60 protein-coding genes and 3 pseudogenes (2 of these 63 cut by a window edge) are annotated in these 57671 nt (G+C 32.8%); 17 read left to right on the forward strand and 46 right to left on the reverse strand.

Annotation, left to right across the window (positions count from 1 at the left end):
* The 3 genes from MUA60_RS13975 to MUA60_RS13985 all read left to right on the forward strand — a co-directional run.
* Positions 1 to 1181, forward strand: the 3' portion of a protein-coding gene (locus tag MUA60_RS13975) for a tyrosine-type recombinase/integrase (protein ID WP_262648769.1). The gene continues 43 nt to the left of window position 1, outside the view; the window shows 1181 of its 1224 coding nt (coding positions 44-1224); its start codon lies beyond the left edge, outside the window; it ends in the stop codon at positions 1179 to 1181.
* A complete protein-coding gene (locus MUA60_RS13980) occupies positions 1182 to 1751 on the forward strand; it encodes a hypothetical protein (protein ID WP_262648771.1) in 570 nt (189 codons plus the stop codon).
* Positions 1752 to 1911: 160 nt separating this feature from the next.
* Positions 1912 to 3045 (forward strand): hypothetical protein, encoded by a 1134-nt coding sequence (locus MUA60_RS13985; RefSeq protein ID WP_262648772.1) that lies wholly within the window; start codon positions 1912 to 1914, stop codon positions 3043 to 3045.
* A gap of 181 nt (positions 3046 to 3226) precedes the next feature.
* Here the strand turns inward: MUA60_RS13985 and MUA60_RS13990 are convergent, their stop codons facing one another.
* The 10 genes from MUA60_RS13990 to panD all read right to left on the reverse strand — a co-directional run bounded on the left by MUA60_RS13990 (position 3227) and on the right by panD (position 14400).
* The gene (locus tag MUA60_RS13990; protein WP_262648773.1) at positions 3227 to 4438 is read right to left on the reverse strand and encodes an IS110 family RNA-guided transposase; all 1212 of its coding nucleotides are present in this window, start codon (positions 4436 to 4438) and stop codon (positions 3227 to 3229) included.
* Positions 4439 to 4729: 291 nt separating this feature from the next.
* Positions 4730 to 5692: an LCP family protein gene (locus MUA60_RS13995; RefSeq protein ID WP_262648775.1), complete on the reverse strand. Its 963-nt coding sequence runs from the start codon at positions 5690 to 5692 to the stop codon at positions 4730 to 4732.
* Between the two features lie 247 nt (positions 5693 to 5939).
* Entirely contained in the window at positions 5940 to 6230 is a 291-nt protein-coding gene (locus tag MUA60_RS14000) for a hypothetical protein (RefSeq protein WP_025905016.1), read from the reverse strand.
* A 282-nt stretch (positions 6231 to 6512) separates the two neighbouring features.
* Positions 6513 to 7364, reverse strand: coding sequence for a MurR/RpiR family transcriptional regulator (locus MUA60_RS14005; RefSeq protein ID WP_262648778.1), 852 nt, complete (start codon positions 7362 to 7364; stop codon positions 6513 to 6515).
* A gap of 5 nt (positions 7365 to 7369) precedes the next feature.
* Positions 7370 to 8806: a PTS transporter subunit EIIC gene (locus tag MUA60_RS14010; protein ID WP_262648780.1), complete on the reverse strand. Its 1437-nt coding sequence runs from the start codon at positions 8804 to 8806 to the stop codon at positions 7370 to 7372.
* Between the two features lie 19 nt (positions 8807 to 8825).
* The gene (gene murQ, locus MUA60_RS14015) at positions 8826 to 9710 is read right to left on the reverse strand and encodes an N-acetylmuramic acid 6-phosphate etherase (protein ID WP_262648782.1); all 885 of its coding nucleotides are present in this window, start codon (positions 9708 to 9710) and stop codon (positions 8826 to 8828) included.
* Positions 9711 to 10760 (reverse strand): MupG family TIM beta-alpha barrel fold protein, encoded by a 1050-nt coding sequence (locus MUA60_RS14020; RefSeq protein WP_262648783.1) that lies wholly within the window; start codon positions 10758 to 10760, stop codon positions 9711 to 9713.
* 268 nt (positions 10761 to 11028) lie between these two features.
* Positions 11029 to 13458, reverse strand: a complete 2430-nt coding sequence (locus tag MUA60_RS14025) for an MMPL family transporter (protein WP_262648786.1) — start codon at positions 13456 to 13458, stop codon at positions 11029 to 11031.
* Positions 13459 to 13644: 186 nt separating this feature from the next.
* Positions 13645 to 14004: a DUF1304 domain-containing protein gene (locus MUA60_RS14030; RefSeq protein WP_025905022.1), complete on the reverse strand. Its 360-nt coding sequence runs from the start codon at positions 14002 to 14004 to the stop codon at positions 13645 to 13647.
* Positions 14005 to 14016: 12 nt separating this feature from the next.
* Entirely contained in the window at positions 14017 to 14400 is a 384-nt protein-coding gene (gene panD, locus MUA60_RS14035) for an aspartate 1-decarboxylase (protein ID WP_262648788.1), read from the reverse strand.
* 430 nt (positions 14401 to 14830) lie between these two features.
* Here panD and MUA60_RS14040 point away from each other — a divergent pair, with 430 nt between their 5' ends.
* Positions 14831 to 15187 (forward strand): transcriptional regulator, SarA/Rot family, encoded by a 357-nt coding sequence (locus tag MUA60_RS14040; protein ID WP_262648791.1) that lies wholly within the window; start codon positions 14831 to 14833, stop codon positions 15185 to 15187.
* Between the two features lie 272 nt (positions 15188 to 15459).
* On the opposite strand, the gene uidA is transcribed toward MUA60_RS14040, so the two are convergent.
* The 4 genes from uidA to MUA60_RS14060 all read right to left on the reverse strand — a co-directional run bounded on the left by uidA (position 15460) and on the right by MUA60_RS14060 (position 20219).
* Positions 15460 to 17256, reverse strand: a complete 1797-nt coding sequence (gene uidA / locus MUA60_RS14045) for a beta-glucuronidase (RefSeq protein WP_262648794.1) — start codon at positions 17254 to 17256, stop codon at positions 15460 to 15462.
* 24 nt (positions 17257 to 17280) lie between these two features.
* On the reverse strand, positions 17281 to 18603 hold the full coding sequence (locus tag MUA60_RS14050; protein WP_394812727.1) for a glycoside-pentoside-hexuronide (GPH):cation symporter: 1323 nt from the start codon (positions 18601 to 18603) through the stop codon (positions 17281 to 17283).
* Positions 18604 to 18998: 395 nt separating this feature from the next.
* Positions 18999 to 19637: a helix-turn-helix transcriptional regulator gene (locus tag MUA60_RS14055; RefSeq protein WP_262648796.1), complete on the reverse strand. Its 639-nt coding sequence runs from the start codon at positions 19635 to 19637 to the stop codon at positions 18999 to 19001.
* Between the two features lie 138 nt (positions 19638 to 19775).
* On the reverse strand, positions 19776 to 20219 hold the full coding sequence (locus tag MUA60_RS14060) for a hypothetical protein (protein WP_262648798.1): 444 nt from the start codon (positions 20217 to 20219) through the stop codon (positions 19776 to 19778).
* A gap of 76 nt (positions 20220 to 20295) precedes the next feature.
* Between MUA60_RS14060 and MUA60_RS14065 the strand changes: the two genes are divergently transcribed.
* From MUA60_RS14065 to MUA60_RS14075, 3 genes are read left to right on the forward strand one after another with little or no spacing between them, the layout of a single operon-like run.
* Complete coding sequence (locus tag MUA60_RS14065; RefSeq protein WP_262648800.1) at positions 20296 to 20847, forward strand: transposase; 552 nt, start codon at positions 20296 to 20298, stop codon at positions 20845 to 20847.
* On the forward strand, positions 20811 to 21395 hold the full coding sequence (locus MUA60_RS14070; protein ID WP_262648802.1) for an IS3 family transposase: 585 nt from the start codon (positions 20811 to 20813) through the stop codon (positions 21393 to 21395). Before MUA60_RS14065 ends, MUA60_RS14070 begins: the two co-directional genes overlap by 37 nt.
* A 57-nt stretch (positions 21396 to 21452) precedes the next feature.
* Complete coding sequence (locus MUA60_RS14075; protein WP_262648804.1) at positions 21453 to 21674, forward strand: IS3 family transposase; 222 nt, start codon at positions 21453 to 21455, stop codon at positions 21672 to 21674.
* Positions 21675 to 22017: 343 nt separating this feature from the next.
* On the opposite strand, the gene tnpA is transcribed toward MUA60_RS14075, so the two are convergent.
* From tnpA to MUA60_RS14125, 10 genes and pseudogenes are all read right to left on the reverse strand, one after another.
* Positions 22018 to 22497, reverse strand: a complete 480-nt coding sequence (tnpA, locus tag MUA60_RS14080; RefSeq protein ID WP_262648807.1) for an IS200/IS605 family transposase — start codon at positions 22495 to 22497, stop codon at positions 22018 to 22020.
* A gap of 186 nt (positions 22498 to 22683) precedes the next feature.
* On the reverse strand, positions 22684 to 23016 hold the full coding sequence (locus tag MUA60_RS14085) for a YuzB family protein (protein WP_262648809.1): 333 nt from the start codon (positions 23014 to 23016) through the stop codon (positions 22684 to 22686).
* A 78-nt stretch (positions 23017 to 23094) separates the two neighbouring features.
* Positions 23095 to 23934 carry a lipoate--protein ligase family protein gene (locus MUA60_RS14090; RefSeq protein WP_037589955.1) on the reverse strand — a complete coding sequence of 280 codons (840 nt, stop codon included), beginning with the start codon at positions 23932 to 23934 and terminating at the stop codon, positions 23095 to 23097.
* A gap of 2 nt (positions 23935 to 23936) precedes the next feature.
* Entirely contained in the window at positions 23937 to 24923 is a 987-nt protein-coding gene (gene pta, locus MUA60_RS14095) for a phosphate acetyltransferase (protein ID WP_025904903.1), read from the reverse strand.
* A 113-nt stretch (positions 24924 to 25036) separates the two neighbouring features.
* On the reverse strand, positions 25037 to 25717 hold the full coding sequence (locus MUA60_RS14100; RefSeq protein WP_262648810.1) for a hypothetical protein: 681 nt from the start codon (positions 25715 to 25717) through the stop codon (positions 25037 to 25039).
* Between the two features lie 71 nt (positions 25718 to 25788).
* A complete protein-coding gene (locus MUA60_RS14105) occupies positions 25789 to 27585 on the reverse strand; it encodes a purple acid phosphatase family protein (protein ID WP_262648811.1) in 1797 nt (598 codons plus the stop codon).
* Positions 27586 to 28044: 459 nt separating this feature from the next.
* A complete protein-coding gene (locus MUA60_RS14110; RefSeq protein ID WP_204196178.1) occupies positions 28045 to 28830 on the reverse strand; it encodes a MetQ/NlpA family ABC transporter substrate-binding protein in 786 nt (261 codons plus the stop codon).
* Positions 28831 to 28857: 27 nt separating this feature from the next.
* Entirely contained in the window at positions 28858 to 29526 is a 669-nt protein-coding gene (locus MUA60_RS14115; protein WP_262648812.1) for a metal ABC transporter permease EmtB, read from the reverse strand.
* A complete protein-coding gene (locus MUA60_RS14120) occupies positions 29523 to 29801 on the reverse strand; it encodes a P-loop NTPase family protein (RefSeq protein WP_262650639.1) in 279 nt (92 codons plus the stop codon). Before MUA60_RS14120 ends, MUA60_RS14115 begins: the two co-directional genes overlap by 4 nt.
* 18 nt (positions 29802 to 29819) lie before the next feature.
* Positions 29820 to 30245, reverse strand: a pseudogene (locus MUA60_RS14125) (ATP-binding cassette domain-containing protein); the annotation flags it as partial.
* A gap of 196 nt (positions 30246 to 30441) precedes the next feature.
* Here MUA60_RS14125 and hemQ point away from each other — a divergent pair.
* Positions 30442 to 31194: a hydrogen peroxide-dependent heme synthase gene (gene hemQ / locus MUA60_RS14130; RefSeq protein WP_262648813.1), complete on the forward strand. Its 753-nt coding sequence runs from the start codon at positions 30442 to 30444 to the stop codon at positions 31192 to 31194.
* A gap of 242 nt (positions 31195 to 31436) precedes the next feature.
* Here hemQ and gltS read toward each other — a convergent pair whose 3' ends face one another.
* The 9 genes and pseudogenes from gltS to MUA60_RS14180 form a co-directional block, all read right to left on the reverse strand.
* Positions 31437 to 32645 carry a sodium/glutamate symporter gene (gltS, locus tag MUA60_RS14135; protein ID WP_262648815.1) on the reverse strand — a complete coding sequence of 403 codons (1209 nt, stop codon included), beginning with the start codon at positions 32643 to 32645 and terminating at the stop codon, positions 31437 to 31439.
* 286 nt (positions 32646 to 32931) lie between these two features.
* A complete protein-coding gene (locus MUA60_RS14140) occupies positions 32932 to 33501 on the reverse strand; it encodes a glutamate ligase domain-containing protein (RefSeq protein WP_262648817.1) in 570 nt (189 codons plus the stop codon).
* Between the two features lie 42 nt (positions 33502 to 33543).
* Positions 33544 to 34010 (reverse strand): annotated as a pseudogene (locus tag MUA60_RS15580) (Mur ligase family protein); the annotation flags it as partial.
* Between the two features lie 205 nt (positions 34011 to 34215).
* Positions 34216 to 35393 (reverse strand): annotated as a pseudogene (locus MUA60_RS15635) (IS3 family transposase).
* A 38-nt stretch (positions 35394 to 35431) separates the two neighbouring features.
* Entirely contained in the window at positions 35432 to 35809 is a 378-nt protein-coding gene (locus MUA60_RS14160) for a hypothetical protein (protein WP_262648822.1), read from the reverse strand.
* Positions 35810 to 36116: 307 nt separating this feature from the next.
* The gene (locus MUA60_RS14165) at positions 36117 to 37595 is read right to left on the reverse strand and encodes an APC family permease (RefSeq protein WP_262648823.1); all 1479 of its coding nucleotides are present in this window, start codon (positions 37593 to 37595) and stop codon (positions 36117 to 36119) included.
* Positions 37596 to 37647: 52 nt separating this feature from the next.
* Complete coding sequence (locus tag MUA60_RS14170) at positions 37648 to 38010, reverse strand: DUF423 domain-containing protein (protein WP_025904893.1); 363 nt, start codon at positions 38008 to 38010, stop codon at positions 37648 to 37650.
* 20 nt (positions 38011 to 38030) lie between these two features.
* Positions 38031 to 38366, reverse strand: a complete 336-nt coding sequence (locus MUA60_RS14175) for a DUF5327 family protein (RefSeq protein WP_107565237.1) — start codon at positions 38364 to 38366, stop codon at positions 38031 to 38033.
* The gene (locus MUA60_RS14180) at positions 38366 to 39022 is read right to left on the reverse strand and encodes a uracil-DNA glycosylase (protein WP_204171096.1); all 657 of its coding nucleotides are present in this window, start codon (positions 39020 to 39022) and stop codon (positions 38366 to 38368) included. The genes MUA60_RS14175 and MUA60_RS14180 overlap by 1 nt, the downstream gene beginning before the upstream one ends.
* Before the next feature lie 114 nt (positions 39023 to 39136).
* Here MUA60_RS14180 and thiD point away from each other — a divergent pair, with 114 nt between their 5' ends.
* A complete protein-coding gene (gene thiD / locus MUA60_RS14185) occupies positions 39137 to 39967 on the forward strand; it encodes a bifunctional hydroxymethylpyrimidine kinase/phosphomethylpyrimidine kinase (protein WP_262648829.1) in 831 nt (276 codons plus the stop codon).
* Between the two features lie 678 nt (positions 39968 to 40645).
* On the opposite strand, the gene MUA60_RS14190 is transcribed toward thiD, so the two are convergent.
* The 4 genes from MUA60_RS14190 to MUA60_RS14205 all read right to left on the reverse strand — a co-directional run bounded on the left by MUA60_RS14190 (position 40646) and on the right by MUA60_RS14205 (position 44051).
* Positions 40646 to 40984 (reverse strand): hypothetical protein, encoded by a 339-nt coding sequence (locus tag MUA60_RS14190; protein WP_228065195.1) that lies wholly within the window; start codon positions 40982 to 40984, stop codon positions 40646 to 40648.
* A 104-nt stretch (positions 40985 to 41088) separates the two neighbouring features.
* Complete coding sequence (gene nagB, locus MUA60_RS14195) at positions 41089 to 41829, reverse strand: glucosamine-6-phosphate deaminase (RefSeq protein ID WP_262648830.1); 741 nt, start codon at positions 41827 to 41829, stop codon at positions 41089 to 41091.
* Between the two features lie 2 nt (positions 41830 to 41831).
* A complete protein-coding gene (locus tag MUA60_RS14200; protein WP_025904887.1) occupies positions 41832 to 42500 on the reverse strand; it encodes an N-acetylmannosamine-6-phosphate 2-epimerase in 669 nt (222 codons plus the stop codon).
* A gap of 15 nt (positions 42501 to 42515) precedes the next feature.
* Positions 42516 to 44051 (reverse strand): PTS transporter subunit EIIC, encoded by a 1536-nt coding sequence (locus MUA60_RS14205; protein WP_107572786.1) that lies wholly within the window; start codon positions 44049 to 44051, stop codon positions 42516 to 42518.
* A gap of 125 nt (positions 44052 to 44176) precedes the next feature.
* Between MUA60_RS14205 and MUA60_RS14210 the strand changes: the two genes are divergently transcribed.
* The 4 genes from MUA60_RS14210 to folE2 all read left to right on the forward strand — a co-directional run bounded on the left by MUA60_RS14210 (position 44177) and on the right by folE2 (position 46998).
* Entirely contained in the window at positions 44177 to 44983 is an 807-nt protein-coding gene (locus MUA60_RS14210) for a MurR/RpiR family transcriptional regulator (RefSeq protein ID WP_262648833.1), read from the forward strand.
* A 77-nt stretch (positions 44984 to 45060) separates the two neighbouring features.
* A complete protein-coding gene (locus tag MUA60_RS14215) occupies positions 45061 to 45420 on the forward strand; it encodes a YojF family protein (RefSeq protein WP_262648834.1) in 360 nt (119 codons plus the stop codon).
* A gap of 12 nt (positions 45421 to 45432) precedes the next feature.
* Positions 45433 to 46101: a bacillithiol biosynthesis deacetylase BshB2 gene (bshB2, locus tag MUA60_RS14220; RefSeq protein WP_025904883.1), complete on the forward strand. Its 669-nt coding sequence runs from the start codon at positions 45433 to 45435 to the stop codon at positions 46099 to 46101.
* Positions 46102 to 46119: 18 nt separating this feature from the next.
* Positions 46120 to 46998, forward strand: a complete 879-nt coding sequence (gene folE2 / locus MUA60_RS14225) for a GTP cyclohydrolase FolE2 (RefSeq protein WP_262648836.1) — start codon at positions 46120 to 46122, stop codon at positions 46996 to 46998.
* A gap of 68 nt (positions 46999 to 47066) precedes the next feature.
* Here the strand turns inward: folE2 and MUA60_RS14230 are convergent, their stop codons facing one another.
* The 5 genes from MUA60_RS14230 to tadA all read right to left on the reverse strand — a co-directional run bounded on the left by MUA60_RS14230 (position 47067) and on the right by tadA (position 49946).
* Entirely contained in the window at positions 47067 to 47210 is a 144-nt protein-coding gene (locus tag MUA60_RS14230; RefSeq protein ID WP_262648837.1) for a hypothetical protein, read from the reverse strand.
* Positions 47211 to 47240: 30 nt separating this feature from the next.
* The gene (locus MUA60_RS14235; protein ID WP_262648838.1) at positions 47241 to 47474 is read right to left on the reverse strand and encodes a hypothetical protein; all 234 of its coding nucleotides are present in this window, start codon (positions 47472 to 47474) and stop codon (positions 47241 to 47243) included.
* 392 nt (positions 47475 to 47866) lie between these two features.
* The gene (locus tag MUA60_RS14240; protein WP_262648839.1) at positions 47867 to 48445 is read right to left on the reverse strand and encodes an NADPH-dependent FMN reductase; all 579 of its coding nucleotides are present in this window, start codon (positions 48443 to 48445) and stop codon (positions 47867 to 47869) included.
* Between the two features lie 104 nt (positions 48446 to 48549).
* Positions 48550 to 49419 carry a Cof-type HAD-IIB family hydrolase gene (locus MUA60_RS14245; RefSeq protein ID WP_107576865.1) on the reverse strand — a complete coding sequence of 290 codons (870 nt, stop codon included), beginning with the start codon at positions 49417 to 49419 and terminating at the stop codon, positions 48550 to 48552.
* A 59-nt stretch (positions 49420 to 49478) separates the two neighbouring features.
* Positions 49479 to 49946 (reverse strand): tRNA adenosine(34) deaminase TadA, encoded by a 468-nt coding sequence (gene tadA, locus MUA60_RS14250; RefSeq protein ID WP_262650633.1) that lies wholly within the window; start codon positions 49944 to 49946, stop codon positions 49479 to 49481.
* 83 nt (positions 49947 to 50029) lie between these two features.
* On the opposite strand from tadA, the gene MUA60_RS14255 reads away from it, so the two are divergent.
* Together MUA60_RS14255 and MUA60_RS14260 are read left to right on the forward strand one after the other, a co-directional pair.
* The gene (locus tag MUA60_RS14255) at positions 50030 to 50644 is read left to right on the forward strand and encodes a deoxynucleoside kinase (protein WP_204255789.1); all 615 of its coding nucleotides are present in this window, start codon (positions 50030 to 50032) and stop codon (positions 50642 to 50644) included.
* Positions 50634 to 51302, forward strand: a complete 669-nt coding sequence (locus MUA60_RS14260) for a deoxynucleoside kinase (RefSeq protein WP_262648841.1) — start codon at positions 50634 to 50636, stop codon at positions 51300 to 51302. The genes MUA60_RS14255 and MUA60_RS14260 overlap by 11 nt, the downstream gene beginning before the upstream one ends.
* Before the next feature lie 49 nt (positions 51303 to 51351).
* Here the strand turns inward: MUA60_RS14260 and MUA60_RS14265 are convergent, their stop codons facing one another.
* The 4 genes from MUA60_RS14265 to MUA60_RS14280 form a co-directional block, all read right to left on the reverse strand.
* Positions 51352 to 52062, reverse strand: coding sequence for an HAD family hydrolase (locus MUA60_RS14265; RefSeq protein WP_262648842.1), 711 nt, complete (start codon positions 52060 to 52062; stop codon positions 51352 to 51354).
* A gap of 69 nt (positions 52063 to 52131) precedes the next feature.
* Positions 52132 to 53226: a branched-chain amino acid aminotransferase gene (locus tag MUA60_RS14270; RefSeq protein ID WP_262648844.1), complete on the reverse strand. Its 1095-nt coding sequence runs from the start codon at positions 53224 to 53226 to the stop codon at positions 52132 to 52134.
* A gap of 106 nt (positions 53227 to 53332) precedes the next feature.
* Complete coding sequence (locus MUA60_RS14275; RefSeq protein WP_262648845.1) at positions 53333 to 54295, reverse strand: L-threonine 3-dehydrogenase; 963 nt, start codon at positions 54293 to 54295, stop codon at positions 53333 to 53335.
* Between the two features lie 310 nt (positions 54296 to 54605).
* Positions 54606 to 55793: a glycine C-acetyltransferase gene (locus MUA60_RS14280; protein ID WP_262648846.1), complete on the reverse strand. Its 1188-nt coding sequence runs from the start codon at positions 55791 to 55793 to the stop codon at positions 54606 to 54608.
* A 153-nt stretch (positions 55794 to 55946) separates the two neighbouring features.
* On the opposite strand from MUA60_RS14280, the gene MUA60_RS14285 reads away from it, so the two are divergent.
* Positions 55947 to 57116, forward strand: a complete 1170-nt coding sequence (locus MUA60_RS14285) for a M20 family metallopeptidase (RefSeq protein WP_262648847.1) — start codon at positions 55947 to 55949, stop codon at positions 57114 to 57116.
* Positions 57117 to 57118: 2 nt separating this feature from the next.
* Positions 57119 to 57671, forward strand: the beginning of a protein-coding gene (locus tag MUA60_RS14290) for an amidohydrolase (protein ID WP_262648848.1). 647 nt of this gene lie beyond the right edge of the window; only the first 553 of its 1200 coding nucleotides appear in the window; its start codon is at positions 57119 to 57121; its stop codon lies beyond the right edge, outside the window.

The raw sequence follows: 57671 nt of genomic DNA on the forward strand, positions 1-57671 counted from the left end.
ATCGCTATTTAGAACGCTACACTGATCCGTTAACAAATAAATATAAAACTGTATCTGTTATACGCAATAAAAACAATGTACGCAGTCAAAAAGATGCACAATTAGAACTAAATAGAATCATTGAACAACGTATTAAAGACCTAACTCCTAACACGCTTAAAACACTCACATTTCATAAAGCGTGTGATGAATGGCTGCAACATTACATCAAACACTCTGGCTCTAAAGAAACGACAATAAAAGAGAAAGAGAGTAATATCCGTACAGTTAAGAAATCTATAAAATCAGATATACTTATAACGAAAATAACTCACAAATACTTACAAGATGTTATAGATAACTGGTTTAATAGTGGGACTATGGGACGTTCACACATACAAGCGCTAATGATTGCTATACGTTCAGTGTTCAAATATATAGATAAGTATTACGGTAATTTAGATATTTCATTATTAGATAGAGTGGATATACCTAAAAAGGCTATCACTAGAGATGAGTTACAAGCAAAAAGAGAGAATTACCTAGAGGATAGCGAACTAAAAGAGTTGTTAGAGTGTATGGATTACCTCATTAAGAATAAAAAGCATGCTGGTCGCAAGCGCAACTATATGATGGTTAAATCTATAATAGAATTTCAAGCTAAAAACGGTATGCGTATAGGGGAACTTCTAGCCATTCAACCAGATAACATAGATTTTGATAATAAGACATTGCTAATTGATGGAACTATTGTGTGGAAGAAAGATAATGAAACGGGTGCATTTGGTGTAAAAGACACCACTAAAACAACTGCTAGTTATCGTACTATTGGCTTAACTACTCAAAGTCTCGCCATTTTAAAATCAATCATGCTAGATAACAAGAAAGAGAATCAATGGAATGAGCAGTTTATTGATAGAGGGTTTATATTCACTAATACTGCTGGTAGTCCAATGGATCTAAATAAGGTTAATAATATCATTGCAGAAGCAGTAGAGATTAGTTCTATTAAGAAACGAGTTACCACACATACACTACGACACCATCATATATCAACGCTGGCTCAGTTAGGCATAAACTTAAAAGCTATTCAAGACAGAGTGGGACATAGTGATTATAAGACAACACTAGCCATATACACGCATGTTACGGATAAAATGGCTCAAGATATGATGAATAAATTAGAAGGGATAGGGAGTTAGATGGAAAATAAAAATGACTTTAAGAATTTGAATATTATAGTTGGTAAAGAAAGTTATAATGACAAAAAAGATATATTTTCGACTGATGAAATAGATTCAAATAGTAAATCTTACTGTTTTTATGAAAAATTTAATACTGTAGCATTTATGATTAAGAATCAAACACCTTATAAACATACGTTTGAAAATATTCTAAATCTAATTTACTTCAATAAAAATAGTTCCCTAAGAAAACGATATACAGAAATTTTACGTGACAAGCAAAAGTTTATTGACGAAATGTATGAGAATAATATAGTTTTTATTAATCAAGATGAAATTTCTAATGTTAATCAACACTTATTGTTAAATTGTAACTCTATTTTAATTTGTGGTGTTGAGGCAGAGGAAAATATTAGTAAAATAATCAATCAAAGAACTGGATATAAACCTAAAATATTTTACGCTATACACCCTTCTCCAAAAAATGTTTCTGAAATTAGATATATTGATGATTGGGTTGATATAAAAACTACAGGGAAGTATGAATCTTATCATCATAAAGTTAAAAAGAATTTTATGATTAAATGAGCCAAAATCTCGGCTCTTTTTTTATATTCAAATTATCTATTTTTTCACACTCTGCGAAAAAATTGCGAAATTTTTATAAAAATATACACAAAAATAACCCTCTAGCCTGATTGCTAAAGGGTTTTGTTATACGTTATATATTATTGCTCTTCATTGTTCAATGAAGACTTTCTTTAGTGAAGAACATCAAAATCATTATAAACAAAATTTAGCTTTTTGTTTAAGTATGTTTTCAGATACGAGGATTATACCTGCCATAAAAATATATGATATTGATTATGAAGACGACAACTTTAAAAATAACTGGCATGAATTAATAGATGCCATTTACAATTATTTTTATAACAAGAACGGAGAAATCTTCTTTGATGTAGATTATAGTGATATTCATCATGTTAAAAAGCAAATTAGAGAAACAAAGATGAAATTACCTGATATACATATTGGAATAAATGCGCCAAATCCATTTCTGAATATATATGAAGAATTAGAGATTGATTTCTCACAATATGAAGATATTGATGCTTTTGCATTGAGTTATAACTTTAACGACTTGTATAACTTAGATGAAATCAACAATTATGATATCGCAGACATTACAAACCAACATACGAAACAACTCATTCAAAATATGGCTTATTTAAAATCAAAAGATAAACATGTTATTCCTATTGAATGGAATATATTAAACGGTGATACATATACCAGTAAAAGCTTTTATTTTAATGCGTCCATTATGTTAAAGCATTTAATGAGTATTACGAATTACATATCTGGTATAGGATTTTTGTTAATGGAAGAAGCCTCTGCTAAATATTCAGCCATTGAACAGCCTTTATCCTTATATTTAAAATATCACTGTAAAAGTCCAACGAATTATTTATTATCTATACTGAGTCATTTTAACGGTCATGAATTTTATGAAGGTCCAAACTATATAAAATTTGAAATTCACAATAAAATATTCTATTTATTATTTAACTATGAACTTTATCATCCGCATGATATCAACTATCAAAATAATATCGGAATTATATTATCTTATCGTGACATCCCATTTGATAAATTCAGAGTTACGAAAATTACTTTCGACCAAGACAATGGAAATATCTTTAAAGCGATTAGAAAGTTAGATCATACTCATGGTAACTTGGACTTCTTGAATACTGTATTATTAGATAGGTATTGTTCGCCAGATATAGAAATGGCAGATTATAATACAAATAAAATTGATGAAACTTATTTCTTAAAGACGAACGCTGTACAATTATTAATCGTACAAAATAGAGGATAGAAACACATAGTCAAACAAATTTATTAACAATCAAAAAAATCTTGGGCATCGGTTGATGTCCAAGATTTTTTCCTACGATTTGTCAACTACTACGTAGTAAAAAATATTTAAAATTGGCATCACTAAATAAGCCTTTATTATTTAATAATTTTTTCAATATGTTATGATTTAGATGAATATATTATCCGTGTGGAGACAAGTGATAATCATATTCTTTATTATTTATTACGAGATAATGAATGGTTTTAAGTAGTTTGTTAATGCAAGCTACTGATGCAGTCTTGTGGCCTTTGCCATTAGGCTGCTTTTTTAATTTGTAATAATAGTCGATAATATGATTTTTAAATAACCTTTGACCCAACAGAAAATTTTTAATGATTAAGTAAAATAATGATCTAGCATGTTTGTTTCCACGTTTGTTTATTTTATCTTTAAAATGCGTTTTACCAGACTGATATCTTTTTATATCAATACCTACATATGCATTCAATTGCTTATGAGAATCAAAGAATTTGATATCACCTAATTCGCCAATAATCATTATGGCAGTTAAATCACCAATGCCAGGAATAGATTTAATTATTTTAAATTCTTCAAATTCTTCAGCTAACATTAATAATCTTTGTTTTATAGAAGCATGCCGTTTCATTAGGCTTAATAAATCTTCAATCACATAAACTAATTTATCTGTTAAAAATGAATCTTTAGAAACAGAAGGATAACTGACCATAGAGAACTCTACGAGTTTATTTGCATATTGTGCTTTCTTTTTCTCTGATAGATTTTTTTCTGTACAACTATTAATTATCTTTTTTAGTTCTTCTATATCATTAGAATCAACAAAGTCCGGATGTGGGAACTTACTAGCTACTTGTAAAGCCAATTTTGAATATCTGTCCTTAAATAGGTTTTGTAATTCTGGAAAAGTCATATCTAGTAACTGAATCAATTGGTTTTTTAAGTAATTTTGTTGATTGTTAATTTCTTCATAGTATCTTGTCAGCTCTCTAATTTTTACATACTTTTCTTCCAATAAATTTCTAGAAGGTTTTTTGTTTATATTTTTAGCTAAAACAGCAAGTTTATGTGCATCAGATTTATCTGTTTTCCAGTTTCTTAAAGAATTAGTTAGTAATTTTGCCTCTAGAGGGTTAATTACACAAAACGAAATCTTATTAACGGTACAAAATTTCTCCAATACTTTTGAATATATACCAGTAGCTTCAAACAAGAAATATACTCCTGAGAAATTCTTTATATATTTCTTTAGTGAATCAAAACCATTATTATCATGGGTAATTTCAAATTCTTTAACAAATTCATTGTTTGAATAATGTGCAATAAAACTCTTTCCTTTTCCAACATCTATTCCAAAATATTCGATAAAAACCACTCCTAATCTTCTAATTTAAGAAGTTTTAACTTCACTGAACCTTACTTAGTTCATTTTCCTGTACACGATCTCAGTGGACCCAACATACTAAAATCGAATTCATAAGGAGAGTGAAGTTCTCCAGTTTTTATTACGGATTCTTTGACCCTAAAATCTATTCGGAGTACTTCTCTCTTCTACTATTTCATATTCTTAAAATAACTACCAACGGTAAGATAAAGAATATAAAAAAGTAGCGAAGCTCATCTACCGTCGTAGATTACTTCGCTACTAATCTTAGTATGTTTATATTTAATCTAATTCTAAGTTAGTACGATAGTTATCTACGACTTCTTTCTTACTTGAATCGCTAGGTACGAAATAATACAATCCATCATCTAGAATTGTATCTTGACCTTCTAATTGATTTCTATCAACATTATCTAATGCGTCACTATATTTAGATCTTAAACTATTAATTTGTGAAATTTTTAAATCTGTTTGAACATTATCACCTAATGTATCAAAGATTTGGTTGATTTTCGGTAATGAACCGATACTTACTAATTCTTTTGCTAATGCTTGGATAACAAGTTGTTGTCTTTCTTGTCTACCAAAGTCTCCACCAGCGCCATCTTCTTTTCTACTTCTAATAAATGCTAAAGCTTCGTCTCCATCAAGCTTATACTTTTGACCTTTAACATATGAATTACCTTTAACAGTAAATGTTGCATTACTTTTAACAGTTACGCCACCTGTTTGGTCTACTAATTCTTTAACACCATCCATATTAATCGTCGCATAATGGTCAATTGGTACATTCATTAATTTCTCTAAAGAATTAATAGCCATCTTTGGTCCACCATATGCATATGCATGGTTAATTTTCTCGACAGAATCTCTACCTACGATTTGAGCTCTCGTATCTCTAGGTACACTTACCATAACAGTCTTTTTCTTATCAGGATTGATAGATAATAATAAGATTGAGTCTGATCTTTCTTCTCCACCTGCTGCTGCTCTTGTTGAATCTGAATCTATTCCGAATAATGCGATAGATATCGGATCACCATTTGTATCTACTGCTTTCTTTCGTAATTCTGATTTATCTCTGTCTAATGGATTATGTATTGAATTACCTAATGCGAAGAATTTATAGACAAAAAATGCGATCACTAATAAAAATACGAGTAATAAAATAATGACGATTGTCGTTACTATTTTGAATGCAGTTGATTTCTTTTTCTTTGCAGAACGCTCATATTGGTTTGCCACGTGTTCTCAGTCCATTCTATTTTTTTCTTTATTATACATTTATTTATCCCATATTTCCATATTGAACACAATTACGTGCACAACTTAAATTTTATTTTAATAATTTTATATTTTATACAAAGATTTTCGACTTATTTCTGGAAAATCTATACATTATATGATAGAGTATTCTTGTAAATCTACAACGTTACTTGTTTTTTAATTTTAATGACATATTAAACGGGAAAGAGGATGAGATTCGGCAATCTCATCCTCTCTTTTTTCGTCTATTTGTTTTAGATTTAATAACTTTTGTTTCTATATTAAACTCATCAGGATATCTAATTCTTACAACATCCCCATAAAATAACCTTTGTTCTCCGTATCTTGTACATAAAGATAACTCTGGGTATACTTCTTCTACTTTTGCAATATAATTATATGACTTATCCCTTTTCAATACATCAATATAATAGCCAGGTTTAATACCTTTATTTGTTCCTGCATTAATAATAAATGACGTATCATCTAATATTCTTATAATTTCCACTTGTTTCATGATTTCACGCTAACTTTCTTTAATTCTTATTATATGAAATGTGATGATAAGCACTTAGATGACTGTTATGTTCGTTTCATAGAGTTGAAGAATATTTATATAATTTGTCTTATGCCATTTCTTTTCTTTAATATATTTAAACTTTTTTTAAATTATTTATATCATTACATTACATTTTTTGGCAATAGGTTTATTAGTTAAATTGTACTATTTTTTTATTATTTTTTCAATATAATACTTAATAGAAAGAGCATGGACAAACGTCCATGCTCTTTCAACATACTATTCAAGATACAATTCCACTGCATCTCTTGTTTTGCTCATCGTTACAACGTGTTCTTCATAATTTCTTGATAAATAACTATAGAAGAGAATATCTATTGTCATAAGTTGAGAGATAAGAGAACTTGTCGCTGCTAATCTTAAACTTTTTTCTGAACTTGCATCATGAATTAAATATATATCAGAAACTTTTGCTAAAGTAGACTGTTCTGACTGAGTTAAACCAACTATTTTTACACCATATTTTCGAGCTACTTTGGCTAAAGATAACGTCTCATGATTCTCTCCTGAATTCGATATACCAATCAGCACACAACTATCGCTATGTGAAGCAATGGCTGTAACTAAAAAGTGTGTGTCTAAAGAATGAATCACTTGCTTACCTATTCTAGTAAACTTCTGATACAAATCTTGAGCAACCAAACTTGAAGCACCCACACCAAATACGATAATCGTATCTGTAGCATATAATTGATCAACAACCTGCTCAATATGTTTACTCGAAATATTCTTTTCTGTCATTTCAAGTGTATGAGAAGCTCTTGTAATAAGCTTCTTACTAATTGAGTCGACTGTTTCATCTTGTTTAATTTCTTGATAAATACTTTGCTCATGTTGCGGTAAATATCTAGAAATTGCTAACTTCAGGTCTGTGAACCCTTTAAATTCAAGTTTGTGTGTACATCTAATAACAGAAGCTGCACTTGTATTTGTTAATTTGCCAAGTTCTTTAGCGCTCAAGTTAATTGTGTTCTCAGGATGTTCAATAAAATATTCTGCAATACGTTTTTCATGTTTTGTTAAACGTGGCATTTGTTCTTTTATAAATATGAGTAAATGTTGATGTTTCATATGTTTTAATCCTCTTCTGATTCTTGTGGTGCCGTCATTTCTTTATTCGTTCCAAATAAATATGTGGCTATGAATCCGCCAAGATATGCTGCTAGCAATCCTGCGATATATCCTAAATACATATTATCAGAAATAAGTGGAATAAGTGAAACGCCACTTGGTCCAATTGCTGATGCACCGATATGACCAATGCCACCGATAACTGCACCACCAACACCACCACCGATACATGCTGTGATAAATGGTCTACCTAAAGGAAGTGTTACACCGTAAATCAATGGTTCTCCAATGCCTAAAATACCAACTGGCAATGCCCCTTTAAGTAAGTTGATAATCTTTTTATTTTTTCTACATTTAAACCATAATGCAAATGCTGCACCTACTTGACCTGCGCCAGCCATAGCTAGAATTGGTAAGAGGTAAGTTGCACCAGATTGATTAATCATTTCAATATGAATCGGTGTTAATACTTGGTGTAATCCAAACATAACAAGTGGTAAGAACGTTGCACCTAGTACAAATCCACTAAATGCACCACCGATATTTAGAACCCAATCTATTACACCTAATAAGCCATTTGAAATAAAGCCGGCAATTGGCATGATTAAGAAAATTGTTGCTAGTCCCATAATAAATAGTGTAATCGTAGGCGTAACAATGATATCTACCGCACTTGGAACGATTTTGTGTAACCTTTTTTCAATTAAAGATAAAATCCAAACCGCAATGATAACACCAATGACACCACCTTGACCGGCAGCTAATGGTTCTCCATTAAAAATATTTTTAAGCGGACTTTCTGGATCCATACCCGTTAGCATGGTTGTACCACCAATAACACCACCTAAACCTGGTGTTGCACCAAATTCTTTTGCCGCATTAATACCCACATAAATCACGAGGTATGCGAAAATACCATTTTTAATGATATTGAATATTAATATGAACTGTTCCCATGTCGCACTATCTATTGTACCTGCCGTTAACATATTAGATAGTACTGCAGATATACCACCAATTAAACCTGCACCAACAAAAGCTGGAATTAATGGTACAAATATATTAGCAATAGATCTTAATACTTTTTTAAATGGTGTTTGATTCTTCTTATTAATACTTTGTTTAAATAAATTCGCTTCTTTTTCAACTTGTTCTTTATTAGATGCTTTATGCTTTATATCTTCACCTAAAGGAACCCCTATAATTGAACTCATTTCATTAGCTACTTTATTAACAGTACCTGGTCCAATCACAACTTGAAGCATGTCATCTTCTACTACACCCATTACGCCCTTTATATTCTTTAAACCTTCGACATCGACTTTACTGTAATCGACGATATTCATTCTGACACGTGTCATACAATGTATCACTTTGTCTAAATTATCTCTTCCCCCGACTTCTTTGAGAATATTTTGTGCAATCTCTCTTTCTTTTGACACAGCCTACACACCCCTTAATTTACGTATTTCTCACAAACCCCTTAGCTTGTTTAAGTCTTTCTAATGCTTGCTCTTTAGAAATGCGATGCATCCCCATTACTATTGCTACTTTCACTTGCTCATCACTCTGTTTGAATAATTTCTCACTATCTTCATCCGTTGTTTGTAATACTTCTTGAATCATGTTTACAGCTCTTTGTTTTAATTTTTTATTAGTTGGTTTAACATCAATCATTAAATTCTCGTATACTTTTCCTATACCAACCATTGCCCCTGTTGATATCATATTAAGAATTAATTTTTGAGCAGTACCTGCCTTCAATCTCGTTGAACCTGTCAATACTTCAGGACCGACATCTACTTGGACCGGATAATCTGCATGTTTACCAATTTCAGATGCTTTATTACATGTCACACAGCCAGTAGGTACATTTATACTTTGTGCGTATCTTAAACCACCTATTACATATGGTGTTCTACCACTGGCAGCTATCCCGATAACCGTATCATGTTCATTAATATTTAAATCTCTTAAATCTTGTTCTCCTAAACTTTCATCATCTTCTGCACCCTCAACAGCTACAGTCATCGCACTTGGACCACCAGCAATAAGTCCAACGACAACATCAGGTGTAACACCAAATGTTGGTACACATTCAGCTGCGTCTAATACACCTAATCGACCACTTGTACCTGCGCCCATATAAATTAATCTTCCACCATTATTTAAACCTTTAATAACTTGTGTAATTAATTGAGCAATTGCATGATTTTCTTCTTTAATAAACTGAGCCACTTTTTGATCTTCGTTATTCATAACATCAACAAATTGCTCAGGTGTTAATGTATCTAACTTAGACGAGTGCTCATTTCTTGATTCTGTCGTTAAACGACTGATATCCATTTATTCTTCCCCCTTCACAAACTGAAAAGCTGTACCTGCATCAATTAAATCTATACACGGTATATCTTGTTGACGTATATGTCCAATAACATTAACAGCTTCATGACGTTTTAAATCTTTATTGACGATTTGTAATTCATTCATATAGCGACCATACTTGTTATTATCTAAAGTGATCGCACCCCTTTTTCTTGCAACCGTGTTTTCAGGCAATATTTCAGATTTAAATACTTGTCGTCCTTCTTCCGCTCTAATCACATCTCTTGCTTTGTCTTTTCTATTATGAAAAATTCTCCCAATATAACTTTCTAAATGCTTTGTTTCAGATTGCACTTGAAGTGACACGATTCCTTTATGAAAGAAGTTGTTGAATTGATTAATCGTTGTTGTATCGATACCTGTATCCCCTATACAAATATCATCTACTCCTAAAGCTACTAATTCATGAGCAGCAACTAATGGGTGGCAATATCTATGATCTTCTAATGTAGGTAAGCCTTCATATACCGGACCTCTATATACCGTACCTGGTACAAAAGCTATAATTGAAACATCCGGGAATGCTGTCTTTAATTTTGTATTTTGCTTTATAAAGTAAGCTTTATCCAGTCCAGTTTCAGGACGAGGATAATAATTATGCGCAACCATAATTCGAGACATATCAATATCTTGATCTTTAAGTTCTTCCAATAAACTTATCGCATCAGTGCTCGCATTACAGACAATTTTGACTTCACTTAATAAAGAAATAATATCCGGAATCGCTAGAGAAATATCTAACCTTATATAATCAATACCTAAACTTTTTAATACTTCAGGTTGCTTATAAGAAAGCCCAAGATTTTGAAAAGCATGCGGACTCGCATCAGCTATAATCTCAACCTTATCACCAATAAGTAGCTTTAATTCCTTCAACCTTTCAAAATACAATTCCGAATCCTCTTCAGGAATTTGAAGAGAAGTAAATACATACTTGAAACCATGATTGAGCATCGTCTCAATATATACTTCATCGAATGCCTCACCTAAATATACCGAAAATCCTAACATATCAACACACCCCTATTGGAATCGTTTACATTATCTCATTTTTGAAGCAATATTTCAATGGTTAAAAGTTTTTGCGGAACTTTGTGAAATCACGTTACAGAATGTGGGGAGAGGTAGGTAAATTTGAATGTAATGGGCAAATCTCTTGGCTTTATTCACACTTTAAGCCAAGACTCTATTAAATTTAATACATTCATTCTCTAATATTCCTCCCCACCCAAAAAAAAACGCCGGAACTTCTGCTGTTCCGGCGTTTTTCCTTATTCTATTATTTCTTATTTATCAAACGTTCTACTAATTGGTTTACTTGTTCGATATTTTTAGTTTGTTGATTCAATATTTCTATGATTTCTTGATTATCAGTGCTCGTTTTAATATCTTCTTGAGTATTATGGTCTTGCTTACGACTATGTTGACGCAATGCTTCATATAATACTTCATCTTTATTTGCATCATCTATCTTATCGTATAGGGCTTTTGTTTTTGAACTTACTTCTATTGTTGTTGCATTTGTATTGTCTGTATCTGCTTCTTCTATAACATGATTATTCTCACTTAATGCATGACCTTCGATATCGATTTTAGGTAAAATTGCATTTAACCAATTTGGAATATACCATGATGCTCTACCAAATAATTTCGTCAATGCTGGAATAATTGTCATTCTTACGATAAATGCATCGAATAATACACCGAATGCCAATGCTATACCCATCGATTTAATCATCACATCATCTTGGAATACGAAGCTGATGAATACACTAAACATAATGAGTGCTGCTGCGACAATAACTGGTCCACTTTCTTTAAGACCGACTTTAATGGACTTCGTATTATTCATTGTACGTACATACTCTTCATGTACACGTGACATTAGGAATACTTCGTAATCCATAGCTAAACCAAATAACAGTCCTATTGTGATAACAGGTAAGAATGCTAATAATGGACCTGTTGTATCTACGCCAAACAGGCTACTCATAAAGCCATCTTGCATGATAAGTGTTGTAAATCCTAAAGTCGCTGCTAATGATAATACAAATCCTAGTACAGCTTTTAAAGGAATAATAATTGATCTAAATACAACCATTAATAACACGAAGGCTAATATTATAATAACGCCTGCAAATAACGGTATTGCATCGTTAAGTTTTTCAGACATATCTATATTAATCACACTTTGACCTGATATTTCTGTATCTAAATCATATTTGTCTTTTGCATCTTTATTATAATCTCTTAAATCATGAACTAAATCATATGTTGATTCTGCATTTGGCCCTTTTTCAGGAAGAACTGTCACAAGTGCATAGTCTTGATCTTTGTTCAATTGAGGCGGTGTGACAGTTTCAACATTTTTAATATCGTCTACATCTTTCATCAAATCTTGTAAATCTTTTTGTAATGCTTTTGGATTATCTTTTTTATCAGAAGTATCTACAAGCATGACGATTGGACCATTAAAGCCTTCTCCAAAATCGTCAGAAATAATATCATATGCTTTCTTCTCTGTAGAATCATTTGGTTTCATACCATTATCAGGTATACCTAAACGCATATGTGCAACAGGTAGTGCTGCTGCAATTAAAATAACAAATCCGATGATTAATGCTATCCACGGTTTTCCTACTACAAATTTTGACCATGGTGTATCCAAACTTTCATTTGAATGTATTTTACGTTTTTTCGGATGAATTTGTTTATGGAAGACACTAATTAGTGCTGGTAGTAAAGTAATGGCACTGAGTACAGCAAAGATAACACTTAGCGCTGATGCAAATCCCATTGTAGCTAAGAAATCAATACCCACTAATGCTAAACCACAGACAGCTATAACAACGGTAACCCCTGCAAAAATAACGGCACTTCCGGCTGTACCTAAAGCTAATCCAATTGCTTTAATATGATTTTTCTCAGTCTTAATAATTTGTCTATATCTAAATAAAATGAATAAAGCATAATCAATACCTAACGCTAAACCGATCATAACTGCTAATGATAACGTAACGTTTGGAATATCAAATGAATATGTAAGTAAAGCGATTGTACCAATACTAGAACCAAGTCCGATAACCGCACTTAATATTGGCATGCCCGCTGCAATAAATGATCCGAAAGTCACAAGTAACACAACGAAAGCAATTACGATACCAATAGCTTCAGAAGCGCCACCGACTTCAGTATTAGCAGTTAAAGCATTACCTGTTAATTCAGTTTGAATATCGTCATCATCTTCTAAAGATTTAACAGCATCTTTAACTTTATCAACGGAATCCGATTTAATTGAAGTTTGAGGTATTTTATAGTTGATATCTGCAAAAGCAGTTGTTTGATCTTTATTAATTTGTTTATTTTTATAAGGATCTGTCACTTCTTTAATATCATCATCTTTATCTTTTACTTCTTTTAAAGCTTTTTGAATATCTTGCATAACTTTTTTATCCGTTATGCCTTTTTTATCTTCACTTTTAAAAACAACTCTTATATTTGCCTTTTCACTATCTTGATTAAATTCTTTCTCAATCTTTTCATTCGTGTCGATTGATTTAATACCATTCATTGTAATATCGTTGTCAAATGTAGGTTTATTAATCGTTAATGGCGTCACGATTCCAGCTAATAAGATGACCCATACAAATATAGTTAACCACTTATGTTTAGCAATAAAAGAACCTAATTTGTATAAAAAGTTCGCCAAAATTATTTCCTCCCTTAAATCTACTATATAGTTTATGCATACAGTGTATACAACATAACGCTTATACTAACATCTGTAATATTCCTTAAAAAGAGATAAAATCCCAAATATGTATACTTTGTCTACACTTTTCAAAAATTGTAGAAAAGCTGTTAACAAAACGTTCACATTTGGGATTTCTGAGTTCTATATTAATAGTAGAATTAATGCAATAATTGCTGGTCCACCTTGTTTTAAAATAATAGACTTTGAACTTGTAAGGCTGCCATATATAGCTGCTAAAATAATAAATATTAACAGAACCGCTACAAACTCTTTAGGACTACTAGATAAAAAGGCACCATAAAATAATGACAATGCCAGTAAACCATTATAAATACCTTGGTTTTTAAGAAGTGTTTGAATATTTTTATCCTTTAACTCTTGTTGCTTCAAATTAAATGTTTCTGCCGTTTTTTTAGAAGTCGTAGCGATTGTTTCTAAATACATAATGTACAAATGTTCAACTGCTACAATCACAACAAAAATCGTTGCTAGAATACTCATATTAAGTCACCTCTATAGAATGATTTGACTTTCCTTTTCATGAATCATTTCAATAATTTCATTCTTTTCATTCATAACCGCTACTTTCGGCGCATGAGATCTTGCTTCTTCATCTGTTACTTGAACATAGTTCATAATAATAATCACATCATCTACTTGCGCAAGTCGTGCAGCAGCACCATTAAGACAAATTTTACCGCTTCCTCTTTCACCTTCAATAACATATGCTTCAAGTCTTGCCCCATTGTTATTATTAACAATCGCAACTTTCTCATTAGGCAAAATATCTACTGCATCTAATATGTCTGCATCTATTGTTATACTACCTACGTAATTAAAATTAGCTTCCGTAACTCTAGCACGATGAATCTTCCCGTTCATCATTGTTCTTATCATGAAATTCATCTCCATATATATTTTTATTTTTAATTTATTAATTTTGATACTCGTTATTATCATACAATGATATTTTAATCCGTCAACTATTATGTTCTTACACTTTTTATTTTATTTCTCTTCTATCACTATTATATATACTTCAAATAGAAAACATTTTTAATAAACAACTTTTTGATTTCAAACAAGATAATTATCATTTTATTTGTATAATACAATTATTTTTATAAATTTTCATTTTAATAAAATACATATGATTTTTTACTTATTATATTGCGTAAGTAGTTAATTTTTTGGTATTATTTAGGAGTAAACTATTTACTCTTTGAAAAATTCAACAAGTTTAAGACATTGCAATTTTACTTTTTTAAAAGATAGGAAAGACTTGAAAAAACAATTAAATTTAAAAATCAAATAATAGGAGGATAACATGGAAAACATTATTCATTATGAACTACTTAAAAAAGACATCTTCAATAGAATTTTTGATGAAACACATTTAAAACGCATGGATTTAATCACACTATTCTATCTTAACGAAATCAATGAAGAGGAAGTATACGTCCGTAAATTGCGCAGACTCATGTTTGAACCTTCTTCTTCAGAGTTAACTGGGGCTTTAAAATCACTCGAAGAACTGAAATACTTCAATAAAGTGAGAGATCCTTTAGATGAACGTTCTATCATTTTAAAAAATATCAACTATGATGCAATCAAAGAAACATTAAATACTTGCAAAATAATCACTTACGAAAATTTAGAAAAAATCAATAAAACTTCTAACTAAAGTATTACATATTCATTATTACGCTTAACAAACTGAAACGCCTGGGACATTTATATATCCCAGACGCGTTTTAATGTTTATATTGATTGTTTATCCATGATAAGATTTCATTATTCCGAATTGTGGTAATTAGAATGCGCTAACTATCATTATTCTGAATTCTGGTAATTAGGTGGGCGCTCTCTTACGGACATTTTTCGGAATTCTGTCCCTAACAACACCTCTTACGGACATTTCTCAGAATTCTGTCCCTAACAGCACCTACTTCACACTTATTTCTTCTTATATCCGAATTCTGGTATGTTATTCCAGCGCTTTCTGAAGTAATGTGCGACTGCTTTTGGTCTTCTTTCTCTAGTAAAGATACCTTTACGGTTTCCTTGTACGCGAATAACACCATTACTTGTTTCAAAGTCTGCGAAATTCCATACTTGCTCTCCTACAAAATTAGGACATTGATCAATGATTTCATGGTTTGCTTCGTAATACTTAACTTGGTACTCTTCTGTAAACATAATATCATCTATTGCATGTAAACCAACTACTGTATCTGCTCCATATTCTGTGAACATAATTGGTTTGTCTGGTTGTTTTTCTAGCCAACCGTCTAATTCTTGTCGCAATGCTTCTTTTGCCGCTTCTAAATCACCACTTTGTACATACCATCCATAATATCTATTTAGACAAAGAACATCTACTAAGTCTTGCACTTGGCACACATCTGGTAATGAATTCAGTAATGTCACAATCGTACATGGTCTATTTTGCGGATCTAGTTCTTTTGCAAGATTCACTAGTGGTTCAAAGTATTCTTTTGCCCCTAATGAAGCAGAGTCTGGTTCGTTTGCAATTGACCACATCACAACACATGCTAAGTTTTTATCTCGAGCAATCAATTCTTTAATCACTTGCTCATGATCTTCTTTCGTTCTAATTTTCTTCCATGTATCTGTATTTTGACTACCGTCTAATGCTGCTGAGAAATTCAAATGCACACCGACTGCTGTTGTTTCATCAATCACGACTACACCTTGTTCATCAGCAAGACGCATCATTTCTTCAGAATATGGGTAATGTGAAGTTCTAAATGAATTGGCACCTATCCATTTCATTAAATTTAAATCTTGAATATTAGAAACTTCATTCAAACCTCTTCCGTGATAATAAGTATCTTCATGTTTACCAAATCCTTTAAAGTAGAACGGCTCATCATTAATGAGAAACTGGCCATTTTTCACTTCAATTGATCTTACACCAAATGGTTCCTCATAATAATCTATCACTTCATCATCACCTTTAATAGATACTGCTAACGTATATTGATAACCATCACCTGGCTGCCATAAATGAACATTTTCAATTTCTACCGTACTTTCCGCACCATCTTGAGTCGCTACGATATGACCTTCTTGATCTATAATATCCACCTGTATAGATTGATTGCCTGATGCTTTAACCGTATATTCTACTTGTGCATTTTGACCATCTACATGCGGTACGATGACAATATCTTCTATATAATGTTCTTTTGGTGTTGTATAAATTTTCACTGGTCTATGTAAACCTGCATAGTTAAAGAAATCGAAGTTCGGTTCATTAACTGCTTTAATATTTCCTTTTGAATCTTTAACTTCTTTAAAATTACCAACTGGAAGTGTTGAATCATCAAGTATATTATTGACGATAACTGTTAATCGGTTTTTCCCTTTTTGTACAACATCATTGATTTCAACTTCGAATGGTAAGAATCCACCTCGATGTGACACAACTTTTTGACCGTTCACAAATACTTCTGCTTCATGTGTAGCTGAACCAAATCTGAACACTTGTCTTTCTTGTTGTAATACGTTAGGAATTGTAAAAGTTGTTTCATAGACGACTTTACCGACATGATTTCTAATAGATGATACAACACCTTGGTCGTTATAAGAACCTGGTACTGCCATTTGTAGATCTGTATCAATTTCAGTTGTAACGTCATATTCACCTTTATATTCAATCAATTTAAAAGACCAAATACCTGATAAATCAATCACATTTCTCGTTTCTGTCATAATTGGATATAGCATACAACATTCTCCTTTATCTATTTATTATAGTTTTTCAAATAATGCGAGTTCTGAAACAATTCGTTTATGTTTTTTATCTGTAAGCGTATAGAACAGTCCAAATATGATGAGTGCTAATAATACTGCAACGCCTGGCACGATGAAATAAAGTATTTTCAAACCATGTATTGTGCCTGCTGTTTGCTGAACATTCGGTTGATAGCCGATAATCGTTAAAGCCATACCCGGAATAAATCCAGCTAAAGCTTGTGACACTTTACGCGCAAAGCTATAACTTGAATAAATAATCCCTTCAGATCTAACACCTGTTTTCCATTGTGAATAATCTACAATATCACTGATAAAAGCCCAAACAACTGTATTCGGTATAACAAGGAAAAATTGTGATATACAGTTAATAATTAAGAATGTTATCACATGTTCACCACTGATTAAGAAGTTTGCCGCTTCAGCAATCGCAAACCCTAATAGCCCGATGATCGCTGTATATTTCTTACCAATTTTTTTATTAAGAAAAGTTGTTAAGAATAACGCCGGAATTAACGTGATAATATTTAATACACTTACGATACCTACTAAATTCTGTTCGCCTAATACATATTGGAAATAGTACAGTTGTGATTGTTGTTTTAAAAAGAGTGATGTAATACTGAGCAATGTAAATATAATTAAAATGATAAAAGGTCCGTTTTTAAAGAGTCCTTTAAACGCTCTCAATTCACTGCCTTTCTTTTCATTTTCATCTCTTTCAACGATAAATCTTTCTTTAACACCTTTGTAACATAGAATATGGAATATCACACCTATCAGTGCTAAACCATCGATCACGACTGGATAACCAACAGACACACTATCAAAGAGCGATATCATTGGAATAACGATGATACCTGTTATAAACATCGCACCTTGAGAACCGAAATTTCTAAATACTGATAATTGTGTTCTATCGTCTGAATTCAAAGTCATTGAAGCTGATAATGAACCATATGGTATATTCACGACTGAATATGCAACATTAAATAATAAATATGTCGCAAACGCCCAAATAATTTTACCTTGATCAGAAAAATCCGGTGAAATAAATGAAACAATCGTTAAAAATGCAAGTGGTAAAGTACCATATAATATAAATGGTCTAAATTTACCTTTTGGACCGATTTTATTTCTAGAATCTACTAATGCGCCAACACCCGTATCGACAAAAGCATCAAAAAGTTTAGCAACTAAGAACACTAAACCTCCGTAGAATGATGAAATACCTAATACATCTGTGTAGAACTTCAGTAAATAAATTAAACCTAAATCAAACATGAGACCATTACCAAAATCTCCGGCACCATATGCCATTTTCTCTCTTAAAGATAGTTTAGGTTTGTTAATATCCTTAAATGTTTCAATTTTTGTTTTCCCTTTATTTGCTTGGTGACTAGTTGTTGTTTTTACAGTGCTAATAACAACACCCTCTCAATAATTTGGGTAAGCGCTTACATAAATAAACTCGAATCTACGAGTTCATTATAATTCTATTAGCATTCGATGAAAATCATCACACAAAGTAACAACGTTGTTATTAGAATTAACAAGACTTCAAAAACGCTTATATATCAAGGTTTATAGCGATATGATATTCACACACCAGTTGCCTAAAAAGAATACGATAAGCGACATTTTTCTATTTAATTTATACGATAAATCATATATGATAATATCATTATTTTGTTATTCATAACACAATTACGAACTTAATTATGTGAATTCTCAGTTTTTAAAGATTTTCTATAACTTAGTGGTGTTTCACCATACATTTTTTTAAACAAACTAATAAAATAATGTGTATGTTGAAAACCCATATACGCTGCAATTTCTTGTACATTCATATTTGTCTTAATCACCAAGTCTTTTGCGAGGTCTAAACGAAGCTCATTAATATATTGAATCACACTTTTACCGATTTCTTGTTTAAATAATCTTGAAAGATATGATGTTGATACACCTAGATTTTCACAAATATCATCTAACGAAATGTCTGTATGAATGTATTTATGAATATATTGTATGGCTGATTTAACATGTGCTGAATATTGAATAGCCCGTACTTTCTGTGCAGCTTTAGCGTAATTGCAGCAAATTTCTTCTAACAATAATGCTCTTTCTTTATCATCAGACACGTTGGCAATCATTCTCGCATGAGTTTTCGACATATCATCAATCGTTAAATAATCTACCCCAGCCGCTTCAATCGCTTTTCTACCAAGTGTATTCGTTAAAGTTGCAGCATATAAGAAGTTATCCATTTTAGTACTCAATCTTTCAAGTCCTTGAACTTTATCATTTAATTGCCTGTTTAACTCTAGTACTTCTTCAACTCTCCCATATTGCATAGCGAGCATCATTTGATTTTCAAGTTTATAGCGGTCCTCTAATTCTTTAAGTAAATAAGTCTTTGAAATTGGTTGTTGAATGATTTGATCTTGATCCGTTTCATCTATATGTACCTCAACAACATCATAATTTCTTTTTTACTGATGAACATGGCGACCGACTAATTTAGCAAAGCGAACAATTTGTTGATAATGATCAGTAGAAATCCCCGTTAAATAATGTTTTAATATTTTCAAATCTGCACTAGAACGCCTTTGTTCTTCCAACATATTTAGACATTCTTTCTCTGAAGGTCGCTTTAATACGAACGGACCAAATAAAATAATCTCATTTATATTATGAAATTTCATCACCATAAAATGAATACCATAACCATTAATCATATGATAAATCTTTTTAGAACTCAGACCCTTTATCCATTTATAAATCTTTCGTTGAAACTTTTTTGATTTCACATTATCAAATGGTGTCGCAAGAACTTTAACAACATCTTCAATATCTTCAACATTAAACACATTTAAATGGATACTCAAAATTTGTTCAGCAACATCCCTATGCCATTGCAATAAAGTCTTCTCCACAATAACACTCCCCTCAACTAGGTACTGCACCCCTAAAGTTAGAGTAAAAAAAACTAACTTTAGGGGGTGTTTTAATATGACAAAATATAGTGATGAATTTAAGTTGAAAGTTGTAAGAGATTATCTAGATGACCATTATGGTTATCGAAAATTAGCTAAAAAATATAATATACCTGATAAAATTATTATACGAACATGGGTAAAAGCCTTTCAATCATTCGGTGTAGATGGCATTAAAAAGAAACAGAAAAAGACAGTTTATTCTGTTACATTCAAAATAAATGTATTAAACTATATGAAAAGAACAGGCGATTCCTTCCAAGATACAGCGATTAAATTTGGCCTAAATACCCCATCTATTATTGTGCGATGGAAAAAGATATATGACAAAGAAGGTGTGGAAGGACTCGAAAAGCCGAAAGGACGACCTCCCATGAAAAAGAAGAAACAGAAGAAATCTAATCAAAACCTATCACGAGAAAAAGAGTTAGAGCTAGAAAATGAAAATCTTCGATTAGAGAATGCTTATTTAAAAAAGTTGAACGCTTTTCGAGAGAATCCGAGTGCCTTTCTAGAAAAGCACAAGCAGCAGTGGCATTCGAACTCAAAGAAGAAGGATTCAAATTAAAAGATATCTTAGTAAAGGTTGGTATACCAGAAGCAACCTATCATTACCATGCCAAACAATTACAAAAGGAAGATTTAGATAAAGGTTGGAAGAAAAAGATCATTGAACTTTTTCAAAAACACAACGGTAAATACGGCTATCGTCGTATATATTTAGCTTTGAGAAATCAAGGTTATCTCATTAACCATAAGAAAGTACAACGAATTATGCGAGAACTAGGATTAAAATGTCAAAAATTCACACGTAAATCACGCTATCAATCATACAAAGGTACAGTTGGTAAAGTGGCTGAAAATCGCTTGAATCGTAAATTCCATCCATCTATTCGACTTCAAAAATTAGTGACAGATATCACTGAATTTAAATGTGCTGAAGAACAAAAATTATATCTCAGCCCTATTATGGATTTATACAATGGGGAAATCATTTCTTATGGTATATCCAGAAGACCAACATTAGACTTAGTACTTCAATCATTGGATAAAGCAGTTACAATCATTAAGCATGAAGCACCATATCGTACGACGATACATTCTGATCAAGGTTAGCATTATCAGCATAATGCATGGATTAGAAGATTATCGGAACAAAGGATTTATCAAAGTATGTCACGTAAAGCGACGTGTGCGGATAATGCTTCTATGGAGAATTTCTTTGGCATCATGAAGCAGGAAATGTATCATGGAGAAGAACTTGTTAACTATGAAACATTAAAAAGAAGAATTGAGGATTACATCTATTGGTATAACAATGAACGTTTGAAATTAAAATTGGCTGGACGAAGTCCAGTACAATACCGAACTCAATCCAGCCAATTAATAGCATAATGGAAACTCTAACTTTGGGGGTCACTACCGATGTGGGAGTAAAATAAAAACACTTTCGTTGGTTCCATACGTTTTATAATTTCAGGTGTACATAGTGTCTTGTTTGTTATCGCAGACTTTGTACATAAAGGATATTTATCAAAAGAGAACAATAGCTATAACATATTAAATATGAATGAACTAAAAAAAATTAGCAAACATATAATATGGTATAATCAAAACCACCCGTTTAACGGGTGGTTTGTTCTGCGGCTATAAGCCTCTATTACTGACCAGCCCTAAAAGGGCACTGAGAAGATCAGCCAAATGTACTACTTTCCCAGCAACCCTTAAAAGGGTTGTTTTATTTTTTCTTCTTTCGAGTTTCTTCCCCAGTAAAAGGATCTATGTACTCTATCATTGTTAACTGTTCTGCTACTATATCCTCTTGTAATTGATTTCTTATATAATTTTCTATCACTTTTTTATTTCTACCAACTGTATCTACATAAAATCCTTTACACCAAAATTTTCTGTTACCATATCTATACTTTAAATGGGCATGTCTATCAAATATCATTAAGCTCCTCTTACCTTTTAAATAACCTACAAATTGAGAAACACTTAACTTTGGTGGAATGCTAACTAACATATGAATATGATCTTTACATGCTTCAGCTTCTATTATTTCTACACCTTTTCTTTCACACAATTGTCTTAAAATAATACCAATATCTCTTTTAATTTTCCCATAAATAATTTGTCTACGATATTTTGGTGCAAACACAATGTGGTACTTACAATTCCATTTTGTATGTGCTAAACTGTTTGTGTCTGATGACATTTAATGCATCTCCTCGTGTTGTTAATTTTGGTTGGCTGACCAAATATTATTCTAGCATGTAGAGATGCATTTTTTAATACAACGGTGAAACCATACTGTACCATACGCATAGCGTATGGTTTTAATTTCACAAAAAAAATCCCCCACTACATGTTGTAGTGGGGGGATTTATAGCTAATATTTATATTATGACTGTGTCTTTTTCAACTTCTTATTTAACTTCTCGTCTAATTCTTTTTGTCGACGTTTTCGTTCTTCATTTCTAAGTCGCAATCTTTCTTCTTCTGGATCGCGTTTCTTTTGAAGTTGTTTTTGGATTTTTTCCATTAGTTCGTCTTCTGTTAAAGCGGCACATGGGCGGTTATTTACGAATGCGAATGTCTTTCTTCTACCTGGTCCACAATATGATTGGCATGCTACTTCTATTTCAGCTTCTGGGTCTAATTTTTTAATTTTTTTCAAAAGTGATGGCAAGTTAACGGCTTGGCAATCATCGCAGACTTGAAATTTATTTCGCATTTGTTTCCCCACCTTTCTTAATTGTTAATTTTGCAATAAATTATTATACCACCTTAACAGTTGTTTGAGAATGTCATTTTATCGTTTTTCCATATTTCGAATCATTTTATCATTGCGTTCTATCATTCTTTCGAAATATTTATCGTACAATGTCCATTCTTCCGTTGTGACAGGATCCATATTCAAAGTTGCACCTAAATTTTTCAAACTTCCTAACAGTTTAAATAGTATGTCGTTAGTTGTATATTCAGTGCCTAATAATTCGTTCAATGAAGCCATGCTTTCAGGTATGATAGTCGGATAAATGAATTTTGTCTTTTCGTTTTTCAGTGCATGTTCATAGAATGCTTTCATCATTTCGGCACGTTCAGCGCCTGATCCTTCCACACATAAATAGATTTGAACTGCTATACCACCTCTCACTCTTCGTTGTGATATACCAGCAAATTTTTGATTATGAATACTTAAGTCATAACTACCAGGGCAGTATGATGCAGTAATTTCTTTATTCTCAATTTCATTAGTATCTTCTTTAAACATTTCACGAATAAGACGTAACATCACTTCATATCCTGTATCAATGGATACATCATGCTTACCTTTAAAGATTAAAGATATATTAAGCACACCTTTATCTAGCACAACACCTAATCCGCCAGAATTTCTAACGATTGCACTATAACCTCTAACATCATTTAAATATGCAATACCATCTTTTAAATAAGGTAATCTAGAATCATGTATGCCTAATATCACGACGTGATTGTGTATCCATGTCCTAACAACACTTGGACTTTTATCATTTCCTACTTGATCACAAAATGTATCATCGAAACTAAAGGACTGCATTGGCTGCAGTCCTGAAGTGTGGTCAATGTATCGCCATTCTTGTGTAAAATAATCTTGCAAATTTGCCATGATTATAATGTTTGAGCAGCTGTAATGATTGAAAGACTATATACGTCTTCAGCTGAACAGCCACGAGATAAATCGTTAACAGGTGCGTTTAAGCCTTGTAATACAGGACCAACTGCATCAAATCCACCTAAACGTTGTGCAATTTTGTATCCAATATTACCCGCTTCTAAGCTAGGGAAGATAAATACATTTGCATCACCTTGAATTTCAGAATTTGGTGCTTTCTTAGCAGCAACTTCTGGTACGATTGCTGCATCAAATTGGAATTCACCATCTAATACAACATCTTTTAAATCTGTTTCTTTTAAGTTCTCTTGAGCAATAGAAACTGCTTCAGATACTTTTTCAGTATCAGGTGATTTAGCTGACCCTTTAGTTGAGAAGCTTAACATTGCTACTCTTGGAGACATACCAAATGCTTGAGCAGTCTTAGCACTTTCGATTGCAATCTCAGCTAAGTCTTGTGCATTAAGTTCTGGGTTAATTGCACAATCACCGAATACATATTGTTCTTCACCTTTAGTCATGAAGAATACGCCAGATGTTTTTGTAACGCCTGGTTTTGTTTTGATAATTTGTAATGCTGGGCGTACAGTGTCTGCAGTTGAATGTGCAGCACCACTTACTAATCCATCAGCTTGATTTGTGTAAACTAACATCGTACCGAAGTAGTTAACGTTATTTAACAATTCTTCAGCTTGTTCTTGAGTTGCTTTACCTTTACGACGTTCAACAAATTTTTCTACTAAATCTGCTTTTAGTTCACTTGTTTCTGGGTTGATGATTGTAAGACCATCGATTGATAAGTCTGCACCAGCTGCTGTTTCTTTAATTTTTTCTTCATTACCAAGTACGATTGGTGCAACCAAATCTGTAGCTTGTAATTTAACTGCTGCTGTTAATACGCGCGCATCTTCACCTTCTGGTAATACGATACGTACATTTTTACCTGTTAGTTTGTCGCTTAGAACATTAAGTAAATTAGACATAATTGCCTCCTATATATGATTGCTATTATTTTTCCATTCACAATTATAACATTTTTTCATAAATTTTCACGTATCTAAACTGTGAATTTATATTGGATATTTTTAAAATATTATCAATTATATTCTGAAAGCAACATTTTCCATTTTTTATTTAAAATTTTATCCTTTGAAACTATAAATTTTTCGTTTGGTTTTAAGTTTGGACCTTTACCATTGTAATCTTTAGTTGCAAATCCAGTTGATAGTGATGGTTCACTATTCGGCTTGAATTGATGTTCGTATACTTTACCGTTATCTGCAAACAAATATTTCGTAATCGGTTGATCCATTTTAGCGACACTACTGTACCCTTGAATATTAGTTAGATCTTGTGCACGTTCATCATAACCACCTTGAGTATGCTGTCCTTGATACATCGTTAATCCCACAACATTATGGATCTTAAAATGTTTCCACCCTGGTTTATCATGATCTGTTATTTGTATTTCACCATCGTCAGTAATCGCATAACCATCACCTTCCATTTGTTCGTTTCGACTAAAATAACGATTCGATACTGCTTTATGTTGATTTTGGCCATATTCGTCAGCAATTTTTAATAATTTATGTTTCAATGCATCTTTGTCTTGCTCTGAAAGTTGAATCTGCTTAGTTTCAGCATGTTTCGTTTCACTATGCTGCTTTGTCTCTTCTTGCGAACCATTTTGACAACCGCTTAATATAAATATCATAACTACTGCCACACTTAAATAATTGAATACACGTCGCAAAGTAACCGCTCCTTCTATTAACAAATAGGCGCCTCCACATCATCATATTTGAAGGAGACGCCTTATGGATATTTATTTAACTTTGAAATCTATGATTAGTCTTTTTTAATACCGAATTCATCAACTAATTTAACTGTTCTTTGTTCACCTTTACTAATATCGCCATGTAATTGATAAATTTTAACGACTAATTTACCTTCAGATACATCATAAACTGAGAAGTTCTGATCAGATGAATCTCGATTATTTTCATGACTATCATTAAAAGCATATGTCTTATGAGGTTGCTCGCCTATCGCAAACAAACTATTATAATGATCTAATTGTTCTTGAGTTAAATCTTCTAGTTCTGGTCTAACTTTCTTAATATGTTCTAAAGGACGGTCATATATACTGTCATACGCTTTTGTACCACCTGTATTTGGAAGCACGTAAACTGAACCTTCTGGGTTGTCATAATAAGTGATGTTATCTTGACCTCTAATTTGTTTAGCATCTTCTTTCTTAGCATTTACAAAGCTATTTTTAGTCGATGTATGTTCTAGTGGTTTCGTACGCGAAAGCACATGGTCATGACCTTGTAACACTAAATCCACATCTAAATCATCAATTTGTTGAGTCAGTTCGTCACGTATTTTAGCAACATCTTCATCTGATAATGCATGATACGATTTAGAATACATTGGTTTATGCAAATTTAAGATAACCCATTTAGAGCCATTCTTTCTGGCATCTTTAATATCTTGCTTAATCCATTCCATTTGTTCTTTGCCAATTGCTTTTTCTTCAGGATTATCTTTAGATTTCTTATTATCATTGGTATTAGCGACAACCATATGTGCACCATTATAATCAAACGAATAATAAGATCCACCATTGATCGCATTGTTTTCTTTAGGCACATTGACATGTTCGTTATACTTTGTCAGTAATTTTTCATCATCTTCACTTAACGCATATTCGTCATGGTTACCTGGTGCAGAAGCTACAGCTAGTGACATAAATGATGGACGTGATTGATAATATAAATCTAACCACTCATCTTCAATCTCTGCAGTTTCTACAAAGTCTCCTGTGTGTAATGCGAAGTTTGGATTGCCTGCTGTTTGAATAGCATTGCTTAACGTATCTGCTCCAAATTGCGCTTCATTTCTTACGTGTTCATTCCAATAAGCATTTTGTGTATCTGTATACTGTACGAATTGGAAAGGATCACCGTTGTTGCCAGAAGTCTTAAATTGTCCAACTTCACTTTGAGGACCACTTGCACTACCTACGCGATAATAATATGTAGTATTCGGCTTTAATCCCGTTGCTTTCGCTTTATAATTATATTCAGGAACTGTCATTAGTTCAGACTTCCCATGTTTATCACCGCGCGTCCATTCAGCACCTTGTGCATGTTCATCTGTATAATATCCATTTATTTTTTCTTTACCTTGTGCATCTTTAACAGGTTCACCTTCATCATCTTTTTCTACATCCGCAAAGATGAAATTGCCGTTCTTATCTCGTTCAACATATTTAGAATCCACTTGTTTAGAAGTTGCATCAAACGCTTGTGCATCATCAAATTGACCCGTCTCTGACACCCAAACTTTAGCATCATTAAATTGATCTGTCGTATACCAATTAAAAGCCATTGCTGTTTTCGTATCACCATTAAAATTCGTAATAATACGATTCGGCTGATTTTTCTTAGGTACAGGCGCTACCTCCGGCTTCTGTGACATCACTTTAATATCCGTATGAGCTTGTTGATTCACAACAGACGAGTCACCAGAACCACCAGCACCACTCGCCTCAACCGTACCAGTAGTCCAAATCCCTAACAATAACATCATACATGCCGTACCACTAATGAATCTCTTTGCTATTGACTGATTATACATGTACACTTCCTCCTAATTAACTCTATAGTGATTTATAAAGCAATCTATTAAGAAGTGTATCAATCATACTTTAACCCTATGTAAAGGTAGTATGAGTATTGTATGAATGTAATATGGAGAGAGATAGAATAATAAAATAATAAAATAATAAAATAATAAAAAAGAAGCTCAACTCGAGCTTCTTTTTTGTATATTACTTTATTTTTTTAATAGTTCTTTTTTAAATGTTTCTGCTTGTTTCTCTACTGAGATTAAATCTCCGTATAATGCTTCATTACTTGTGTAGTAAATGACGTTATTGTTTTTAACTGCTTTATTATTTTTCCATATTGTTAAATTTGTAAATTCATTATCTGGTTTTTTACCGTCTTTTGTTGGTATAAATAAGTAGTCTCCTGAATAATTAGAATCTGGGAATACACTTGTGATTGCTACTGGTTCTACACCTCATATTTTATTTTAAAACGATGGTATCAATGTATCTTCATGTTTTTCTTTTAGATATTTTTTAACTGCATCACTTTTCATAACTTTGTGCAATTCTTTAATTTTTTCTGAGTCTTTATTATCTTCTCTTGCAACGAGTTGAATTGAGAATCGTGAATCAATGTTTTTCTCTAAGAACAGTGCGTCAGCTGGTTTTAAGCCAATTTTAGAAATATAAGTTGGATAGTTATATACAAGTGATACATCTTTTTCACTATAAGTTTCTGCTAAGTTCAGTAAGTCTACTTTCAACCATTTGAAATCTTTAGGATTTTCGACGATATCTTTCGTAGTGCCATTTACACCAACGCCGTCTTTCAATTTAATAAGACCTTGTTCTTCAAGAATCGCTAATGCTCTACCTTCATTTGAAATATCATTTGGTATTGCGACTTTTGTACCTTTTGGAATGTCATTGATGTCTTTATATTTTTTAGAATAAAAACCAACTTTTGCATCATAAATCGGTTGGATTGCGACTAAATTTGCTTTACGTTCTGAGTTGTATTTTTCCATAAATGGTTTATGTTGCGCGAAGCTTGCATCCGCTTCTTTACTACTTACCATATCGTTATAAGCAACGTTGTCATTCACTTGGACAAGTTTAATTTCCCAGCCGTCCTTTTTAGCTTCTTTTGCTGCTTGTTTAACAACGTCTGTCATTGGTGGTGCTTGAGAAGCTACTTTAATGACTTTGTCTTCGTTATCTTTTTTATTCGCGCCACAGCCTGCGATGATAATGCTTAACATTAATAACATAACAAATAAACTTTTTTCATTTCTACACTACTTTCTTTTATCTATTTTTTGAGCTATAAAGTTTCCTAACATTTGTATGATAAATACACTGATAATGATGATGATTGAGAAATACATGATTTCATTTTCATAACTTTGATAACCGTATCTGATTGCGAAATCACCTATTCCACCACCGCCAACAATACCCATGACTGTTGAATAAGACACCATGCTTACTGTCGTCGTTGTATATGCCAATATAATGCCGCTACGTGATTCAACTAATATGAAATGCCAAATATATTTATATGTTGAGGCACCTAGAGATTCTGCTAAGACTTTAATATCACCAGGAATATCTAATAATACTTGCTCAACCAATCTTGAAAATATCGCAATACCTACAATACTTAAAGGGATAATCGACGGGTATGGACCAAACGCACTCCCTAAAATCATGCGTGTAAGTGGGATTAAACTGATTACAAATAGTAAGTACGGGAATGAACGTATAAATGTAATCAAGAAATTAAATGACCAATAATAATTGATATTTAACGCTTTAATACTTGGGTTTAATAAAAATAATGCGATGCCTAGGGGTAGTCCAACTAGTAAAGTGATGAGCATCGAATAACCTAACATGATGCACGTTTCTTGTAAGGACTGAATCAATTCTGGTAAGTAGTAATTTATCTTCTCTAAAAATGTCATTCTTCTAAACTCTGCCTAACATTCTCTAAATAAGAATTCGGGTTTCTTTCTACACTTACTACTTTATTATCCATAACCTCTAACAATTGACCGTCCTCCATAACACATACTTTTTCACATAATTGTTTAACAACACTCAATTCATGCGTCACAAAAATAATCGTAATGTTGTATGCTTTATTCACTTTCTTCAACATCTTAATGATGATTTCCGTGTTATGTTCATCTAAACTACTTGTCGCCTCATCACACAATAAAATATCCGGGTTTCTCACGAGTGCTCTTGCTAATGCAACACGTTGTTTCTCACCACCGGATAATTATGCTGGATAATAATCCTTTTTATCATTTAACCCTACAAACCCTATTAATTCATCTACTTTCGCTTTATCTTGCTGATTAATAATTTTTAAAGGCAAAGCGATATTTTGCTGAACGTTAAGGTTATTCAACAAATTATAATTTTGAAATACCATGCCTATTTTTTCTTTATACTTCCTTACAACACGCTTTGATAATGCTTCTGTATCTTTCCCGTCAAAAACAATGCGCCCTTCTGTTGGTTGTTCTATTAAATTCAGCAATCTCAGTAACGTCGACTTTCCCGAACCATTTTTGCCGACAATACCTGTAACAGATCCTGGTTCTATCGTTAAAGAAAAATCTTTTATAGCAAAATTGTCATTATATTTTTTTGAAACATTTTCTAATTTATACAACTTTATACTCCTGTAAAATTATTTTAATAAAGAAACCTATTTTCATTATCTAATAATTGAAATCGATAATCAATATCAATTAATACATTTAAGTATTCTTTCTTTCACAACAATGTAAAAAGTTGAGTCCTTTCAACCTTATCTAGTATGATAGACTTGTAATGAAGATATCTTTTCTAAAAGGAGCGAAAGTAAAATGAACGAAGCAGCAAAAACATTAGATGGTTGGTACAGCTTACATTTATTTTATGCAATTGATTGGGCAAGCTTAAAAACTGTACCTGAAGAAGATCGAAACACAATAATCAGCGAATTCAAGACTTTCCTTGAAGCGTTGGAAACAGTTCATAATAATAAAGAAGGTTCTCATGCTTTCTATAACATAACAGGCCAAAAAGCAGACTTAATGTTATGGTTCTTAAGACCAGACGTTAAACAATTAAACGCCTTAGAAAATGAATTTAACAAGTTAGATATTAGCGACTTCTTAATTCCAACATATTCATACGTATCAATCGTAGAACTTTCAAATTATCTTGCAGGTGACTCTAACGAAGATCCATACGAAAACCCACATGTTAAAGCAAGATTATATCCAGAAGTACCACGTTCAGAATACGTATGTTTCTACCCAATGGATAAAAGACGTGACGGCGAATACAACTGGTATATGTTAGATATGGATCATAGACGAAGCCTAATGCGCTCACACGGTTTAATCGGACGTAGTTATGCAGGTAAAGTAAAACAATTTATTACAGGTTCAGTAGGACTAGACGATTACGAATGGGGCGTAACATTATTCAGTGATGACATGTTACAATTCAAAAAATTAATCTATGAAATGCGTTTCGACGAAGTATCAGCTAGATATGGTGACTTCGGAGCATTCTACGTAGGTAATATATTAAATATTGATGAATTAGATACATTCTTTAACTTGAAATAATATAGAAAGAGCCTGGAACTGAGTGAAGTTCCAGGCTCTTCATATTTTGAGTGCTAATGATGTTGATTTCCAGGCCGATAATTTTATTTATCGGCCTGGAAATCTCGTTTCTGGACCGGTAAATTTTTTTATCGGTCCGTATTTCCTATTTCTGGACCGATAATTTTCGTATCGGTCCAGAATATTAAATAAGGCTGGAACATAATATAATATCCCAGCCTCTATCTCATTGCCACCTATATTTAACTAAATATATTGATGAATAGTGTAACAATTGGTACGCCTAGTAAATCTATTAGGAAGGCGCCAACAACTGGAACTACTAAATAAGCTTTTGGTGATGCACCGAATTTTTTAGTTATAACATCTAAGTTAGCCATGGCATTTGGTGTTGCGCCTAGTCCATGTCCGATAAATCCGCCTATCATTACTGCTGCATCATAATTTTTACCTAGTCCTCTAAACACGACAAATACTGAGAATAGTACGATAAATACAATTTGTACTAATACAATAATTGTTAACGGTAGTGCCAATTGATAAATTTCTGTTAATTTAATACTCATTAACGCGATTGATAAGAATAAACTTAATGAAACATCACTTACTTGGTTTGTAATTTTCATATCAATGATGTTTAAATTTCCATAATCAGAAATATTTCGAATGATAACTGCGACAAACATTGCGCCAACATAAACCGGAATATTTATTCCTGTTAAATTTTTAAATCCATCTCCAATATATGTACCAATCGCCATACATACTGCAATAATTGTAAATTGAACAATAAATACTGTTGTAGGGTTCATTCTACTATGTAAGTTCTCGTTATATCCCACTTCACTAAAATCAATACCTGTATCTTTAGCATCTCCTGGTTTCAAATCATACTTTTTAATTAAATATCGAACCACAGGGCCACCTAATAATCCACCTGCAACAAGTCCTAATGTCGCTGCTGCAAGTGCCGCTGTTAAGGCAGAGTCTACACCTAATGACTCTAAAGTCTTACCGTATGCCGCTGCATTACCATGACCACCTTCCATGGACATTGATCCAGCAGTTAAGCCAAGTTGTGGTGGAATATTTAACACTTTAGATAATGACACACCGATTACATTTTGACAAAATGCTAAAATTCCGCAAAAAATAAAATATAAAACCAGTATTTTTCCACCAAGTTTTAATAATTTTAATGACGCACCTAAACCTATTGTTGTAAAGAATGCCAACATAAAGAAGTCCTGCAGAAAATCAGAATCTAATTTAATTGTAATGACATTTAATGATTGTAAAATAGCAACTACAATAGCAAATAACAAGCCACCTATTACTGGCGCAGGAATACATAAACGTCTCAATATAGAAACTTTATTTACAATACCTTCACCTAATAAAAGTAAGACACATGCTATAGCTAAAGTTGTGACAGCATCAAACTGTATCATCATCGTTCCCCCTAAAACCTTATATTTTTATCTAGAAATCGTTTTCAAAGCCCGATGAACATTATACCTATCTCAAGTACAGAATGCCACCTTCTATAAATGAGAAATAAAATAAATTCATAAATAGATCATTTTACAAATTTCTTTTATTGAAAAATAACTGTAAAATATTCACATAGTTATATATCTAAAGAATTAGGAAAACGATAGAAATTCATTTTAATTTTGAATTTCTATCGTTTATTATTTTCAACACCAATTATTTACGTTCACTTTATCTTATTAATCAAATTTTACTTTCTTTGCTATTTGATGTAATAAATTTTTTTGCTATTTTGAAGTCTCCTAAATATGGTTCATAATTACCATTAACTTTTTGATATGGATCAGCACCTTTGCCAGCAATAATTAGAACTTGATTGTCTTTTAAACTTTCTATAGCTTTTTGAATGGCTTGCTCACGATCAATAATAATTTCAATCTTTGATTTATCTTCTATATAACTAGCAATTTCACTACAAATTTCCATAGGTGATTCAAAATCCGGATCATCTGCAGTTAAAAACACATGATCTGCATATAAATTGAGTAGACTTCCAAATTCCTTCCTTCGTGATTCAGCTTTGTTTCCTGTACTACCAATCAAAATGTTTATCTTTGAATTAAGATGTTTTTGTTTAACTAATGAAATTAAATTATCTAGACTCACATAATTATGAGCATAATCAACATAAATATATTTATTATCGAAAGTAATATTTTCCATTCTTCCAGGTATTCTAATATTTTTTATAATATCTTTAAAGTTAACATCATCGTCATATACACTTTGAATTAATGAGATAGCACTAAACACATTATAAATATTAAAATCTCCCAATAACGAAATATTCAAGTTGTCTAAAATAGATTTATTTATATTATTAGTTATAGAAAATGAGAAATCATTTCTAATATTTAAATAAAAATCTGCTTTTTCATTTTCAGAAGAAAAGTTTAAAATAGGTTTTCTCTCTTCATTACAAATTTCTTCAATAATTTTATATACTGAACTATCATAATTCGCAATTACTTTCTTTGAATTGTGTATTAATTGTAATTTGCATGATAGGTAATCCTCAAAATCTGGATGTTCAACCGGACTTATATGGTCAGGCGTAATATTCAGAAAAATTCCTACATCAAATTTTAAATTATATAGTCTATTTTTTTATATCCTTGAGAGGACGCCTCCATCACTAAGTGAGTTATTCCATTTTGAGTTGATTCATGCATCATTTTATATAAATCTAAAGACTCTGGCGTAGAATTATATGATTTAACATATGTAATGCCATCTATTGAATTTTCCATAGTCGTATACATAGCAACTTTATTTTCACCATAAATATGATCTAATATTTTTTTGTAAAATATGCCGTAGTAGTTTTCCCCTTAGTTCCTGTATAGCAATATATAGATAATTTATTTTGAGGATAATTATAGAATTTGGATCTATATCAAGAATACGGACACAGTAAAAAGAGAATTCTACCGCGCTTCGCTTGCTTGCCTCGCGATTCATATTCTTTTAAAGGACCAAAATTATATGAATCGCGAGGATGTTTTTATGCATATTTTTCTCAAATTCAATTGGACTCATATAATTTAGTGTCGAATGAATTCTTTTTGAGTTGTAAAAAGTAAGAATGTATTCCATAACACTGAACATTACTTCATCCCTTGTTTTGTAGTCACAATGGTGAATTAATTTTTTTTTGATAATACTATGAAATGATTCTATACACGCATTGTCATAACAGTTTCCTTTTCTACTCATGCTTGTTTGAATTCCTTTTTCTTTAAGTAATGTCTGATATTCTATAGAAGCATATTGACTTCCACGGTCTGAATGATGAATCAGTCCTTTTCTTGGTTCTTGTATTGTACATGCTTTTCTAAAGGCTGATAACACAAGATCTTTAGTCATTCTTGAAGACATTGACCATCCAATAATTCTTCGTGAAAATAAATCCATGACTGTTGCTAAGTATAGCCAACCTTCTCTCGTTTATATGTACGTTATATCTGCGACCCAAACACTTCCTAATCCGGATACTTTAAATGATTGGTTTAATATATTGGGATATACAGGAAGTTGATGTTTGGAATTTGTTGTAGCCTTATATTTCTTTTTTGTTATTGATTTAATACCTAATTCATTCATTATCCTACTGACTGTTCTTTGTGTGACCGTACATCCTTTGCTTCTTAGTACTTGTGTAATTTTAGGACTACCATAACGTTTTTGACTTTGAATATAAATTTGATAAATATGTTTTTTCAATACATCATGTCTAATTGTACGTTTACTTGGTTTACGATTCTTCCAACCATAATAGCCACTTTTTGAAACACCTAACACTTCACACATCTTTATAACACGAAATTCATGTCGGTGTTCTTCAATAAACCTGTATATTACTTCTGGTCTTTGGCAAAGATGTGCATAGCCTTTTTTAATATCTTATTTTCTTCTTCTAGCTCTTTTAATCTTTTTTGTAGATCAACTTCAGACTGTTTCTTAGGGGTACGTCTACCACTACCAACAAATCCTTTTTCACCTTCTTTACGATAAACACTTAGCCATTTGGTTAATGTTTGAATAGGGATGTCTAAATCTCTTGAAACTTCTGTTGCTTTTCTACCAGATTCTACTAACTGAATTACTTCCATTTTAAAGCTATGATCATATTTTCTTTTAGACATAACGAACACTCCTGTAAATTGATTACTTTCATTATAGCTTAATTTATTATCAATTTACTGTGTCCGTTATTCAGTCTAGCATCAAATTCCATTGCAATAACAGCCATCGCTTTTTGAATATCATTAACTATGATTCCCTCAGTAAATTCATTATCTATACTTGAATGATAGCTAGTTTCAGAAATATAAGTATGTACGCCATTATTTATTGCTTCTCGTAAATAATCATATTTAAAAGTATTCCCTTTGCAAAAAAACAAGGTGTTCCCTTTTATATCTTTAGAATTATATGAAATGTGATCATACAATTTATTATCTTGATGCTTATAGTAATACATTCCATTTTTAACAATCACTTTTAATAAATTATGTTCTTTTAACACATTTAAGATTCTAATAGTATCTATACTTACCAATTTCATCACCTTTAATATATTATTTTATTAGTGTTAATATCAATTTTAAATTTCTAACTAAATTAATCTTTGGTCTATTTACTTAAGAAGACATTAATTTTTATAGCTCGTAGTATCTATATGATTTATATAATATCTACTTTATCTATTACTCATACACATTTTATTACATAATATCATTTCAAATTTAACAATAACTAGTTATATTTACAATCTATTACTTTTTAACATAAAAATAGTAGCACTGATAAAAAAAGAGAATAAGCAACGTTCAATTGCTTATTCTCTAATATTTTTAAAAATTTTTTTATTTTTTCACTTCTGTTTTGGCTTCTAGGTCTATCATTTCATCTTTTGTCTTATCTAATACTAAATAGTTTAGCTCGTCGTTCGTCATTTTCTTAAGTGATGGGTATCTTATCATAAAGAATACAATACCTAGCACTAACCAAATGAACAACGCGATATAAGATGGTAATGATAAACTTGCTGGTGATCCTGGGATAAGTAATAATCCTAAGAATATACCAGCGATAATTGCGCCGATAATCGCAAATGTTTTGTATTTTGGATGATACATCATGCTTCGTTTATCGTATGAAAATAGTTTGAATGCTGATAAACATGTTATGAAATAAGCGATTGAAACACCTGTTGATGACATATCTACAATCCATGTTAATGCTGTTCTACCTAACCATGGTGCAGCGAGTGCCATTACTAATATAAATATAATACTTACATACGGTGTATTATATTTTGGGTGTAACTTTTTAAAGACGCTTGGCATAACAGATGCTCTACCCATAGAGAATAACAATCTACTTGAACTCATAAAGAATCCGTTCAATCCTGTGAATATCCCCATCATAATTGCGACAACTAATACTGCTAACCCAACAAACGAGAATGCTTCTTGAACGACTGAACCTGTCACCCATAAATCTCCACCTACAGATGAGGCATCTTTAAACAGCCAACTTGTTAAAAGTATCATCATCACATACGTAAGCGCTGAAGCAATTAAACTAAATACGATTAACTTGAACGTCTTACTTGGTGAGAAGTTAAATTCTTCTGCCGTTTGCGGAATATTATCAAAGCCTACATATGCCCATGGTGCAACTGCCAGAATTACAACAATTGAGGCAAGCCAACCCATGTCATTATTGACAACAGGCTTAAGATTTGAGAATGAAAAATCATGCGTGAAAAATGATCCTGCAAATAAAAGTATAACAACAACTGCTAATACCACACAGAATATATATTGCAAACTTCCTGAAAAACTAGAACCTTTTATACTTATCCAAGCAAATATTAACAATATAAGTGAAGATAGTATAATTTCAGTTATGTACACATCCCAACCTGCTACTGTATATAATTTACCTTGTTCCAAAAAGCCCGGCATAATAAATTTAAAAAGCAAACTAAATGCGGAGGCGTTTAAAGCAACGATACAAATATATCCAAAAGTTAAAAACCATGATGAGAAGAATGATACATATTTACCGAATCCTAAGTATCCGAATGCAAAAGCACCACCTGTTACTGGGAACTTTTCAACTAATGCACCGTAACTAACGGCAATAACAATCATCAATAATGCCCCGATAAATATACCGATTGAAGCGCCTAATGGTCCAGCCTGACTAATCCAGTCACCTGGTAGGATAAATGCACCCCAACCTATACTTGAGCCGTAAGCAATGGCCCATACAAATTTTTCTGATAAGTTCTGATCTAAATTTCCTCTTGATAAATCTTTCTTTTTCCTAGCCATACATGTTCCACCCTTATTTTTTTAAATTTCGTGAAACGTAATTAACCTTTAATTAAATTTTCCAAACAGCAATTACGAGTAATAACCAACTTGCTATAAATAATACGCCACCAATTGGTGTAATAGCGCCAAGTATTTTAATTTGTGTTACAGCAAGTATATATAATGAACCACTAAAGAATACTATGCCAAATGTCATCAACCATCCAGCTACGTTTAAACTGATAGATGTTGTACCCGAAATAATACCAATTAAAATTAAACCGAGTGCATGATACATTTGGTATGTTGTTGCTTTACCCCATATATCTAAGTATTTAGCCGATAATTTATTTTCTAAACCATGTGCACCAAATGCACCTGCTGCTACAGCGATCATTGCATTAATTGCACCTATTATAATAAATAATTTCATTTGTTATCTCCTTTTCTTATTTAAAAATCAAATATTGAATCTCCATTACCTATACCATCATCTGTTGTTAATTGATTTTCTGTTTTATTTACAGATGGTTCGTTACGCACTTTACCACCCATTTTTCTAATTTCTTCATCTGAAATTTGTGGTTTAGCTTTTGGTGTTGGTTTAGGTGTTGAAGAAATATTTTGTTCTACTTTAATATCGTGCGTTAAATCGTCTTCTTTATCTACCAATCCACTTAACGTATGAATGGCATGCATGTGGCGATTAAAGACTTCATTTGTTGAAGCATTGTCAGCAGCAACGAGTTCTTCTTCTATTGCAGCAATTAATTGTGATCTACTTATCATTAAATGTCACCTCCACACCAATTAATGGGTTCTTTGCCACTCGCAATAAGATATTCATTCGTCTTACTAAATGGTTTAGACCCAAAGAATCCTCTATAAGCAGATAATGGACTTGGATGTACAGATTGTATAATATGATGGCGCTCTGTATCAATAAGCTTGATCTTAGATTGTGCAGGTTTACCCCAAAGTATAAACACAACATCTTCTAATTCACTGGAAACATGTTTAATAATTTCATCCGTGAATATTTCCCAGCCAATATTTTTATGTGAATGTGCTTGATGTGCTTCTACTGTTAAGACGGTGTTTAAAAGTAATACACCTTCCTTAGCCCAATCTTGCAAGTGAGGTGTCGTTCTCTTGCAACCAATATCGTCTTCTAATTCTTTATAAATATTTCTTAATGAAGGTGGGAATTTTGCGTCTGGTTGTACTGAAAAAGCTAAGCCATGCGCTTGATTCGGACCATGATAAGGATCTTGCCCGAGAATAACCACTTTCACACTTTCTAAAGGTGTTAAATCAAAAGCTTGATAAATATTTTCTCTATCAGGATAAATCGTCTTACTTTTATATGCTTCTTCTAAAAATGACTCCATTTCAGAAAAATCATGTTCGGATTTTATTTTATGAAATATTTGTTGCCAATCCATATTATTCACCTCAATAAAAATAATAACATAGCACTCAAGAAAAGGTCATAACTATTTTTTACAATTAAAAAACGTGATATGATAAAATATATGAATTATTGGGAGGAATCATCAATGGCATTAAAAAAAGTCTTAACAATAGCAGGATCAGACACAAGTGCTGGAGCTGGAATGCAAGCAGATTTAAAGACATTCCAAGAGCATGACACATATGGAATGGTTGCATTAACAGCAGTCGTTACAATGGACCCACAAACATGGTCACACGACGTAACACCATTACCTCTTGATTTACTAGATAAACAATTAAACACAGCTATTTCAATCGGACCAGATGCAATTAAAACAGGTATGCTTGGTTCTGAAGAAATTATTAAACGTGCACGTCAAACATATGACGAAGCAGACGCTGAAATTTTCGTAGTTGACCCTGTAATGGTATGTAAAGGTGAAGACGAAGTACTTAACCCGGGAAATACTGATGCAATGATTAAAGAACTATTACCAAAAGCAACTGTCGTTACACCAAATTTATTTGAAGCAGGTCAACTTTCAGGTTTAGGTAAACTAACTTCAATTGATGATATGAAAAAAGCAGCAGAAAAAATCCACGAACTTGGTGCACAATATGTTGTCATTAAAGGTGGAAAAGCTTTAGAATCAGATAAAGCTTACGACTTATATTATGACGGACAAAAGCACGTCCTATTATCAACAGATAAATTCCAATCAAGTTATAACCATGGTGCAGGTTGTACATTCGCAGCAGCAACAACAGCTAACTTAGCAAATGCCGAATCACCAGAAGATGCGATTATACATGCAAAAGCATTCGTAGCATCAGCTATTAAAAACGGTTGGAAAATGAACGACTTCGTAGGTCCAGTAGATCACGGCGCTTCAAACCGTATCGAAAAAATAGAAGTATATACTGAAGAAGTATAAATAAAAAGCTGTACGCGTGTGCGTACAGCTTTATAATGTCGACAAGGTCTTAGACTTTGTTGGCATTTTTTTGTGGGGATGCTGGGAAGTGGTACTTATAGGGGTAACGGGAGGGTATCGACGGCTCTTGTGAACACTTCTGACTAAACTTGTTCATAACGAGGCTGTTAGTTACAAAACTACTGCGAAGTGTTACTATGGACCGCCTTAGTTACAAAAGTCGGCCGAAGTGTTACTATAGACCGCCTTAGTTACAAAACTTGGCCAAAGTGTTACTATAGACAGCCTTAGTTACAAAACTTGGCCGAAGTGTTACTATGGACGGCCATAGTTACAAAACTTGGCCGAAGTGTTACTATGGACAGCCTTAGTTACAAAACTTGGCCGAAGTGTTACTATAGACCGCCTTAGTTACAAAACTCGTAACAACTGTAAACATGGCACTCACTATTTGCACTTCTCATCAAAACTGCTAATAACGACACCACTATTTGCACCTTCAACCAAAACTGCTAATAATGACACCACTATTTGCACTTCTATCCAAAACTGCTTTTAACGATAAGAGTCCACCACATGAAATTCTCATAACCAACGCCCAAATATAAACAAAAGCCGAGACAACGTTTCTTGTCTCGGCTTCATTCATTACGATACGCACATGCGTACAACTCTTTATTATGATTTCATGATACTAAATTCCGCTGTGACTTTTGCCACTTCTTTGCGGTTCTTAAATAATGTCATTTGATATTGATAAAATGCATTATCTCCCTCTTTAGTTTCATTTAAACATTCTAATTCTGCGATGTAATTTTCTAATGTCATAATACGTTCTGTCTGTTCAAACTCACTTTTAATTTGTTTAAGTTTTGTATCATTTCTCATAAATGGCTTAAAACTATTAAACTCTCGAAGTACGCTTAATAAGTATTGAACTGGTACTTCTTCATAATACTGATATCCCATTATATTACAATAATCTAAAACCGCTTCATCGTTAAATGAAATGCGCATTGTTTCCAATAATTCCACCCGCCATTTCTTGAGGCTAATCTCAGTTGTAATTGTACTTTAAAGAGTATCATCATTCAAGTGAATTTTTACTATAACTTATTACTCTAAATGTCGTCTTCTCCACTTAAATACGCATTATTATCTAGTACAACTTCTACATTAGGATGATTATACAAAACAGATGCTGGTAAGTCTGTTGTAATGTCACCTGTTAATAATCGTTTAATCGCTTCTGCTTTCTTCGGTCCATAAGCTAATAGAATTATACGTTTAGCTTTCATAATAGATTGAATCCCCATAGAAATGGCTTGTTCTGGCACTTCTTCAATCGTTTCAAAATATCTGCTATTCGCTTCTATTGTAGACTCCGTTAAATCAACAATACTTGTCACACTATCAAACGGAGTGCCTGGTTCATTGAAACCAATATGTCCATTTTCTCCAATACCAAGTATTTGAACATCTATTGGTCCTTCTTGATCTAATAAAGCTTCATAACGTTTTGTTTCTGCTTCTAAATCTTCTGCCGAACCGTTTGGTAAATGTATACGCGATTCGTTCCAAGATGGTAAATGATTAAAGAGTACATCATGCATATATGTGTAGTAACTTTCTGGATGATCATAATCGATACCAATATATTCATCTAAATTAAATGTCGTGATTTCACTCAAATCAATTTCATTAATTCTAATCAAGTTCACAAGTTGTTCGTATACACGAACCATCGTTCCACCAGTTGCCAATCCAAGCACACTTTTTTTATTTGAAATAATTTGCTTTAATAACTCATTCGCAACATAGTGGCATGCTTCCTCTTTAGATCCTAAATTCATGATTTGCATAATTATCCCTCTATTTCTTTTATAAATCTTTTCGCTATTTCTAAAGGTCTCGTAATAGCACCGCCAACGACTGTACAATGTACACCTAAATCTGTTACGCGTTTAAACATTTCAGGTGTAATCACGTTTCCTTCTGCGATTACTTTTGCGTTAACATTGTCTAATACATCTTTTAAAAATTGAAAATCATTTTCGTACAATACATGACCTTTTGTATATTCTGTATAACCTCTTAAAGTTGTACCAACATAGTCGAATCCTAATTTATCCGCCTGAATAGCTTCTTCTAAATCAGAAACATCTGCCATAATTTCAACGTTTGGTGCATGCTCTCTAATATATGACACAAGTTCTTCAAGTGACTCTTTAGGTCTTTCTTGTTTCGTCGCATCTAACGCAATAACTTCACAACCACTTTCAATTAATTCATCGACTTCTTTTGAAGTTGCTGTGATAAATACTTTTGAACCTTCATAATCACGTTTTACTATTCCGATTACCGGTAAATCAACTTCTTCTTTAATAGCGATAATATCTTCTTTCGTATTCGCTCTAATACCTTTAGCACCTGCTTGAGATGCAGCTAACGCCATCTTACTCATAATAAAAGATGAATGTAATGGTTCATCCGGTAAAGCCTGACATGACACGATTAATCCTTGTGGTAACATTTATAAAAACACTCCTTATTGATTTTCTAACGCTTCTTCTACTTCATTTTTTATAGTCGTAACATGCGGACCATAAATGATTTGAATACCTGTTCCTTTTTTGACGATACCTCTTGATTCTGTCGTCTTAATGAGATCTTCGTTGAACAAATGCTCATCATTAATCGTTACACGTAATCTTGTTGCGCAACAATCGACTGTATCTATGTTTTCTTTTCCACCTAAACCTTTAATGATTGTTTCGGCACGTTCACTTGCTTCAACAGTTTGAACCGCTTCACTATCTTCACGTCCTGGTGTCTTAAAGTTAAATTTCGTAATTAAAAATCTAAAAGTCACATAGTATAAAAAGAACCAAACTATACCGATAGGAATGACTAATAAATAGTTCGTCTTACTATTCCCTTGTAACACACCGAAGAGGATATAATCAATGAATCCGCCACTAAAGGTTTGACCGACAGTGATGTTAAATATGTCAGCCATCATAAATGCTAAACCATCAAAGATTGCATGGATAACATATAATACTGGTGCTATGAATAAGAAACTAAATTCAAGTGGTTCAGTAATACCTGTTAAGAATGATGTTAATGCTGCGGAAAGCATTAAGCCACCTACTACTTTTTTCTTCTCTGGTTTAGCTGTGTGGTAAATTGCTAAAGCTGCACCAAGCAATCCGAACATCATTGTAATAAATCGACCAGACATGTATCTTGAAATACCTGAATAATAATGTGTTAAATCTGCATCTCCTAATTGTGCGAAGAAGATATTTTGAGTCCCTTGTATAATTTTCCCGTTGATTTCCATCGTACCACCGAGTGCAGTTTGCCAGAATGGTAAGTAGAATATATGATGTAAGCCAAATGGCCCAAGCATACGTAATATAAATCCATAAATAAACGTCCCGATGACACCTGTTTTATTAACAAGACCACCCGCATTGAATATCCAACCTTGAATCGTTGGCCAAACAAAGAACAAAATAACACCTAATACGATTGACGCTATTGACGTTACAATCGGTACGAATCTCGATCCACCAAAGAACCCTAAGAACGGTGGCAATGTGATTTTGTTATATTTATTGTGTAGCATGGCAGTCATAATACCGACGATAATCCCACCGAACACACCTGTTTCGACAGTTTGAATACCTAGTACCATACCTTGTCCTGCTTTAGCTAATGCTTCTGGTGCTGCAACATTATCCGTAATCGTTAATAATGCGTTCATCGTCGCATTCATAATTAAGAATCCTAACATTGCTGCTAAACCTGCTGTACCTTTATCACTTCTTGCTAAGCCTATCGCAACCCCGATTGCGAATAATACTGGTAAATTCGCAAAAACGATATTCCCCGCTGATGACATTAAAATAAATATATACTGTAATAAATCTACGTCTAAAATCGGATATGCTTTAATTGTGTTTGGATTACTTAAAGCACCACCGATACCTAATAACAACCCTGCTGCAGGTAAAATTGCTATGGGTAACATAAATGATTTCCCGAATTGCTGTGCTTTATCGAAAATTTTGCTCATTCGAACACCTACCTCCCTATTCACCCTAAATATAACACCATGAAAATTATAGTCAACGTTATTATTTGTTTTGAAAAATATTTTCAATTATAATGTTATTTATTCTATAAATTGAGGTGTCCTTCATGAATTTTGAAAATCGTATTCAACAATTTTCATACCTTTTCACAAAATCTGATAAAAAGATTGCTAAATTTATACTCGATCATCCAGTTGGCGATCATTTTTCAACAATTACTTCTTTAGCTTATGCAATTGGTGTATCTACTTCTAGCATTACAAGATTTAGTCATAAATTGAACTATCAACATTTTCAAGATATGAAGTTTAATATTCAACAAACTTATGAGAAGACGGATATTCAAAACGTTCCGCTCATTAAAAGAATCCATGAATATCATCAAACCCTTATACAACAAACAGGCGAATTTATATCTAATGATAAAATTAATCAACTGATTGATATTTTATCCAATAGTCGACAAACGCTTTTTGCAGGTTTAGGGAGTTCTGGTTTAACGGCAACTGAGTTCTATTATCGAACGATGAGGATGGGCATAGCTGGAAGTTCTGTAACTGATGCGCATCAAATGAAAATTGGGGCTTCGCTATTAAATAGAAATGATGCGTTAATTTCATTTTCTAATAGTGGTAAGACAGAAGAACTGATTAATGCTGCGAAAATTGCGAAATCTCAAGGGGCTACTGTTATTGCGATTACAAACTATGCTGGCAGTGAACTGACTGCTTATTCTGACATTGTCATCATGACGATTGATCAAACGAGAGTGAATGATAAACAATTCATTAACACACAAATATCAGCACATTTCTTGATTGATGTTGTCAGTTATATGTTGTTAGAGCGACAAGATAATATGAATCTTTATCAGCATACGAGAAATGTCATACTTCAAGACAATAAATCATAACTTGTGAGCAGAATGTATATAAATTTACTCAAGAATTTAGTAGAATAGTAAAGTATATACTATGAGGAGTGAAAGGCATGGAATTAATTCAAGAAGATCAAGTACAATCACTAATATCGGAATATGAAAATAAGCCAGTTTATCTCCATGTAGAAACAACAAATGGTGCTTATGCAAACCATTTTGATAGCAAAGTATTTAATGCTGGTACATTTTTAAGAAATATTCAAGTTACTTTTACACACGCACTTTTAACGGGCGGTAATAAAGAGCCTTATCGTGTTGGTTTAAAATTAGACAACAACGGTTGGGTTTATGTTCAAGGATTAACACATTATGAAGTAACTGAAAATAACGAACTATTAATAGCGGGACTAAATTATGAAGGACAACTTGCTGCAACATTAGAAATTAGTAGCAATCCTTTCAAGGATTAAGAGGTGAATACAATGAATGACGAAAGACAAGTATTAGTTATTTTTCCACATCCAGACGACGAAGCATTTGGAACTTCTGGTACATTAAGTAAGTTCGTGGACAACGGTACACCAGTAACATACGCATGTTTAACGTTAGGACAGATGGGCCGTAACCTAGGTAACCCACCTTTTGCTACACGTGAATCTTTACCATTTATAAGAGAACGTGAATTAGATGCAGCAGCTGAAGCGATTGGTATCACGGATTTAAGAAAAATGGGCTATAGAGACAAAACAATCGAATTTGAACCTAAAGATGAATTAGATAATATGGTAAAATCATTAATAGATGAACTTAACCCATCATTGATTATTTCATTCTATCCTGGTTATTCCGTTCACCCTGACCATGAAGCAACTGCAGAATCAGTTGTAAGAACAGTCAGTCGTATGGAAGCATCAGCAAGACCTAAATTACACCTTGTGGCATTTAGTAATGACACATACAGCGATTTAGGAGAACCGGATATTAATATAGATATTACTGGATACGAAGAACGCAAGATGAAGGTCCTTCAAGCTCATGCGTCTCAAACAGGTCCAATGTTACAAAACCTTGCTTCAAATACTCAAGAAGGTGAAGCGGCTAAAGATATGTGGATGAAAACAGAACATTTCTGGACATATCATATTGAATAGATAGTGGAGGCAATGTGAATGACACAATTAGATTTATCAACACGTGAAGCGCGCTGGAAATATTTCGGTTCAGTTGATCCTATTAAAGGTACGAAGCCAACTGAAAAAGAAAAGATGCCTGATTTACAAAGCTCTAAGAAAGATTTCCTGTTCGAAATTGAACATGTTGGTATCAAGAACTTAATTTACCCTGTAAGAATTGATGATTTTCAAACAGTTGGAAACTTCGAATTTTCAACTAGTTTAAATCAAGACGAAAAAGGTATTAATATGAGCCGTATTATCGAAAGTGTTGAAAAACATTATGATAACGGTGTAAAACTAGATTTCGATCATCTAACAACATTATTAAATACTCTACAAACTGCAATGATTCAAAATACTGCATCAGTAGATGTAACAGCAAAATGGTTCTTTAACCGCTTTAGCCCAGTTACAAACCAAAAGGCAGTCGGTCATGCAGATATTAGATATATCTTATCCGTTTCAGAAGATAAAATAACAAAGAAATCTTTAGGTATAGAAGTACCTGTAACAACGTTATGCCCATGTTCTAAAGAAATTAGTGAATACTCGGCTCATAATCAGCGTGGTATCATCACAGTCCTAATTGATTTGGATCCAGAAGTAAGCCTACCAGATAACTACAAAGATATTGTATTAGACGGTATGGAGGCTAACGCAAGTTCAATGTTATACCCAATCTTGAAACGAACTGACGAAAAAGCTGTAACAGAAAGAGCATATGTGAATCCAAGATTTGTAGAAGATTTAATTAGATTAGTAGCAGCTGATTTAGTAGAATTAGAATGGATTCAAGGATTCGAGATAGAATGCCGAAACGAAGAATCTATACATCAACACGACGCATTCGCAAGATTAAAATATACTAAGTAATTTAAATAGAGAACGGACCGACGTAGAACAGTCGGTCCGTTTTTTTTGAGTTGTGGATACGGAGAGCGCTATTGGTTGATTTTCATGAAAGCAGTACAGCCATACTTATCTAATGACAGCAACTCATTCTTTTCATAAAAATTGATAGTCTTCTCTGATGTATCCGTCATTAATACAACTTGTCTGATATGATTAAATCGTTCTTTAATCATATTTATAAGTTTGCTACCTATTCCGTTACCTTAATAATCAGGATCTATAAGAATATCTTGTACATATGCAATTGAATGGTCATCACTAATACCTCTAGTCAATCCAACTAATTGATCATTATCCCATACAGTTACAAAGTAACATGCATTTTTTAATAGCACAGTCATATCTTCATGATTCTTTACATACACATCCCAACCGACACTTAAATATAACTTTTGTAAATCCTCATTGCTAGGTATTCTCTTTATTGAATATTCCATAGTAATACCTCCTATTATTGCTTAATCATCAAGTTATCAAAAGTACTTATTATTATATTAAGGTAATTATACATTATTATGGTGGGGTGTGATGTTGTACGGGGTGGTCGTCTCGTTTTTCGGGTCGATAAATTTTTTTATCGGCCTGCAAATCTCGTTTTCGGGTCGATAAATTTTTTTATCGGCCTGATAATCCTGTTTTCGGGTCGATAAATTTTTTTATCGGCCTGCAAATCCCGTTTTCGGGTCGATATTTTTTTTTATCGGCCTGTAAATCTCATTTCTGGAGCGTTAATTTTCCGTATCGGTCCATATTTCCCACTCCCATCCCGACATTTCCACCATTCTCTATAAAGAAAAGAGCAACAGCCTAAGCTGTTGCTCTCCTCTTATTATGAATTTACTTCTTCTGTTTCAATCCATGGGTTATTTTGTATTAATTTTGTGATTTGTTCTGTAAATAATTTAACGCGTAATTTAATATCATCTACATCTACATAATATGTGCCGTCTTCTGTTTTACCATAGTCTGCATCTTGTGTTGAGATTTGAACTGGCACTGCGATACCTAATAAGTTTCTCATAATAATACGTAAATGTGATAATGGTTCTGTACTGCGCATACCACCACTGTTACATATTAAGCCAACAGGTTTCATTTTAAATTGATCCATCGTTAAATGATCTAATGCATTTTTCAGTATACCTGAATATGAACCGTGATAATTTGGTGTACCAATAATAATTGCATCGGCTTCTTCAGCTTTCTCACGTAATTCATTTACATTATCTTTAACACGTTCGTCATTTAAATGCTTGCCTGATACATCTAAAAACGGTATTGGTTTATCATATAAATCAAACAATGTTACTTCTGCACCTTGTTCTTCTATATTACCTCGAACAAATTGTGCTAGTGCATGTGTATGTGAATATTGTTTTGCGCTACCTACAATAAGTAATACTTTCAATGTTGTCACCTCAAAATTTTAATGATTATCATTACCGACCATTATAACATACAAAAAAACTATGAATTTAAATTTATAGAAAAATCATTTTTTTGGACGATGTTTTAGCGGTCATAATCTTTGAGTGCATGTATAATCGCTTTACCTACACCACTGTGTTCATTAGTGTCTGTAACATAATCTGCTATCTCTTTAACTTCGGGTGCACCATTTTCCATGGCAACTGCATATCCTGCTTTTTCTAACATAGAAACGTCATTTAAATTATCACCAATTGCCATTACATCTGACATCGGGATGTTTAATTGATTTGCGATTTCTTCTAAAGCGATACCTTTTTGAGCATCTGAATGTGTAATTTCGATATTCCCTCTTGATGATGAAGATACAGCTAAACTTTTTGATTCAGAAATTTCAGCTTTGGCTCTATCAATTTTAGATAAGTCACTCGCGAATGCTAAAATTTTCAAAATGATTTCGCCTGGTCTATTTTCGATTTCATCGTAGCTATCAACAGTTTTTAAAGTACCGTTGTCAATTCTACTTTGAATGTTGGCACGAATTTTTTTAACATCGGCTTTTTGACCAGCTTTTTCAGCGATATCAACGTAGATTTCTAAATCTTTTTCTGGGTCTTCTGTATATATACCAAAGTTTGTATATACTTGATAATAAATATCTTCTTTATTTAAGACGCCTGTGATTTTGTTGATTAATGGACGTGTTAATTTAGATGTATGAACGATGTTGAATTCTTCATCTCTTACTTCTGCACCATTTAAACAAATATATGGTAATGTTAAATCTGTTTTTTCAATTGGACTGTTTGCTTCATAAAATGCTCTACCTGTAGCTATAACGACAGTTATCCCTTTAGATTGTGCATACTTTATTGCTTCATAATTTTCATTAGAAACTTCATGCGCAGCGTTTAATAAAGTACCATCCATATCTGTTGCGATTAACTTAATCATGAAAGTAACCTCTTTTCTTTATATTCAACATAAATTTTAACAAATAACCGTAATAATCTCTATGAATCTGTATTATTCTGCTTAATTTGTTTTTTTAAAATCCTTTTTTCTTTAAAAAATGTTCGTAACATGTCACCACATTCTTGTTCGAGTATCCCTCTTTCAACTGTAGCTCGATGATTGAAGCGTGTATCTTCTATTAAATTCATTAAGCTACCACTACAACCACCTTTTAAATCTGTCGCGCCGTATACGACACGAGGAATTCTACTCATAACAATAGCGCCTGAACACATCACACAAGGCTCTAACGTAGCATATAATGTTGTCTCTTCAAGACGCCATGAATTAAGATGCTTGGCCGCTTCTTGTATCGCAATCATCTCAGCGTGCGCTACAGGACTTTGATCATGTTCTCTTAAATTATGCCCTCTGCCAATTACTTCATCTTTATAAACAATTATTGCGCCAATCGGTACTTCATCCATTGCCCAAGCCTTTTTTGCTTCTTCAATTGCAAGTTTCATATATTTTTCATGCACGTCACATTTCACTCCGTTTAATTTGTGATAGAATAGGTATGTCTATTTTAACATCTGGATATATATATATGAAAAAAACCTTTATCGCAATCGAAGGACCAATCGGCGTCGGGAAAAGCTCTTTAACTAAAAAGCTTGCTGAAGCGCTCCATTACACTGAAGAATTTGAAATTGTTGATGAGAATCCATATTTAAGTGATTTTTATGACGATATTTCTAAGTGGAGCTTTCAAACCGAAATGTTCTTCTTGTGTCATCGTTACAAACAGTTAACCGATTTAGAAAATATTAATGGCATTGTGAGCGACTATCATATCTTTAAAAATAAGATTTTCGCTAAAAACACATTAAATGAAACTGAATTTGATAAATTTAGTAGAATTTATGATATCTTAACTGAAGATATTCGCATGCCTGACCAAATTATCTTTCTCGATGCATCCCTCGAAGTACTTCAACAACGAATTGCCCATCGAAATAGATCATACGAAACTCAAATTGAAAATGATTATTTAGCTCAACTTAAACGTGACTATAATCAATTTTATGAAGAAGTAAAAAATGAAATTGATGCCATTCAAATCGATACTTCTCAATTAGATTTCGTGAATAACACCGCAGATTATCAACAAGTCTTAAACTTATTACAACCTTTGATTGGAGAGATTATACATGACAAATAAAGTCATACCAAATGATGCTATCATCACAATTGCTGGTACTGTTGGTGTTGGAAAATCATCTTTAACACAAGCACTTAGCGAACGACTAAACTTCAAGACTTCTTTTGAGAAAGTCGATAACAACCCCTATTTAGAAAAATTTTATCACGACTTTGAACGTTGGAGCTTCCATCTACAAATTTACTTTTTAGCAGAACGCTTTAAAGAACAAAAGAGAATGTTCGAATATGGTGGCGGATTTATCCAAGACCGTTCAATATATGAAGACGTTGATATATTTGCTAAAATGCACGAAGAACAAGGCACAATGACTGAAGAAGATTATGCGACGTATAGAGAATTATTTGAAGCAATTGTTATGACACCTTACTTCCCTAAACCAGACGCATTAATCTATTTAGAATGTAACTATAATGATGTTATCCAACGTATCCAAAGACGTGGACGTCAAATGGAAATCGAAACAGATGAAGCATACTGGAAAAAATTATTCTCACGTTACGATAATTGGATTAATAACTTTACAGAATGTCCAGTTGTACGTGTAAATATTAACGACTATGACTTATACGAAGATCCAGATTCCATTAACCATATTATAGATAAAATCGCGCATGTCATTGAAACACACCGTTCAATCGATACACGCGTGAAATAAAAAAATGGCCATAAACATGCTGTTATAAGCATATTTATGGCCATTTATTTTATTTACTCCATTCCGCTTCTTGTGCGTAAAATTCATTAATATCTTGATAAATAAAGTCTGCATCTGATAAATCTTCTTTATTACCCGTACCACTCAGAACGCCAATAACTTTCTTGAAGTGTGCATTCTTACCCATTTGTATGTCTGTTGGTGTATCGCCTATAATTACAATTTCATCTGGTGATGCGTTCCATTTTTCATAAAATGCTTCAACCATTTTTGGATTTGGCTTTTGATAACCGTTAATAGATGCTGTTATTTTTTCATCTATTAAATGACCTACACCTGAATCTTGAATAAACCGATTTGTCCCATCGATATCATCACTTGTTATAATTGCGATTTGGTATGACTTCTCTTTAAATGCTGTTAATGTTTCTATCATTCCTTCTATAACGATGGTTTCTGGTTCGTACTCTGCGATTAAATCTTTGCTTAATTGTACTGTCCAATCTTCAATTTCTTTTGGATTAGCATTTTCAGTGAATTGTGTAAACACACGTACGATATCAGCTAATGTTCCAGATGCTAATATACCACTTGATAGAAATTGTCCATCTACATATCCTAACGCTTCTTGTAATGCTTGTTTGTGCTCTATATGATATTTCTCAACAAAGCGATCAATCATCACAAGCGATATTTCAGACCATGTTTCATCAAACTTAAGTAATGTCCCATCTTTATCAAATAATAACCATTTAATCATCACTTTACTCCTTTAAAAAGAGCCTGCTACAGATACTGTCTCAGACTCTCTTCTTATTATTGAATTTATTTACACAATTTCAATGTGGCTTTCTTGTCCTACAACAACTCTCCAACCATGTTTATCTTCTTTCTTACCTGTTTGGATTGCTGTATATTCATCAAATAACGCTTGAGTAACCGGACCAATTTCATTATTATTAATTGTAATTTCAGCTTCTTCGTATTTTAGGAATCCTACTGGAGAAATAACTGCTGCAGTTCCTGTTCCGAAAATTTCTGTTAAACGACCGTCATGATGAGCATTTATAATATCATCAATAGATAATCGTTTCTCTTCAGTTTCATAACCTAACTCTCTAGCAAGTTCGAGAACTGTTTTACGTGTAATACCTCGTAAAATGCTACCATTCAACTCAGGTGTTACAACTTTACCATCGATGACGAAGAATATATTCATACTTCCGACTTCTTCGATGTATTTTTGTTCAACGCCGTCTAACCATAATACTTGATCAAATCCAAGTTCATTAGCACGTGTTTGCGCGATTAAACTTGCTGCGTAGTTACCACCACATTTAGCAAATCCAACGCCACCTCTTACAGCACGTACATATTCATCTTCAACATATATACTTGTTGGTTTCATTTGATCATCACCGTAATAAGCGCCTACTGGAGAAAGTATTACTAAAAATTCGTAGTCCGTAGAAGAACGTACACCTAAGTATGGTTCAGTTGCATATACAAATGGTCTAACATATAAAGATTGACCTTCTCCACTTGGAATCCAATCGCGCTCTAAATCAATAAGTTGAATTAAACCGTTCAACACTTTTTCTTCATCGATTTGAGGCATTTCAAGTCTTTTTAGAGATAAATTAATTCGCTTGAAATTTTGGTCAGGTCTGAATAACGTAACTTCATCACCATCTTTATATGCTTTCATTCCTTCGAACACTGTTTGTCCATAATGGAGACCTTGTGCACTTGGTGACAACGTAATCGGCCCATATGGAATTATTTTAGGCTCTGACCAGCCTTCACCCTGTTTATATGACATAGATAGCATATAATCAGTAAAGATTTCGCCAAAGACCAAATTTGAAAAATCCGGTTTCTCTTTAAGCTGTTCACGCTTTTCTACGTAAAATGTTTCTGTCATAATGATTCCTCCTAGGCTAATTAATAATTAATGTTATCAAGTATATCAGTCATAGAGGCGTTATTCAATGAATTTTTGGAAAATTTAAAAAATATACACAATAAAATTAGTGTTTAGCTAAATTATCTTTTTCTTCAATGGCTTTAAGCATTAATGCAGTCATTTTTTCTAAATCATAAGTTGGTGAGAAGTCCCACTCTTCTTTCGCACAAGTTGAATCAATAGAATTTGGCCAGCTATCAGCAATTGCTTGTCTTTCTGGATCCACATCATAACCTAATTCGAAATCAGGCATATGTTTTTGGATAGCAGCTTTAATTGTTTCAGGATCAACACTCATTGCTCTCACATTGTATGCATTACGGTTAATTAATCGTGAACTATCCGCTTCCATTAATTTAATGATTGCATCAATAGCATCATCCATGAACATCATATCCATAAATGTACCTTTATCAATATAGCTATTGTATCTTCCTTCTCTGATAGCTTTGAAATAAATTTCCACTGCATAATCAGTTGTACCGCCACCTGGTTCTTTAACGTAAGAGATTAACCCAGGAAATCTCATACTTCTAGTATCTACGCCAAATTTCGTGTAGTAATAGTCACATAATAATTCCCCAGCTACTTTGTTTACACCATACATTGAAATTGGTCTTTGAATTGTAACTTGTGGTGTCATATCTTTAGGTGTATTTGGTCCAAACGCACCGATTGAACTTGGTGTGAAGAATTGCATATCGAATTCACGTGCTATTTCAAGTGCATTTACTAATCCGCCCATATTTAAATTCCAAGCAAATAGTGGATTCTTTTCAGCAGTTGCAGAAAGTAATGCCGCCATATGCATTAAAGTATCTGCATTGAAGTTTTCAACTAATTCATGAAATCTTTCTTGATCTGTAACATCTAAAATTTCAAATGGTCCATTATTTATTTCGCTGTCACTTTCTGGTTCTCTAATATCAGTCGCTAATACATTTTCATTACCATATTTATTTCTTAACTTTATAACTAATTCTGTCCCTATTTGTCCTAACGCCCCAGTGATTATTATCTTTTTCATTTTAAATCCTCCTGTATTGTTGAAATGTTCATTTGTACGCTCGATAAAGACAAAAGAGCTTTCTCCAATGATATTTTACAATATTTTTACCGTTTTGTATACTTCAGAAGTACAAAAGAATGATAAATAAAGTTACCTAATACAAAAAAAACAATCGTATTGTAATACATAAAGTCGAGAATAAAATGTTAGTTACGGTACGTTGCGTTACAAAAGTATGGAATTTTGTTACTAACTATCTCCTCAATCGTTATAAATTAAAAGCGCATGGGACTTATACATTTGTCCCATGCGCTTGATGAAATATTAATTATAGTAATCCTAATTCTTTACCGATTTTTTCATAAATATCAATTGCTTGATCTAATTGTTCTTTAGTGTGAGCAGCTGTTGGCATGTTTCTTACACGGCCAGTACCTCTTGGAACTGTTGGGAATACGATTGCTTTCGCATATACACCTTCGTCCATTAATCTCTTACTAAATGTTTGAGCTTTTTTCTCTTCACCGATAATTACAGGTGTAATTGGTGTTTCTGAATGACCAATATCGAAGCCTTTTGCTTTTAAGCCTTCTTTTAAGTAATTAGCGTTATCCCATAATTTATCATGTAATTCTGTAGAAGCCATTAATTTTTTAACTGATTCTGTAATAGCTTTAGTGTCTCCAGGTGCTAATGAAGTTGAGAATAAGAATGGTCTTGAAGCAACTTTTAACCAGTCGATTAAATCTTTAGTACCAGCTACATAACCACCTACAACACCAATTGCTTTTGATAGTGTTCCGATTTGGAAATCAATTTTGTCTTGAAGTCCGAAATGTTTAACTGTTCCTGCGCCTTTACCCATTACACCAGAACCATGCGCGTCATCAACATATGTGATTAAACCAAATTCTTCAGCAATTTCTACAATTTCAGGTAATTTTGCTACATCTCCATCCATTGAGAATACGCCATCTGTAATGTACATAACTTTATTATATTGACCTGATTCAACCGCTTCTTTAGCTTTCGCTCTTAAATCATCCATATCTGAGTGATTAACACGAATAATTTTTGCTTTAGATAAACGACAACCATCAATAATTGAAGCATGGTTTAATTCATCAGATAAGATTGCATCATTTTTATTCATAACAGCTGAAATAGCAGCCATGTTACAGTTAAAGCCTGATTGGTATGCAATTGCACTTTCAGTACCTTTGAACTGAGCTAAAGTTTCTTCAATTTCTCTATGCAAGTCTAATGTACCGTTAATTGTACGTACTGCCCCCGCACCTACACCGTGAGAATCTATCGCATCTTTAGCAGCTTTCTTTAAATCTTCATCTGTTGCTAATCCAAGATAGTTATTTGAAGATAAGTTAATGTAATTTTTACCTCCAATTGTAATCTCAGCACCATTTGCACCTTCAACGACATCAATCTCGTTATATAGGCCATTGTCTTTTAATTCATTTAAATTTGTTTGTAAGAATGAATCTAATGTTTGTACCATTTAAACCTTCTCCTTTAGCACTTTTTCTCAATCATAACACATCAAAATCAAAGAATTAAGCGTTATCATCTTAAATTGAATTGTTTAAATTTTCTATAAATTTTGCTACAATTATCATATTATATTTTTAAAGAACTGAAAGAAGGTTTATGAATGGTTAATTGGAAAGAAGAAGTAGATAAAAAATTCGATCGACTTGTAGACATCAGAAGACATATGCATAAATATCCTGAACTATCCTATCATGAGGAAAAAACTCATGATTTTATTTTATCTGAATTAAAGAAACTAGATAAATTAGAGATTAAAGCGCCAGTCGGGGAACGTGGTATTGTCGCTAAATTAAAAGGGAATGAACCTGGTCAAACGATCGCATTTCGTGCAGACTTTGATGCTTTACCTATTCAAGATGAAAAAGACGTACCTTATAAATCGACTGTCGATGGTGTTATGCATGCTTGTGGTCATGACGGTCATACCGCTACACTCTTAACATTCTGTGAAATACTGCATGAACATCAACATTTGCTTAAAGGGAATGTTGTTTTTATTTTTCAATATGCAGAAGAATTAAGTCCTGGCGGTGCTAGTCCAATGGTTGATGATGGCGCATTAGAAGGTGTCGATAAAGTTTATGGAAACCATTTTTGGAGCGGTCATGAAACATCTACAATTAAGACTCGTCCTAATGAAATGATGGCATCACCTGACTACTTTGAAGTGACCATTCAAGGTAAAGGTGGTCACGGCGCTAAACCTCATACATCAATCGATCCGATTGTAATCGTAGCTGAATACATTTCTAGCATCCAAAAAATCATTTCTCGAAACATAGACCCAATTGATCGTGGTGTGATTACAGTTGGAAAAGTAGATGCGGGTACTGCATTTAATGTTATAAGTGATACGGCTACTTTAGAGGGTACTGTTAGAACATTTAAACCAGAAGTTAAAGACACAATAGAGGCTGAGCTTGAACGTGTCTTAAAAGGAATTTGTTTAGCCAATAACGCGACTTATGACTTTGAATACCGTAGAGGTTATCCTACTGTCGTCAATCACGAAGAACAATATGAAGTGGTTAAAGAAGCTGCTGAGCGCTTAGACTTAACTTATGAATACATCCCTCCTATGATGATAGGTGAAGATTTCTCATACTATTTACTTAATCGTCCAGGTTGTTTCTTCCTAACAGGTAGTGGTAATGAAGATAAAGGCTCAACTGCCCCACATCATCATCCTATGTTTGATTTAGACGAAGAAGCGATGAAAACGACGACACAAATGTTTATTCAAGTACTTGAGATAGAAGGTGTTCTATAAGAATGAAAAATATTTTATTACAAAAAGTTGAAGACTATTATGATGAAATGATTGAAATCAGAAGATATTTACATATGAATCCAGAATTATCTTTTGAAGAAGTGAAGACACCTGCTTATATTGCACATTACTTAAGAGAGTTAGGCATTGACGTTCGTGAAGGTGTCGGAGGACGTGGAGTTGTAGGTACATTAAATAAAGATAAAGAAGGTCCTACATTAGCGATTAGAGCTGATTTTGATGCATTACCTATCCAAGATGAAAAGGAAGTACCATACAAATCAACAGTTGATGGCGTCATGCATGCTTGTGGTCATGATGCCCATACGGCTGTATTGTTAATGACTGCGAAAATTTTATCTGAACATAAAGATGAAATTAATGGTCGCGTCGTCTTTATTCAACAACATGCTGAAGAAGTCGATCCTGGTGGTGCCATTCAAATGATTGCTGACGGGTGTTTAACAGGCGTTGATGCGATTATCGGGCAACATGTATCTAGTCATTTAGATGTTGGTAAAATTGGCTATAAATACGGTACTACGACAGGTATTC

Source organism: Mammaliicoccus sciuri (assembly GCF_025561425.1).
Taxonomy (GTDB): Bacteria; Bacillota; Bacilli; order Staphylococcales; family Staphylococcaceae; genus Mammaliicoccus; species Mammaliicoccus sciuri_A.

Coding starts and splice junctions, on each gene's coding strand:
- MUA60_RS13980 (WP_262648771.1), top strand. CDS start 1,182: ATGGAAAATAAAAATGACTTTAAGAATTTGAATATTATAGTTGGTAAA.
- MUA60_RS13985 (WP_262648772.1), top strand. CDS start 1,912: ATGAAGACTTTCTTTAGTGAAGAACATCAAAATCATTATAAACAAAAT.
- MUA60_RS14000 (WP_025905016.1), bottom strand. CDS start 6,230: ATGAAACAAGTGGAAATTATAAGAATATTAGATGATACGTCATTTATT.
- MUA60_RS14005 (WP_262648778.1), bottom strand. CDS start 7,364: ATGAAACATCAACATTTACTCATATTTATAAAAGAACAAATGCCACGT.
- murQ (WP_262648782.1), bottom strand. CDS start 9,710: ATGGATATCAGTCGTTTAACGACAGAATCAAGAAATGAGCACTCGTCT.
- MUA60_RS14020 (WP_262648783.1), bottom strand. CDS start 10,760: ATGTTAGGATTTTCGGTATATTTAGGTGAGGCATTCGATGAAGTATAT.
- MUA60_RS14030 (WP_025905022.1), bottom strand. CDS start 14,004: ATGAGTATTCTAGCAACGATTTTTGTTGTGATTGTAGCAGTTGAACAT.
- panD (WP_262648788.1), bottom strand. CDS start 14,400: ATGATAAGAACAATGATGAACGGGAAGATTCATCGTGCTAGAGTTACG.
- MUA60_RS14040 (WP_262648791.1), top strand. CDS start 14,831: ATGGAAAACATTATTCATTATGAACTACTTAAAAAAGACATCTTCAAT.
- uidA (WP_262648794.1), bottom strand. CDS start 17,256: ATGCTATATCCAATTATGACAGAAACGAGAAATGTGATTGATTTATCA.
- MUA60_RS14050 (WP_394812727.1), bottom strand. CDS start 18,603: ATGGCATATGGTGCCGGAGATTTTGGTAATGGTCTCATGTTTGATTTA.
- MUA60_RS14055 (WP_262648796.1), bottom strand. CDS start 19,637: ATGCAATATGGGAGAGTTGAAGAAGTACTAGAGTTAAACAGGCAATTA.
- MUA60_RS14065 (WP_262648800.1), top strand. CDS start 20,296: ATGACAAAATATAGTGATGAATTTAAGTTGAAAGTTGTAAGAGATTAT.
- MUA60_RS14075 (WP_262648804.1), top strand. CDS start 21,453: ATGTCACGTAAAGCGACGTGTGCGGATAATGCTTCTATGGAGAATTTC.
- tnpA (WP_262648807.1), bottom strand. CDS start 22,497: ATGTCATCAGACACAAACAGTTTAGCACATACAAAATGGAATTGTAAG.
- MUA60_RS14085 (WP_262648809.1), bottom strand. CDS start 23,016: ATGCGAAATAAATTTCAAGTCTGCGATGATTGCCAAGCCGTTAACTTG.
- MUA60_RS14090 (WP_037589955.1), bottom strand. CDS start 23,934: ATGGCAAATTTGCAAGATTATTTTACACAAGAATGGCGATACATTGAC.
- pta (WP_025904903.1), bottom strand. CDS start 24,923: ATGTCTAATTTACTTAATGTTCTAAGCGACAAACTAACAGGTAAAAAT.
- MUA60_RS14105 (WP_262648811.1), bottom strand. CDS start 27,585: ATGTATAATCAGTCAATAGCAAAGAGATTCATTAGTGGTACGGCATGT.
- MUA60_RS14110 (WP_204196178.1), bottom strand. CDS start 28,830: ATGTTATTAATGTTAAGCATTATCATCGCAGGCTGTGGCGCGAATAAA.
- MUA60_RS14115 (WP_262648812.1), bottom strand. CDS start 29,526: ATGACATTTTTAGAGAAGATAAATTACTACTTACCAGAATTGATTCAG.
- hemQ (WP_262648813.1), top strand. CDS start 30,442: ATGAACGAAGCAGCAAAAACATTAGATGGTTGGTACAGCTTACATTTA.
- gltS (WP_262648815.1), bottom strand. CDS start 32,645: ATGATACAGTTTGATGCTGTCACAACTTTAGCTATAGCATGTGTCTTA.
- MUA60_RS14165 (WP_262648823.1), bottom strand. CDS start 37,595: ATGGCTAGGAAAAAGAAAGATTTATCAAGAGGAAATTTAGATCAGAAC.
- MUA60_RS14170 (WP_025904893.1), bottom strand. CDS start 38,010: ATGAAATTATTTATTATAATAGGTGCAATTAATGCAATGATCGCTGTA.
- MUA60_RS14175 (WP_107565237.1), bottom strand. CDS start 38,366: ATGATAAGTAGATCACAATTAATTGCTGCAATAGAAGAAGAACTCGTT.
- MUA60_RS14180 (WP_204171096.1), bottom strand. CDS start 39,022: ATGGATTGGCAACAAATATTTCATAAAATAAAATCCGAACATGATTTT.
- thiD (WP_262648829.1), top strand. CDS start 39,137: ATGGCATTAAAAAAAGTCTTAACAATAGCAGGATCAGACACAAGTGCT.
- MUA60_RS14190 (WP_228065195.1), bottom strand. CDS start 40,984: ATGCGCATTTCATTTAACGATGAAGCGGTTTTAGATTATTGTAATATA.
- nagB (WP_262648830.1), bottom strand. CDS start 41,829: ATGCAAATCATGAATTTAGGATCTAAAGAGGAAGCATGCCACTATGTT.
- MUA60_RS14200 (WP_025904887.1), bottom strand. CDS start 42,500: ATGTTACCACAAGGATTAATCGTGTCATGTCAGGCTTTACCGGATGAA.
- MUA60_RS14205 (WP_107572786.1), bottom strand. CDS start 44,051: ATGAGCAAAATTTTCGATAAAGCACAGCAATTCGGGAAATCATTTATG.
- MUA60_RS14210 (WP_262648833.1), top strand. CDS start 44,177: ATGAATTTTGAAAATCGTATTCAACAATTTTCATACCTTTTCACAAAA.
- MUA60_RS14215 (WP_262648834.1), top strand. CDS start 45,061: ATGGAATTAATTCAAGAAGATCAAGTACAATCACTAATATCGGAATAT.
- bshB2 (WP_025904883.1), top strand. CDS start 45,433: ATGAATGACGAAAGACAAGTATTAGTTATTTTTCCACATCCAGACGAC.
- folE2 (WP_262648836.1), top strand. CDS start 46,120: ATGACACAATTAGATTTATCAACACGTGAAGCGCGCTGGAAATATTTC.
- MUA60_RS14230 (WP_262648837.1), bottom strand. CDS start 47,210: ATGATTAAAGAACGATTTAATCATATCAGACAAGTTGTATTAATGACG.
- MUA60_RS14235 (WP_262648838.1), bottom strand. CDS start 47,474: ATGGAATATTCAATAAAGAGAATACCTAGCAATGAGGATTTACAAAAG.
- MUA60_RS14245 (WP_107576865.1), bottom strand. CDS start 49,419: ATGATTAAGTTAATCGCAACAGATATGGATGGTACTTTATTAAACGCT.
- tadA (WP_262650633.1), bottom strand. CDS start 49,946: ATGAAACTTGCAATTGAAGAAGCAAAAAAGGCTTGGGCAATGGATGAA.
- MUA60_RS14255 (WP_204255789.1), top strand. CDS start 50,030: ATGAAAAAAACCTTTATCGCAATCGAAGGACCAATCGGCGTCGGGAAA.
- MUA60_RS14260 (WP_262648841.1), top strand. CDS start 50,634: ATGACAAATAAAGTCATACCAAATGATGCTATCATCACAATTGCTGGT.
- MUA60_RS14265 (WP_262648842.1), bottom strand. CDS start 52,062: ATGATTAAATGGTTATTATTTGATAAAGATGGGACATTACTTAAGTTT.
- MUA60_RS14270 (WP_262648844.1), bottom strand. CDS start 53,226: ATGACAGAAACATTTTACGTAGAAAAGCGTGAACAGCTTAAAGAGAAA.
- MUA60_RS14275 (WP_262648845.1), bottom strand. CDS start 54,295: ATGAAAAAGATAATAATCACTGGGGCGTTAGGACAAATAGGGACAGAA.
- MUA60_RS14280 (WP_262648846.1), bottom strand. CDS start 55,793: ATGGTACAAACATTAGATTCATTCTTACAAACAAATTTAAATGAATTA.
- MUA60_RS14285 (WP_262648847.1), top strand. CDS start 55,947: ATGGTTAATTGGAAAGAAGAAGTAGATAAAAAATTCGATCGACTTGTA.